This is a genomic window from Leuconostoc kimchii IMSNU 11154 (assembly GCF_000092505.1).
Classification (GTDB): Bacteria; Bacillota; Bacilli; order Lactobacillales; family Lactobacillaceae; genus Leuconostoc; species Leuconostoc kimchii.
On the sequence record NC_014136.1, the window covers coordinates 1,045,344 to 1,103,014 of the forward strand.

Consider the following 57,671-nt stretch of genomic DNA (forward strand, 5'->3'; position numbering starts at 1 on the left):
ATTATCTTGATTAATTGGCAGTTTAATCCGTATATTGTGACAAGTATTATGAGTTTGATTATTTTATCTGTCGCGATTTATTTGGGAGCGGATAATATCAATGTTACAAATATTGCATTTAAAACCAGTGTCATTGTTGTTGCAATTATCATGGCCCTGACAATTCTTATTCAGTACTTTGGTCAGTTTCAGGGCTTTACAACGGAAAACTCGGAAGAACTAGAGGGGCTCTCCTTAACGGTAGGTCTATCATTTAGTCATATTGCAATGATTGCGATGATTATTTCTGTTCTGGGCGCAGTTGCTGAGGCGGCTATGGCAATAGCTGCAGATTTAACAGAAGTGATTGAAAGAACACCAAATATGACGAGCATAAGATTATATGCCCATTCACGTATTATTGGTGGGCAAATACTAGGCACGGCGATTAATACATTGTTTTTTGGTGTGTTGGGTGCCAACATACCGTTATTAATTTGGTTTGTTCGGTTACGTTACCCTGTTGCAATGTTTGTTAATGCAAAATTATTAATGGTAGAAGTGGTAACAATGTTGCTGGGAATGTTAGGTATTTTATTAAGCATCTGGGTAGCCAGTTGGCTAATTGTACGAACGCATGTTAAACAACAAAAAGTGGTGATGAAAAATGAAAGAAACGTTTAATCTCATTGAAGAGATCACAAGGAATGATGGTTCAATTTATTTTGAACTGGGGAATATTACACATAATGGTCGTTCAGAATATGCGGCAGAGCATGGTTATATTAAGAGTGTTCGGATTTTAAAAATGAATATAGCACGTTCTTCTGCAGTTGAAGCCTTGGAAAACTATATTAATACACACTATGATTTGTTACCGTTAGAATATGATGGTTGGGAAGAATGGCAACGGACACCAGAAATGTCCGAACATATGACACAAATCTTATTGGAAAATAAATTGGCCTAAGAACCTTATTTGGTCTTAGCTAGGTTGTAAGGTATAATAAAGTTAGTGAATTCTGAAAGGAGACCTATTTTGTTATTGACTTGTACGAGTATTGATAGCAAAGTAGGCAAAAACATATGCGTTCAGTGTTTAATCAACCCGAAGCGGTAGTTCTTGCTTCCAAGCATCTCACAGACGGTACAGGTAATTTGAGATGGATATATCGTGAATTAGCGCCTACGCTATCACAGGACACTGGTTGGTTATTGTTTGCGGACAATGACACAGCTAAGTGGAATGAAGATTCCGATAATTTCGTACCTATTGTTATTCAAACGGCACTAGCCATCGAATCCAGTTTGGAAAATGTCTTGGACTTACCTTATGGTACCGATCTGATGTTAGATAAACGCGTCAATACAACAGGCTGGTGGGATCCTAAAACGCATACACCTGTTTGGTTATCTGACGGGACGGTGCAACCAAACATTACGATTTCTGATGGACAGGTCATTGAAAATAACGAAAGTTAACAAAGTGTTTGTAATTTAAGTGATTTTCACATATAATTATAAATGTTGTGATGTTTGAAAAAACAGCAAGTTGTTATTGATCATCAATCGTTGGCTGTTTTATCAGATTAATGAAGCAAGTCACTGGTGTTTATAATGGTAATATAGCCAAGTGGTAAGGCAACGGTCTGCAAAACCGTCATCGCCGGTTCGACTCCGGTTATTACCTCTAAAAAAGCAACAGCATTGTCACCAATTTAGTGACAATGCTGTTGCTTTTTAATTTAATTTTTTTAGTGTTTGCCGTGTATACATACCAAGACGCAAGTTTTCCGAAATTTTCTTAATATTGGTTTGCCATAATAGATATTGTTGACGATCTACTTTTTTTAATGCAACGGATAAATCGTCTAAATTATCAATAACCAATCCAATATGAGACGTCACAATCAACTGGCCCAGAGCGCTTTGGGACCACGCAATTAATGGTAATCCAGCACGTAAGTACAAGCTTGCTTTATGTGGTGCGTTGTATTTTGTATAGGTTTGATAAGTTTTATCATCAAAGTCGTTATCCCAGATTAGACCAAAACCATCATATAGATGAGACACGATCCGATCGGGATCAAAATTTCCTTGATAGTCAATTGTAGTTGGTAGATTGATATGTTGCCATTTTTTTGGTTTTGAGCCAAAAAGTGTTAACTGCGGCCCGGTATATGTTTGTAACCATGGTGATTTTTGAAATGTTCCAGCAAAATTTATCCGATGGCTGAATTGCGCCACTGGAACCGGATGACTAAGATAATCAAAAAATGATTGTATGATAAACTGACTTGTGATGCCTGCTGCCTGTAGACGTTTTTTCATAGCTTCAGAATGGACAATGATCGTATCATATCGATTTAACACGTCAAATTCCCAAGTACTTGTTTTGTTTAAGCGCAAAGGTTCAATGTCATGAATTAAAACAGCGGATCGTATTTTATTTTGGTTCAATTTTGTGACAAAGGCGTTTTCTAAATCAGCGCTCATATAGGTTGGAAATTGATGGAGAACAAGATCATTGGATTTGACAGGTGTTAGCCACTCATTAAGGTGTGTCATACGGGTGTCATCGCTATATCGTGCATCATTATAGCGATAGATTGGTAGTGATGTCCAACCAGAAGCAACAGCAATGTCAGCATAATCAGATTTTGCTTTTAATGCGCCTAAAGGCATCCAAGGTTCAATTGTATGGGTTATAAAATGTGTCATAATCTTATTCTACCAAAATCCGAACCATATTTGATAAAAACTTAAAAATAACGAACTAAAAATAAAATAAAAGTATATTGTTCGCTTTTTATCTCACGTTTTAATTGTTTTATCATGGTTCTCACTTTTAAATAGCGCATAATAAAGATATAAATTTGAGAGGAGAGTATGAGTGAGTTTTGACACTCATACATCATATTATTATGCAGCGTTCAGCACAGATTGGTATCGGTATTTTAGCAATTGCAGTTATTGGTGGCGGTATTTATGCTACTACACGAGGTGGGAAACAAGCTACCTCTAAAAATAATTATACTGTTGCATTAGTCACAGACAGTGGTGGCGTAGATGATCGTTCTTTTAATCAATCAGCATGGTCTGGATTAAAAGCCTATGGAAAAGATAGCCAACTTAAACAAGGCACAAAAGGTTTTAATTATTTTCAAAGTACAGATGCATCAGATATTAAGACAAACCTTCAAACAGCTGTAAAAGGTGGTTACAAATTAGTTTACGGTGTTGGATTTACTGCAGCCCCTGCAATGACAACAGTTGCTAAGGCAAACCCAAAAACTAATTTTGCGATTATTGATGCTGTTGTGCCTGAAAAAAATGTTGCCTCTTTGATGTTTAAATCAGAACAGTCGTCTTATTTAGCAGGAGTGGCTGCTGCAAAGCAAACTAAGTCGCATACGATTGGTTTTATTGGCGGCATACATGGGGATATTATTGATACTTTTGAGGCTGGATTTAAAGCGGGTGCAAAAGCAACTGATCCTAATATTAAAATAGTAACACAATATGCTGATTCATTCGCAGATGCGGCTAAAGGCAAGACGATTGCAGCTTCAATGATAGCTGGTGGTGCTGATGTTATTTTCCAAGCTGCTGGTGGTACGGGTTCTGGCGTATTTTCTGAAGCAAAGGCGACAAATCAAAATCTAACAGCTGATTCAGATAAAAAAGTTTGGATTATTGGTGTTGATATGGACCAAAAGCAAGATGGTGCCTATACAGCAAAAAATGATGTGAAATCTAATTTCACACTCGTTTCAGCCATTAAACGTGTTGATAACGCTGTTAAGGAATTATCAACACAAGGCCGTGATGGTAAGTTCCAAGGTGGTAAGACAGTTACCTATGGTCTCAAAGAGAAGGGCGTTGACTTAGCTAAGGATTCGGCTTCAGATAATGTATGGTCAGCAGTTAAGACGGCTCAGAAAAAAATTATTTCGGGCGACATTAAAGTGCCAGTACATCCATAAGGTAGTTGTTTCTATACGGTTAAGTTTTAGCCAGTACAAGAGTGTATATCATAAAAAGGATATTAATGTTAAAGAAGCTAACATGAAATGAATTTTTGCGCAGTACTTTCTGATAGAATGAAATTATTATGAAAAAAATAAGAAAATTTTTGTTAGTCGTTGCGCTATTTGCCTTAACCATATTTGGCCTGACTACCGATGTGCATGCTGCTAAGGTGCCAAACTACGTTATTACGACTGATGCAACTTATCCACCTTTTGATTTTCAAGATAAAAATAATCAATACACAGGTATTGATCAAGAGATTTTGAAAACAATTGCTAAGCGAGAAGGATTTACCTATACGCTAAAACCGATGAGCTTCAATGCTGCCACACAATCAGTGTCGTCTGGTCAAGCAGATGGCGTTATAGCTGGTATGTCGATTACTGATGAACGTAAAGCAGTGTTTGACTTTGGTACGCCTTATTATCGTTCAGGCATTGGTTGGGCTGTTAAAAAAGGGTCACTTATTAAATCACTGAGTGATTTAAAAGGACAAACAGTCGCGATAAAAACAGGGACATCTGGTGCAGACTATGCTTTGTCTATCCAAAAACAATATGGTTTCAAAGTCACTTATTTTAATGATTCAGATACACTTTATAACGATGTTATTAATGGTAATGCTCAAGCGACATTTGGTGATCTACCTGTCATTCAATATGCTGTTAAAAATGGGACACAGCTGAAAGTTATGAATGCCAAGTCACCTATTCAAGCAGGTTGGTATGGCTTTGGTGTTCAAAAAGGTAAAAACGCACAATTACTCAAATCATTTAACAAGGGTTTTGCTGCCATTAAAAGCGATGGCACGTATGATAAAATTGTTGCCAAGTACTTAGGTGCAAGTGCTGCAACGTTTACTGGTGATAAAAAAGCCAATAATTCTGTGATTGGTATTTTAAAAGCCAATGACAGTGCATTCTTAAAAGGATTATGGCAAACAGTGCTCTTGACTGTTGTTGCCATTATATTGGCTTCAGTATGGGGTATTTTACTTGGTATTATGGGTGTCAGTCAAAATACTGGTCTGCGTGGCTTATCTACAACACTAATTTATATTTTCCGTGGGTTGCCTCTAATGGTGCTAGCGTTCTTTATCTATATTGGTTTGCCCAGTGTTATTGGCATGAAAATCCCAGCATTCACTGCTGGACTTATCACATTAATTTTGAATGAAGGTGCTTACACAGCTGCGTTCGTACGTGGTGGTTTTGAGGCGGTGGATCGTGGTCAAATGGAAGCTGCAAGATCATTAGGTTTATCGTATAGTAAATCTATGCGTAAAGTCATTGTGCCACAAGGTTTGAAAATCATGATTCCAAGTTTTATTAACCAATTTATTATTACACTAAAAGATACGTCTATTTTATCGGCCATTGGCATTCTAGAATTAACACAAACAGGTTCGCTGATTGTTTCTCGTAACTCGCAAGGTTTTCGTGTCTGGGCAATAGTAGCTGTGATATACTTGATTGTGATTACGTTACTGACATGGTTGAGTAACTGGGTAGAAAAGAGGACACGTGCATGACTGAGGCACAGAATAAAGTAAAAGTACACGTTGAAAAGGTTAATAAGTCGTATGGTGAAAACCATGTTTTACGTGATATTTCCATCGATATCGCTGAAAACGAAGTGGTTGTGATGATTGGTCCTTCTGGATCTGGAAAGTCAACGTTTTTACGTATGCTAAATCAATTGGAAACGCCTGATAATGGTACAATTGTTGTTGATGGTTTTGATATTTCAGATAAAGCAACTGATATTAATAAAGTACGTGAAAATATTGGTATGGTATTTCAAAACTTTAACTTGTTTAATAACTATACGGTATTAGAAAATATTATGTTGGCACCAGTTGAACTGGGGAAGATGGACAAAACTGCTGCCGAAAAAAAGGCACGCGAATTGCTTGATGTTGTTAATTTGGCGGATAAAGCAGATGTATCAGTAAATTCTTTATCTGGCGGACAAAAGCAACGTATTGCTATTGCACGTGCCTTAGCAATGTCACCGGATGTGATGCTATTTGACGAACCAACTTCGGCTTTAGATCCTGAAATGGTTGGTGACGTTCTGGAAGTTATGAAGAATTTAGCAGGAACAGGTATGACCATGATCATTGTGACCCATGAAATGGGGTTTGCTAAACAAGTTGCTGACCGTGTCGTGTTTTTTGAATCAGGTAAAATTCAAGAATCTGGGACACCAGAACAAATATTTAATGCACCAAAAAATGCACGCCTGCAAGAGTTTTTAAGCAAGATTATGCATGCATAGTTTGTGACATGACAGGAATAGTAGGTGTGTTAAACCATAAAAAGCCGGCCACATGGTCGACTTTTTTATGGCGTATTGGCAGTAAAAAGAGGGGAAAATTTTATTAACATGTTTAAAAAATATTTACTAGGAATATCTGCACTGGTTGCTTTATTGACATTTATCCCAACTGCCAAAGCGGCTGAACCACATTACATCATAACAACTGATGCGACTTATGCACCTTTTACATTTCAAGATAAAAATAATGATTACGTTGGTATAGAACAAGATACTATGGCAGCGATTGCTAAGCGAGAAGGCTTTACGTATACCATGCGACCAATGAGTTATAATTCTGCTGCGCAACTTGTATCCAATGGCCAAGCAGATGGGATTATTGCAGGTATGTCTATTACACCAGAGCGTCGAGAGGTGTATGATTTTTCAACACCATATTATAAAACAGGCGTTGCTTGGATTGTAAAAAAGAACAGTGAAATTAAATCATTGACCGATTTAAAGGGGCAAACAGTTGCATTAAAGACAGGGACTGCTGCATCAGAATATGGCAAATCTCTACAATCAAAGTACGGCTTTAAAATAAAATATTTTAATGATACTGATACGATGTACAATGATGTTTCAGTGGGTAATTCTGCAGCAACATTTGAAGATATGCCAGTGATACAGTATGCGATTAAAAATGGTATGGCATTGAAAGTCATGAATAGTGATCATCCTGGTAATGCAGGTTGGTATGGTTTTGCCGTTGAAAAAGGTAAAAACAAAGTACTTCTTGCATCGTTTAATAAGGGGTTTGCTGCAATTAAAAAAGATGGTAGCTACGATAAAATCGTAGCAAAGTACTTGGGTGCTAAACAATCCACTTTTTCGGGTAGTCAAAAAGAGAATGGCTCGATTTTAGGCATTCTGAAATCAAATCAAAATGCTTTGCTAAAAGGTCTATGGCAAACTATTAAGTTGACAATTATTGCTATTGTGTTGGCTTCTGTATGGGGAATTTTACTTGGTGTGCTTGGTATTAGTGAATTCAAGTGGGTGCGTGGTATTTCAACGACCGTTATTTACCTATTCCGTGGCTTACCATTGATGGTTTTGGCGTTTTTCATTTATATTGGTTTGCCCGGCGTAACGGGTATAAAAATCCCAGCTTTTACGGCAGGTATTATCACTTTAATTTTAAATGAAGGTGCTTATACGGGTGCTTTCGTACGTGGTGGTTTTGAGGCAGTGGACCGAGGTCAGATGGAAGCAGCACGCTCATTAGGGTTACCATATGGGCATGCCATGCGTAAAGTAATAATGCCGCAAGGTTTACGTATTATGGTGCCAAGTTTTATTAATCAATTTATTATTACGCTAAAAGATACGTCTATCTTGTCAGCAATTGGTTTGTTGGAATTAACCCAAACAGGTACGTTAATTGTTGCTCGCAACTCACAAGGATTCCGGGTATGGGCAATTATCGCAATCATGTATCTGGTTGTCATCACGTTGTTGACGTGGTTAAGTAATTGGGTAGAGAAGAAAATAAAATAGTTTTATCAAAAGCACATCTGATTCGTATAATGAATGGGAGGTGCTTTTATGATTATTGCGCTTAATCAAAACAAAAAATATATTCTCGCAGCAAATGCTGATAAAAAGCAACAATTTTTATGTCCAGGATGTCAAGAGAAGGTTATTCTTAGAAGTGGCGAAATTAATCAAAAACATTTTGCACACCAGGCTAATTCGAATTGTGCAACCTTTTCAGAAAATGAAACAGCACAGCACTTATTAGGGAAATTACAGTTAGCAAATAAGTTGCAACCCTATGGTAAAATTCTCATTGAGGCAGTGCTACCTGAAATTAATCAACGACCAGATATTTTAATTAAACGAAAAGAAAAGTCTATTGCAATTGAATACCAATGCAGCCCTATTTCACAAAAAAGACTTGATGAACGAAATGCGGGCTATAAGAGTCAAAATATTAGCGTTATTTGGCTATTAGGGGAAAATTATTTTGTTAAAAATATGACGCAAATAACCATTTTTAAGTTTTTAGCGCAAAATAGTATTTCTTTTTATTTACCAGATATTGGTAAATTCGTGCACCGCACCAATTTTGTGAAGTGTGACTTTGAACGCGTTCGATATACAGAAAAATTTAGTGAACAATTGAACCCGTCTAAACAAGCTACATATGCAACATCAATAAATTCACAAAAGCAAATTTATAAGTTACAACATCTCATGCTTCAAAAGCGTGTTGATGAAAAACTGGTACATTACCTGTATGATAAGAGACGATTACTTTTAAATGCACCGATATGGATTCATCAAGGTCATACTTTTGGTCTGATCATTCCCAATTGGCATTGGCGTTTACTGATGGTGCTAATGATCGAACGTGTTGGTGTTGGGCATGTTATTCATCAAAAACATATCATTATGAAATTAGCCCAGTATTTACATGGCAATGTGGCGTTTAAATATGAACAAATCACTTTAATACTATTCGATTTAGAACAACGTAATATTATTTTGCAAAAGGGGCAGTATATACTAATCCGGCAATTGCTGACATGGCATTCTTCATTACAAGAAAAACTAGGTAAAGTGAGAAAATAGTGATAAAATGAAGTAATAAATTGTTAAAAGGAGAAGTATCAGCAAGGCGGTTAGATACACGCGCCAGTACTGTATATCAAAATTATGGCACAACTACTACGTAATGAAGTACCTGAAAAGTTAACATGGGATTTAAGTACTATTTTTGCATCTGATGAACAATGGGAAACCGCTTTTAGTGAAATACAACAAGATTTAAAAGGATTAAAACAATTTGAGGGCCATGTTGGCGATTCTGCAACGACCCTCCAAAATGCGCTAGAAGCCGATCTTAAGTTAGAGCGTCAATTAGAAAAAGTTTATGTTTATGCACATCAAATTTATGACCAGGATACGACTAATCAAACGTATGCGGCTTTTAATACTAGGGTACAGGGTCTTTGGGCGGAAGTTAGCGAAGCAACAGCCTATTTTCAGCCGGAAGTCTTAAATATACCAGATGATAGTTTGACACGTTTTTTAAAAACACCTGAATTGCAACCTTATACACATTTGTTTGAGACACTACAAGCGCAAAAACCACATACATTGCCTGCCGATCAAGAAGGGTTGCTAGCAGGCGTGAGTGACATTCTTGGTGCATCAGAAAATACATTTGGTGTGTTAGATAATTCTGATATAACATTTGCTGATGTGCATACAGAAGATGGCGAAATAGTCCCCTTGACCAATGGGTTGTATAGCTTATTACTTGAATCTCAATCACGTGATCTGCGTCGTGAAGCCTTTGAAACTTTGTATGATAGTTACATTAGGCTACAAAATACGTTTGCATCAACCTTGTCGTCACACGTTAAAGGACATAATTTTTTAGCGAAAGTGCGTCACTATGATTCTGCGCGTGAAGCAGCTATTTTACCACACAGTTTACCAACATCCGTTTTTGACACATTAAGACAAACAGTAGATGAAAATCTACCATTATTACATCGATTTGTTGCCCTACGTCGAAAGGTATTAGGCGTGGAAGATGTTCACTCTTATGATCTCTATGTGCCATTAGTCGATGAAGTTGAATTTGATGTGACGTATGATCGTGCGCAAGAAATTGTGTTGGCTGCGTTAGCACCTTTGGGTCAAGATTATCTTGAGATTGTCCAAAAAGCCTTTGATGAGCGTTGGATTGACGTGGTAGAAAATAAAGGGAAGCGCTCAGGTGCCTATTCAAGTGGTACTTATGATACCAATCCGTTTATTTTGTTAAATTGGCAAAATAATTTAAATAATGTTTACACGTTAGCCCATGAAATGGGTCATTCTGTGCATTCATATATGACACGTCATCAACAGCCTTATCACTACGGTGATTATCCAATTTTTCTTGCAGAAATTGCCTCAACAACGAATGAAAGTTTATTAACTGATTACTTGCTGAAAACAAATGATGATTCCAAGTTTCAAGCCTATGTTTTGAATCAGTATCTTGATGGATTTAAGGGAACAGTATTTCGTCAAACCCAATTTGCAGAATTTGAAGATTGGATTCACGAGCAAAGCGCTGCAGGGGAGGCACTAACTGCTGATAAAATGAGCGCTTACTACGCGGCTTTGAATCAAAGGTACTATGGTCCAGACTTGTTCCCAGATGAAGAAATAGCCTATGAATGGACACGTATACCTCATTTTTACTACAACTATTATGTTTATCAGTATGCAACTGGGGAAGCGGCAGCGACAACACTGGCCGAACGTATTATTAATCATGACGGCGCAGAAGCTTACAAAACTTATTTGAAAGCAGGGTCTTCTGATTATCCACTAAATGTTATTTCACGAGCTGGTGTTGACATGAATCAAGCTGGCTATTTAAAACAGGCCTTTAGTGTTTTTGAATCGCGTCTTGATCAATTAGAAAATTTATTAATTAAATAAATGGCATGGTAATAGTTTGTATAGCAAAAAAACCGATTGTAAGAAAATATGATAGTCAATTTTTTAATATTGGGCGATTTTAACAGACAAAACGATAATGAATTGTGAGCAAAATGACAAATGATGACTAAAAAAAATGCACCACACGAGCTGGTAGCTGTTGCTCTAGCGGCACTTGATCACACATATACACCATATTCTCATTTTCCTGTTGGTGCTGCGTTATTGACAGCCTCTAATGAGATATTTAAAGGCGTAAATATTGAAAACGTGTCATTTGGGTTAACAAATTGTGCTGAACGTACAGCGATTTTTAGTGCCGTTGCAGCAGAAAATAAACAGTTTAAGGGGTTGGTTATTGCTGGTCATACAGATGAGCCTATCGCGCCATGTGGTGCTTGTCGTCAAGTAATGGTTGAATTCTTTGATCCACAAATGCCTATTTGGTTGATTAATGACTCAGGTAAAGAAATTCAAACAAATGTCGCCGAGTTGATGCCAGGGTCATTTAGTATATTGAAATAAAAAATATTAAGGGAGAAATCATGAAAAAAGTATTAGTGTTTGAAGGTATGACACAATCTGTTGTGACATATCTCGAATCAAATCATATTGAAGTGATTATCAATAAGCAGCAAGAGGCAAGTGATTTTACGAGCCATCCAGATATTGATGGTATCATACTGATGATGCATCCTGTCGCAGAAAATATTATGTCAAAGCTACCAAAGCTTAAGGTTATTGCACGTTTTGGTGTTGGCTATGACAATGTGAATTTAGAAGACGCTTCGTCACATCATATTGTTGTGACAAATACACCAGGTGCGAATGCGACAGCTGTTGCAGAAACAGCTGTTATGCACATGTTGATGGCGGGACGTTCATTTTATCAACAACGACAAAGTATTACTGATAACATAGGTCATGTACCAGTTGGACAGGAAATAACTGGTAAAACAATTGGTGTTATTGGCTTTGGTGCTATTGGGCAGAAAATTGATGAATTACTAACTGGGTTCAATGTTAATGTGTTGGCCTATGCGCGACATGAAAAGTCAGTTAAAAACGGCCGTATGGCTACACTGGAAGACATTTACACAAAGTCTGATTTCATTGTTCTGGCATTACCATCGACACCTGAAACGCATCATATGATTAATGCTGATGTTTTTGAAAAAATGAAAACCAACGCCGTGTTAGTTAATATTGCTCGTGGATCTGTTGTGGACGAGCAGGCATTAATCACTGCGCTTAAGTCTGGTAAGATTGCTGGTGCCGGTTTGGATGTAGTTGAAAACGAGCCCATTGCCAATAACAATGAATTGTTGACATTGCCAAATGTTTTTGTAACACCACACGTTGCAGCTAAATCACGTGAAGCTTTTGATTCAGTAGGGTTTGTCGCGGCCCAAGAAGTGGTACGTGTTTTAAATAATGACACACCACATTTTAAAGTAAATGATTAAAAATAAAGCACCTCTAAACATCTAAAACTGATGGTTAGGGGTGCTTTTTGATTATTTTGACTCTGGTGTGTACAGTTTAACAGGTAGGACGTCATTTGGTAAAGCAGGTTTATTGTTAATTTCATTGAAAAGCGTGTCAATTAGACGTTGAGCAGCTTCATGGATAGGTTGAATAATTGTTGGTAGGTCGGGATGAAGCAATTGTACGATAGGTGAACCATCATAACCAACAACATTCACATCCTCTGGCACACGTAAATTAGCTTTACGCAGTGCGTTTTGAAGTTGAATAGCCATAATATCATTATAAGCAAAGATGCCGTCAATTTTATTGTCCACCACAATATCAACAATAGCTTGTATATCACCACCATTGGACACCTGATTTGAATCTAAATCGAATGTTGTTAAGTGGCTGTTGTTTGCAGTTGCTTCTGTAAACCCTTGGTAACGTTTTGCAGTGGGTGAATTAGAATTATCATCATCACGTAGCATTAATATGTTTTTGGCACCAGTCGACACAAGATACTCGCCAAGAAGGTAACCACCGCGGTAATTATCTTCAGAAACGATTGGAATCGTTTCTGAAAGATAACGATCATATGACACAATAGGCAAGAAACTATCTTTGTAACTGTCAATATTTGGATTGTGAGAAGAAGTAATGATACCCTCCACTTGGTTAGCAGCTAACATCTGTAAATATTGTTGTTCTTTTTCAATATCGTTTGAACTTGTGGCGATGATAACTTTATAACCTTTTTCAAATAGTAACTCTTCAATCTCAGCTACTAACGCCGTGAAAAAAGGGTTTTCAATGTTGGGGAAAATTAAGCCAATAAACTGTGAGGATTTTCCTTGTAAGGAACGCGCCATTGCATTAGGCTGGTAGCGCAATTCACGCATAGCAGCGTGAACCTTATCAATCGTTTTTTGGCTTAGTGAACCATAACTATTAATTACACGTGATACTGTTGTTACTGAAACGCCAGCTAATTCAGCGACGTCACTTAGTTTTGCAACCATAATAGGCCTCCATACTGTTGGAGAGAATAATCTCTAGAATTTTTGTTTTCATCTTATACTATTATACACTGTTTCTGGTTATATATTTTTTAATGTTTTTATTTTACTGAACAGCGCTTGACAAATAAAAAGGTAAGGTTTAATATTGTCCATGTAAGTTACAGTAATCACAAACAGAAAAAGGAGATTATCATGGAAGCATTAGTATTAACAGGCATCAAGTCACTAGAACTACAAGACATCGACCAACCAGAAGTTAAACCAAACGAGGTGAAAATTCATACAGCCTTTGCAGGTATTTGTGGTACCGATCATGCCTTGTATGCTGGTTTGCCTGGTTCAGCACCAGCTGTTCCTCCCATTGTTTTGGGACATGAAAATTCAGGTGTTGTTGCTGAAATTGGTTCAGCAGTTACAAATGTTAAAGTGGGTGATCGCGTAACTGTCGATCCTAACATCTATTGTGGACAATGCAAGTATTGCCGTACAGGACGTCCTGAATTATGCGAGAACTTGTCAGCTGTTGGTGTGACGCGTGATGGTGGTTTTGAAGAATACTTTACAGCCCCAGCTTCAGTAGTTTACCCAATTCCTGATAATGTGTCATTGAAGTCAGCTGCTGTTGTTGAACCTATATCATGTGCTGTTCATGGTATCCAGTTGCTTAAGGTAACACCTTACCAAAAGGCTTTGGTTATTGGTGATGGCTTCATGGGTGAATTGTTCGTACAAATTTTGCAAGCATATGGTATCCACCAAGTTGATTTGGCTGGTATTGTTGACGAAAAGCTTGCAATGAACAAGGAAAAGTTTGGTGCTAAAAACATCTTCAACACAATGAAGGGTGATAAGATTCCTGATGCTGAATATGATGTTGTTATTGAAGCTGTAGGTATGCCTCAAACACAAGAAGCAGCAATTGAAGCAGCCGCTCGTGGTGGACAAGTTTTGATGTTTGGTGTCGGCGGACCTGATGCTAAGTTTGAAATGAATACTTATGAAGTCTTCCAAAAGCAATTAACAATCCAAGGTTCATTTATTAATCCAAATGCATTTGAAGATTCATTAGCTTTGTTGTCATCAGGAAAGTTGGATGTTGAATCATTGATGTCACATGAATTGGACTATAACACAGTTGATGACTTCGTAAATGGTAAATTAGGCGTTGTTTCAAAGGCTGTTGTTAAGGTTGGTGGAGAAGAGGCATAATCAAATGAACGCTAAAAACGTAACACAGGGTACGACTGTAAATCGTGGTCGTACGCTTACGATTAGCGCTTCCTTATCATATTTTGTTTTTTCTTTGATAATCAACGCGGCCGGTAACGTGCTTACAGTCGTTACTAGTCAAAAAATCCACCCAACTTTCTTAGGCTCAGCGTATTGGACTGCTGCACAAGCAGGATTCAATAAGGCAGTCTTTCAGGGATCTAATGCCACACTTGGTTGGATATTCTTCATCGTAGGTGTATTGATTGCTATATTGAATGTGTTTTTACAAGGATATTTTAATTGGAAAAAGTTTGTTGGAAATATTGCCTTTATGGTGCCATTTTCATTGCTAATTAGTTTTTTTGCCAGCGCGTTTTCCCAAGTGTTACCAGAGTCACATAGTGTTTTGGTTACAGTAATATATACGTTATTGAATTTCTTAGGTGTTGTCATGATTGGTCTTGCAATATCAATTTATCAACGGACTAACTTGATTTTGCACCCAGCAGATGATTTAATGCAAATCTTGCGATTTAAGTATTTCAAGGGTGCCGCCGCGAAGGCCATGTGGGCATCTTACATTCCACCAACAATTATTGGTATTATTGCAATTATTATCTTGCCTGATTTTTCAAATTATGGCTTGGGAACAATATTTGCCTTTCTATTTCAAGGTGGTATTACTGGGTGGGGTGATAAATATATTTTCCCTAACTTGAAACATCAAGGTATTTAGTTAGAACTTCAGGGCGTGAAACATAATTGTTTCGGTCTTTGTGAATTTCAGTATAGGAGTAGGATATGTCATTTTCAGATTATTATTCAGGTGTGCAACACATTGGTATTCCAACAAAAGATTTAGCTACTGCTGAAGCTTTTTGGACGAAGCTTGGTTTTAATAAGACAGGTGATTTTCCAGTTGGAAACGTTATCTTTATGAAGCGTGACAATCTTGTGATTGAAACGTGGCAACAAGACGAAGTCGCAGGACAACCTGGGGCAATTAATCACATCTCAATGGACACGACAGATGCAGATGCAGCTTTTACAGCAGCAAAAGCTGAAGGTTTCAAGTTAATTGATTCTGAAGTACAACATTTGGCCTTTTGGGAAAAGGGCATTAAATTCTTCAATGTAGAAGGACCTGATGCTGTGATAGTTGAATTTTGTGAGATCGTCAAATAAATAATTTTTTAAAACCTCGTAGACACGTTATTACGAGGTTTTTTGTTTGTTCTGGTAATTGTCTAGTCAAAATTATTTTGATTTTCTGCTGATAAAAAAAGATTTTAATAAAAAAAACTGAAGAGCGCTTGACATATATAAACATAATCGCTTACACTATAATGTAAGCGCTTCATAAATTTAAATAACAAAGAAAATTTACGAGCGTTTAAAATCAATGATGACATTCGCTTATGGCTAGTATTTCAAGTAATAAGTTTTGATAAAGAATTGGAAAAGAGAAAAAAATGGGATTATTAGGTGCAATTGAAGCAGGTGGAACAAAGTTTGTTGTGGCAGTCGCTGATCAGGATTACAATATCGTTGCAAGATCAGCTTTTCCAACGCTAGATGGTGAAAAGACACTAGATCAAGTCATTGCTTTTTTTGATCAATTTGATAACATTGATGCGATTGGCATTGCAGCATTTGGTCCAATTGATATTGTCACTAACTCTAAAACATATGGTTATGTCTTAGATACACCAAAACGTGGCTGGTCAGGCTATGACTTTTTGGGACGTATGAAAGCATGGCGTGATATCCCTTATTTCTGGACAACAGATGTTAACGGTGCTGGTTGGGCAGAATTTGAAACTGGTGCTGCAAAAGATGTTAATAACATGGTTTATTTGACAGTTGGTACCGGTGTTGGTGCCGGAATCGTTTCTGGTGGCCACCTCGTGAGTGGTTACGGTCATCCTGAGGCGGGACATATTTTCTTACAAAAGCACCCAGAAGACACATATGAAGGCCATTGCCCATTCCACGGCGACAATTGCTTAGAAGGGTTAGCTGCTGGACCAGCGATTGAAGCACGTTGGCAAATGAGTGCAAAAGAAATACCAGCTGATCATTTAGCTTGGAAGATTGAAGCTTATTATTTAGCACAAGCTGCATTAGATTATACGATGATTTTACGCCCTGAAAAAATTGTTTTTGGCGGCGGAGTTTCTCATCGTGAAGACCTATTCCCACTCATTCGCGAAAGCTTTGCTGAACAAATGGGTGATTACTTAGAAGTGCCGGATTTAGATGATTACATTGTACCCGTAGCAAATGGTGACAATGCTGGTATCTTGGGTTGCTTCTATCTTGCTAAAACGCTTATCTAAGTCCTGCTTACTTTTTGTCCATAGAACGGTTTTGTGTTAGTATTAACGTATATATCATTTCAAGGACAAAAACTATGACAAAATTAGCAAAAAAAACAGATGATTTAATTTGTGAAAACTTCACAAGAACGTTTCAAATTCTTGGACGAAAATGGAATGGTCTGATCATAGAAACATTGTTAGTAGGTGGATCTAAGCGTTTCTTAGAGATTTCACGTGCGATTCCAGTTTGCTCAGATCGTGTATTAGTAGAACGATTGAAAGAACTAGAGGCAGTGAACATCGTTAATCGTGTGACTTATGAAGATTCTAGCTTAATTGAATATAAATTGACACCTGCTGGCGAGGCTATGCGACCTATGATGGCGGCCATACATGAATGGTCTGACAAGTTTAACAATGGTGAGCCAGTAAAATAAAAATATTGAAGACAGAGACGATAGGGCATGATATACTAACAGTATAGTCATAACGTATCGTTTTTTAGTTAAACCAAATATTGTGGCTTATTATCAGAATTATATATTTTAAACACAGAGAATGACCTAGTAATTGCATGCTTGATTCAGCGAGTGGTATATTTTTGGTGAAAGTACCATGGAAAGCATCCAAAGAATTTCAGTCAGGAGTGTTTGGCATAATTGCCAACGGTAGACAACGTTATCGTCATTAAAGCTGGTGAAAACCAGAAAATTGGGTGGTACCACGGTTTTTAACGTCCCATGTTATCTTTTTGATAGCATGGGATTTTTGTATGAATTGGTTAGGTTATTTAGAAGTTGAAAGGAAATAGTTATGAGTTTAGTTGAAGATCTCACGGCACTGAAAAAGACAGCAGTTGAAAGAATTAATACTGCTGGTGTAGATGTTGAATCATTACGAGTGAAGTTGTTAGGCAGGAAAGGTGAGCTGACAACTTTACTTAAGGGTATGAAAAATGTACCTGCTCAAGATCGTAAAACAGTTGGTGAAGTTGGTAATCATGTACGTCAAACGATTACTAATTTATTAGCCGAAAAAAAAGCAGCTGAAGAAGTCGCAAAATTAAATAAGCAACTAGCATCTGAAACAATTGATGTGACATTACCTGGTAGTTCACATGTTGTTGGGCAACCACATGTTTTGCAACAAATCATTGACGAGATTGAACAACATTTTCTTGGTTTGGGTTTTAAAATCATTGATGATACGGTTGATTCACCAGAAGTTGAAACCGATGAATATAATTTTGAACGGGAGAACTTACCCAAAGACCACCCAGCACGTGATATGCAAGATACATTTTACATTACCCCAGAGATTTTATTGCGTACACAGACATCCCCCGTACAGTCACGTTCACTTGAAAAACATGACTTTTCAAAGGGGCCTTTAAAAATGATTGCACCAGGAAAAGTGTATCGTCGTGATACTGATGATGCAACACATTCTCATCAATTTCACCAAGTTGAGGGAATGGTTGTTGGTGAAAATATTACAATGGCTGATTTAAAGGGGACGCTGCTTTCGATTATGCAAGCATTGTTTGGTGAAAAACATCAAATTCGGATGAGACCATCTTATTTTCCATTTACTGAGCCTTCTGTCGAAGTTGACGTTTCGTGGAATGAGGTCACCCCAGACATGAAACCAGAGGATATTGAATGGATCGAGGTATTGGGCGCCGGTATGACACATCCAAATGTGTTAAGGATGGATGGCGTTGATCCTGAAAAATATTCTGCTTTCGCTTTTGGATTAGGACCAGATCGATTTGCTATGTTAAAGTATGGCGTGGATGACATTCGCCAATTCTATCTTAATGACATACGATTTTTATCACAATTTAATCAGAAAGGGAACTGAAAATGAAAACAAGTTTGACGTGGCTGAATGAATATCTAAATAACACCATTAATTTGGAACCAGCAGCTGTAGCGGATTTAGCAGAACAAGTGGAACGAACGAGTGTTGAAATTAATGAGAGCACAACGATTGCAAAGGGACAAGATGGTCTTATCGTGGCAAAAGTTATGCGGGTTCAACCTCACCCTGATTCTGATCATATGGTTATCGCACAAGTTAATGTTGGTACATCTGATCTCGTGCAGGTTGTTACCGGGGCACCTAATATTGCAGAAGGTCAATTAGTAATTTTGGCAACCGTTGGCGCGCATATTATCAAGCATGATACAGGTGAATTGATTACTTTAGAAAAAGTAACATTACGTGGTCAAGATTCCTATGGTATGTTAGTTGCTTTACAAGAAATTGGTTTCGACAACAAGATTGCACCTAAAAATTTTGAAGATGGTATACACATTTTTACTGCGCAAGATCATGTTAAACCAGGGGATGATGCGCTTGTAGTTTTGGGAATGAATGAACCTGTTTTAGATACAGATTTAACACCTAATCGTGCAGATATGTTATCGATGATTGGCACTGCCTACGAATTTGGGGCGATGCTCAAGCAAAAAGTCACGATACCTGATTTTGCTTTGGTGGAGTATGAGTCTTTGGCCAGTGAGCAAATAACCGTTAAATTGGATGATGACGCATTAGCACCTAAATACGCATTACGCGTGATAAACAATGTTACAGTGACAGATTCACCACTTTGGTTACAAAAACGTCTGTGGAACGCAGGTATGCGCCCTATTAACAATATTGTTGATATTACGAATTACATGATGTTGATGTATGGTCAACCAATACATGCTTTTGATTTAGATAAATTAACGAATCATGAATTACATATTCGTCGCGCAAAAAAAGATGAGCAATTAGTCACATTAGATGAGCAAACACGTCAATTACGCTCAGGGGAAGATATCGTGATTGCAACAGTTGACGAGCCTTTGATGTTAGCTGGTGTTATGGGTGGAAAAAGTTCTGAGGTTGACCGGCAAACTAAACATATTGTGCTAGAAAGTGCAGTATTTAATCCTAGCCTTATCCGTGCAACAGCACGTCGTCACAATTTACATTCAGAAGCGTCAGCACGTTTTGAACGTGGTGTTAATTGGGACAATACATTTACGGCACTAGATCATGCGGCGCAATTATCAGATGAATTGGCAGGTGGACAGATTGCTAGAGGACAAGTAGTAGCGTCAGATAGTCAGCGGTCAACTAGAACAATCGCACTTTCAACGCAACGGGTTAATCAAATTCTAGGAACAGCTTTGACCGTAAGTGATATAACAACGATTCTAGATCAACTCGCTTTTGATTATCAAACACATGACGATTATACTGAAGTAACTCTGCCAGCACGTCGCCCAGATATGGGAATTGCTGCTGATCTAATCGAAGAGATCGCACGATTGTATGGGTATGATAACCTGCCTGTGACATTACCATATGGGCAAACAACACCTGGTCAATTAACACAACAACAGCGTCAAATACGTGCTAGCCGACGCATTATGGAAAGCTTAGGCTTGAATCAAGCGATTTCTTATGTATTAACGACGCCAGAAAAGGCACAACAATTTGCTGAAAACACAACAGCAAAGTTATTAACGTTAGACTATCCAATGAGTTCAGATCGTACCACTGCTCGTCAAAATTTATTAGCAGGTTTGCTTGAAGATGTGGCCTATAATGTGAACCATTTTGTTCGTGATATTGCACTGTATGAGCAAGGACGTGTTTTTATAGCCAATGAAAAAAACGACTTACCTACTGAAGTGGAACACATTGCTGGTATTTTAACTGGTAATTATGCAACATCGACTTGGCAAGCCTCAAAAACAGATCGGTCTGTAGACTTTTATGATATTAAGGGCATCGTTTCAAATTATTTAGATCAAATAGGTGTTAATCATGTGAGATATGTTGCGACTGATCGTCACGTCAACATGCATCCTGGACAAACGGCTGATATTTATGCAGGGGAAGTTTATCTTGGGTTTGTTGGGCAACTACACCCACTGGTCACTAAAGCACAAAAACTAGCACCAGTTTTTGGATTTGAGCTAAACTTGTTTGCTGTGATGTCTCAGGTACAATTGGATGTCCACTATCACAAAGTTTCACGTTTCCCTCAAATGAGCCGTGATGCTGCATTATTAGTTAACGCAGATATTGAACATGCAACGATTGAATCACTAATTAAGCAAGTTTCGGGTGATAAACTAGTTGATATTAAGTTATTTGATGTTTATATGGGTGATAAATTACCTTCTGGAAAAAAGTCATTAGCATACACACTCACTTATCAAGATGATGATGGGACATTGCTTGAAGCTGAAGTTAACTCAGATTTTGAAAAGGTCACAACTGCCTTGATTGACGAACTTCATGTTGAAGTACGCTAATTTAATTTTTAATTTAATTTGAGTTACAATCATTTTCACTGTATAATTGAATTTGGACTATAACTTTTACAAGGAAAATTCATGGCTAAAATAATTGTACGCGGTGGCAAACGCCTCCATGGTGAGGTCACAATCGGTGGCGCAAAAAATTCGACAGTGGCATTAATACCAGCTGCTATTTTGGCTGATACACCGGTCAAATTTGATACGGTGCCACAAATTTTGGATGTCAAAAATTTGCAATTGATTTTGAATGCAATGAACGTGAAGTCAACTTTTGCAAATGGTAATTTAGACATCGATCCAACACATATTATAGAGAGTGATTTACCCAGTGGTGCGATTAAGTCATTGCGCGCCTCATATTATTTTATGGGAGCGCTCCTAGGACGCTTTAATCGTGCGACGGTAACCTTCCCCGGTGGTGATAATTTAGGTAGACGACCAATTGATCAGCACATCAAGGGCTTTGAGGCTCTTGGTGCAATAGTTACTGAAAGCGACGACATTATTCATATTGATGCAACTGAACATGGTCTCATAGGGGCACGAATTGCGTTAGATACTGTTTCCGTGGGAGCGACAATTAATATTATTTTGGCAGCTGTGCGCGCAAAAGGTCAAACAGTGATCGAAAATGCGGCACGTGAACCAGAAATTATTGATATTGCAACATTTTTAAATAATATGGGTGCCAATGTGAGAGGTGCCGGAACCGATACGATTCGAATTGCTGGTGTCCCAAGTCTTAAGGCACGTAATACGCATACTGTTATTCCAGATCGTATTGAAGCTGGTACTTACATGAGCATGGCCGCAGCGTTTGGTGATGGCGTGACAATTAAAAATGTCATACCAGAGCATTTGGAATCGTACACATCGAAATTAATTGAAATGGGCGTTAACTTAGATATTGGTGAAGATACGATTCATGTGTATAAATCAGATGATTTGAAACCGGTCAATATTAAGACAATGCCATATCCTGGATTTGCGACAGACTTACAGCAGCCAATTACGCCTTTGTTATTAATGGCTTCTGGTGAAAGTAGTATTAACGATACAATTTATCCAAAACGTGTTAAACATGTGGAGGAATTACGAAGAATGGGTGGTGACATTGATTCTGATAGGCCGGGTCATATTCGTGTCAATCATTCACCTAGATTAGTTGGCACAGACGTTGAGGCTGCTGAAATTAGGGCAGGTGCTGCCTTAATTATTGCAGCTATTATGGCTGAAGGAGAGACAATTATTAATGATGCTGATCATATTTTACGAGGGTATGATCGTATTCAAGATAAGTTAACAACCCTAGGCGCGGATATTACAATTGAAGGTATTGATCTTATTAACTTAATGCCATGATTTGTGTTCTTTAAAGTTGTTGCAATTTAATATACGTTATGCTAAACTATACTAGTTATATACTGACTCTGTTACAGAAGTATCAGGGCGCTAAGGAGAATTTATTATGCAAGCAGAAATCCATCCAAAATACCAAAAGGTTGTCTTTCTTGATGCCTCAACAGGTAAGAAGTTTTTGTCAGCTTCAACTGTAACATCAAACGACACAACTGATTTTGAAGGTGTAGAATATCCTGTTATTCGTATGGATATTACATCAGATTCACATCCATTTTACACAGGTAAGCAAAAGTTTACACAAGCAGATGGTGCGGTCGACAAGTTCAACAAGAAATTTGCTGGATTTGGCTTCAAAAACAACGAAGAACAATAATATACTTCGTTTTTATAAAAGCGTTCACTTTGGTGGACGCTTTTATTGTTAAATTATAATGAAAGAGAATATAGCAAGTGATAAATAGTTTGTTATTAATGGTACCGTAACATTACCATTGATACAAATGAATTGACCGTGTTTATCATTGCATATGTATTAAAAAATTATGGCTCGAACAATTATGCCAGTTAAGCTACACGAAAAAATAGTGGCAGAAGTTAATGATGTACGAATAGATGGTATGGGAATAGTGAATATTACACCATCATATCCGTTATACATAGCAGATGCTATTCCAGGTGAAGAGATATTATTGGAAGTGACTCAAGTTGATAAATTGTCCGGTTATGCTCGAGTGCTTGAATGGTTAAAAACGTCCGATAAACGACAAAATAGTCAACGGCAATATTTGATTGACGCTGGAACAGCACCACTTGTAAATTTAAAATATCAGGCGCAACTTGAATTAAAACAAATGCAAATTCAACGTCTGTTTGATCAACGCGGCATAGTAAGTAGTGTTGATTCAACGATTGGTATGAAAGCGCCATCGTATTATCGTAATAAAACAATTGTTCCTGTTAAATGGCAAGATGGGCATTTAACAAGTGGCTTTTATCGTCGGGGTAGCCATGAACTAGTACCTATGACAGATTATTTTGTAAATGATGCTGACATTGACAAGGCCATTATTACGGTACGTGATATATTAGAAAAATATAACATTAGCGCTTTTGACCCAGATATTGAACAAGGTGCTATGCGTTATATTATGATTCGTCGGGGTTTTTACTCACATGAACTAATGGTTGTACTAGTATCCAATCATGAAACGATTAAATTTGAAGAGAATATTATCACTGATATTTGTCAACAGTTACCCGATTTAACGAGCTTGATTTTCAATTACAGTCCTAAAAAAGAATATGTTTTATTAAGCCCAAATAATAGAACACTCTGGGGATCGGCCGCTATTCATGATACGCTATTGGGTTATGATTTTGTTATTGGTCCAAATTCCTTTTATCAAGTCAATCCACAAATGACAGAAAAATTGTATGATCTGGCGGCTCAAAAGGCCAATCTTAAAACAACTGATGTTGTTATTGATGCTTATTCAGGTATTGGAACAATTGGTATTACAGTTGCTAATCAAGTTAAACAGGTGCTGGGTGTAGAAGTTGTGCCTGGTGCCGTCGCAGATGCGCAACTTAATATTAAGGCTAATAAAATTAAAAACGCGACATATATTTTAGCCGACGCGCCTGAGCAATTTAAACGTTGGCAAGATGCTGGGCTTAAACCAGATGTTGTTTTTGTTGATCCGCCACGACGTGGATTAACTAGTCAGCTCATCCAAGCCACAGTTGACATGGGACCAGATCGTTTGGTCTATATTAGTTGCAATCCAGTTACTTTAGCGCGCGATACAGTTGAAATTCTAGAAAAAGGGTACCACCTTAGTGGCACAATTTTACCGGTAGATCAGTTTCCACAAACGTCACATATTGAAAGTATTACAGTATTTAAGAAAAGTTCTTGATACAATGTAATTATAACTAAGGGACTAATGATGATTGTTTGAGTATGTATGCTGGACAGTTACGGGTTAATTTTTGAAACAGCAGTGCTGTTATTTTGGAGTATAAATGAATTATTCAATAAAAAAAATAGGTGCCGTTTTAAGTGCCGTGACACAAGGTAATGACCAAATTAAGGTAACGGGTGTGGCGTTTAATTCGCGAGATGTTAAGATTGGTGATCTGTTTGTTGCACTAGTCGCTGATAGTGATGGTCATCGATATCTACAAGATGCCCTAGATAGAGGCGCAGCAGCCGTTTTAGTTGATGATAATCATGCTATTAGTGAGAAGCTACCTGCAATTATAGTCAAGGACACCCTAACAGCGTTACAGCAACTTGCTAGCTATTATAGACAACAAATTAACCCAAAAGTAATTGCCATTACAGGATCTAATGGTAAAACAACAACGAAGGATATGACAGCGGCAATTGTATCAACAGTGTTTAAAACATTTAAAACACCAAATAACTTCAATAACGAAATTGGCGTACCAATGACTTTGTTATCAATGCCAGAGGATACAGAGGTCTTGGTTGTTGAACTAGGAATGGATCGTTCTGGACAGCTCACGATGTTATCTCAGTTAGTTCAACCAGATATTGCAATTATTACCATGATAGGTGAGGCTCACATTGAATTTTTTAAAACACGTGCTAACATTGCCAAGGCAAAATTAGAAATTACAAATGGGCTAAAGGCAGATGGTGTGTTGTTTATTCCTTTTGATGAGCCACTTTTGACACAAGCTGTTATTATGCAAAGGGTAGTGTGGTTTGGACAAAATATTGATGCTGTGGAAACAGCATCTGACCATACAAATTTTATTTACAAAAATACTCGGTTTGCAATTCCGCTAATTGGTGGGTATAATATTATGAATGCGCTCGCAGCGATTTCAGCGGGTATCTTATTACATATTGATTTAAAAAAAGCCGTACAGGCGCTACAAACATTTGATTTGACAAAAAATCGCACAGAACGGCTCGTTACTGCTCGCGGCGTGATTTTGATTAGTGATGTCTATAACTCAAATCCAACAGCAGTGGCAGCAGTTTTGGCGACTTTAAAAGCAATACCAGCGCAACACAAGTATGTTGTTTTGGGTGATATGTTAGAATTAGGCGAACAGGCAAATGAATTACATGCTGGTTTGGGGCAAAAAGTATTAGATGCAAATGTTGATGGTGTTTATCTAGTTGGAAAATTATTCAATCAGAATATGGCACCAATGTTAAAGACACAGTTCGAATCATCGGATGTGCATCAATATACAACCGACCAATTAGCCAAATTGACCTTGGATTTACAAACGTTAGGTGAGGCGGGCGATGTGATCTTGTTAAAAGCAAGTCACGGGATCCATCTTGAAAACGTTGTTAACGCATTGATAGAATAATTTTTGTATTGGGGATGCAAAGATGAAACGAACACAACATCGTCGTATGGCATATCATACTTGGACAGGCCTTGTTTTATTGGTGATTTTACTTACTACGCTAGGCACTGGCACTATGTTTATCGTCAAACATTGGCCGATTAATCGATCAAAAATTGTGAAAAAAAGTAAGCAATCAATTGTGGCGCGTGATGATGAAAAGAGTGACCTTGATAAAGACATTTTTTTAAAAAATGATGAGTTAGCTGTTAGTTTGAATACGCAATTGAAAACGTCCGGGTACATTGGTACTGCTTTAGTGGTTCATAACAATCGTGTGATTTTGCAACAAGGTTTTGGTTATGCTGACAAAGCGCAGAATCGTTTGAATAATGCACAATCGCGTTATCAAATTGCATCTATTCAAAAGGGCTTCACTGCCACGTTAGTCATGCAGCAAATTCGTGCAGGGAAAATAAGTCTCGAAACACCATTGAGTCAGTATTATCCTAATGTGCCCAATGCTAGCAATATCACTATTCAACAGATGCTGACGATGACAAGTGGGTTAACGCAAAAAGTGAATGCTAAAACATTTACCTCAGAAGCAGATAATGTTCAATTTGACGCTAATCATACGTTATTATTAGCGTCACACAAGTGGTCTTATCAGGCAGTTAACTATCGCTTGTTAGCTGGTATTTTGATGCAAATTACGCATAAAACATATTCAGAATTGTTTAATGATTTTTTTAACAAGCATCACCATCTGAATGTGTCTGACTATAAAACATTTATAACCAATCCGCATCGAACAATTGGTTACAAGACTACTGACTATAGTCAGTTCAACAATGATAATCCTGTCGCCTATGCTACCGAAACGGGTACGGGTAACATGGCGATGACAACAGGGATGTTGTATCGTTATTATCGTTTGTTAGCAGACCATAAATTGGTTAATGAGCAGCAACTCAATGCTATGTGGCGCCCCGCCGATGGTATGAAATATGCGAGTGGCTTGTATCATTATGGCGATTACAATACAGGTCATGGTATTATTATGGGATTTGAGTCCACTATAATAGCAACAAATAATGGCCAAGATGCAGTGGTTTTATTGAGTAACGAACACGAAAAAAGTGCGGGTTGGCAGCCATTGGCTAAAGCACTTTTTGAACAAATGACAGCGATTAAGGTTGTGAAATAACTATTAATTGCTTACGCGCAAAAGAGCGCAGAGGAGAAAAATTTTGAAGTTTAGTGAATTAGGTTTGTCGCAGGATATTTTAGATGCTATTACAACACATGGTTATGTGGAAGCAACACCAATCCAAGAAAAGACAATTCCGTTAACTTTGTCTGGTAGAGATGTTATTGGACAAGCGCAAACAGGAACTGGTAAAACAGCAGCTTTCGGTTTGCCAATATTAGAACATATTGATTTAAACAATAAAAATATACAAGCATTAATTGTATCACCAACTCGTGAATTGGCTATTCAAACCGCTGATGAATTAAAGAAATTGGGTCGTGATAAGCATGTCGATGTACAGGTTGTCTTTGGTGGATCTGATATTCGTCGTCAAATCCAAAATTTGAAGTCACATCCTCAAATTCTTGTTGGTACACCAGGTCGTTTACTTGACCATATCAACCGTAAGACCGTTAAAATTGACAATGTAAAAACATTAGTATTGGACGAAGCTGATGAAATGTTAAACATGGGCTTCTTGGAAGATATTGAATCAATTATTAAGAATACCCCTGCTGATCGTCAAACACTACTATTTTCAGCAACGATGCCACCAGCAATTAAGCGCATCGGTGTTAAGTTCATGACAAATCCTGAGCATATTCAAATTGAAGCAAAAGAATTAACAACTGATTTAGTTGATCAATACTTTGTTCGTATGCGCGAAAATGAAAAGTTTGATACCATGACACGTATTTTTGATGTGCAAGCACCAAAGTTAGCGATTGTCTTTGGCCGAACAAAGCGTCGCGTTGAGGAATTATCACGTGGATTAGAAGCACGTGGTTATCATGCAGCTGGATTGCACGGTGATTTGACACAACAGATGCGTTCGCGTGTTTTGGCACAATTTAAGTCACATGAAATCAACATATTGGTTGCGACTGATGTAGCAGCACGTGGCTTAGATGTTAAAGACGTTTCCCACGTTTATAATTTTGATATTCCACAAGACCCTGAATCATATGTCCACCGTATTGGACGTACTGGACGTGCTGGAGCAAAGGGTGTGTCTGTCACACTTGTTGCGCCAAATGAAATGGATTACTTACGTGCCGTTGAAGACTTAACAAAAAAGCGTATGACAGCACTTGAACCAGCTTCTTTGCAAGAAGCACGTGTTGGTAAAATAAAGAATGCTGCGGGCGAAGTTGACCAAATTGTTAATGCTGTAGATGTTAAAGACATTCAATCAGAAGTTGATAAGTTGACGTCAAAGTATTCATCTGAACAGTTAGCAGCTGCATTATTGTCTTCTGTTGCTGATTTAGAGAAGCAAAACACACCTGTTGAAATTACACGTGAACGTCCATTACCACGTCGTCGTGGTGGTAGCGGCGGATCACGTAATGGTGGTGGCGATCGTCGTCGTGGTGGAAACGGTGGTGGTTACCGTGGTAATCGTGATCGTCGCGGTAATGGGGAATCATCGCGTAACGGCGGTGGGCAACGTCGTTCAGGTCGTGATGGTGGTTCTGCAAGTAGCGAACGTCGTTTTGGTGATTACAAACGTCGTGATGGCCGTTCTACTGAACGTCATTCAAATGGTGGTGCACCTCGTCAACGTCGTGAATTTACCGTACGTGAGAAAGATTAATGATATTTTTGTTGTTTAGTGGCTATTCAATTGAATAGTCACTAAGCATACGATAGTTAAATATATACGATGAAACCGTCCAAAACAAAATTTGGATGGTTTTTCGTTACAGTTATAACTAATAAATTATGGAGCAAGTTAATGAAAACAGTTGAAGAGGCAATCCAATTTATACACAGTCGACCAAAGGGCGGCAAAAAAGAATCAATGGATCGTATGTATGATTTACTTGGTGCTTTAGATAATCCTCAAAACAGATTACCACCAGCTATTCATGTAACAGGCACAAATGGTAAAGGATCAGTTTCTACCATGGTAAGCAACATTTTGCGTGTGGCAGGATATCAAACTGGTTTATATATGTCACCGTATATTACTAATTTTCGTGAACGGATACAAATTAATAATCAACTGATTTCTAAAACTGACCTAGTGACTACCACAAAAGAAGTGGCTGATTGTTTAAACATATTAGATCAGAAGCTAGCGCCAGATATACCTACTGAGTTTGAGGTATTAACGGCTATTATGTTGACCTACTTTTCAAAAAAAGAATTAGATGCCATTGTGATTGAGGTGGGCATCGGGGGTCAATTAGATTCAACTAATGTGATGAAACAGACAAAAGTGGCAGTCATTACAAGTGTTGGTTTGGATCACCAAGCTTTGTTAGGTCATACAATCTCGGAAATTGCTTGGCAAAAAGCAGGAATTATTCAAGATGATAGTTCAGTGGTTATTGGTGATCTACCTGAAGAGGCGCAATTAGTCGTTGCTAGTCGTTCAAAAAGCCCTTTGATTAGAGGGGAAATTGGTGTATTTGAGCAAGGCTTACCGGGTCATTACCAAATTCAAAACACTGCAACGGCTGTGGCAGCGGTTAATGCGTTTGATAACAGAATTACGCCTGAACAAATCAGTAAAGGTCTAGACGATAGTCAACTAGCAGCCCGTTTTGAACGTGTTAAGCCTGGTGTACTAATTGATGGCGCACATAATGCACAAGGCTTAAAAAAATTATATGAATCTCTTAACACAGAAACCTACCAAGAAAAAACGGTTACTTTGATTATTGGCAGTTTGATGGACAAAAATGTGGTATTAGAGTTTGACGAAATTCTAAAAAATCACAGATTTCAAATAATATTAGTACCATTTGTTGGCCCAAACGGGCGCCATAGTTTGAATATAGATTCAGTTGCCAAAAAATATGGCATTTCGACAGCATCTAGTTGGCGTGAGGCTTACCAGCAACACCAAGCTGATATTGTAGTTTTCACAGGGTCATTATATTTTGTTAGTCAGGTGCGAGGAGAAATATGAAACAATTAGATAAAAGATTATCCCCACGTTTAATTTTAAGTGTTTTAGCTATTGGGTTGCTGGGATTTTCAGACATTATGTTAGAAACAGCTTTAAATGTCAGTTTTCCACAACTTATGGTTGAATTTAATGTGACATCTAGCACAGTACAGTGGTTAACGTCAGGCGTTATCTTGCTCACAAGTATGGTTGTTATTCTATCGCCGTGGTTGAAAAAGCGATTTACAAATAGAAGTCAATTTATGGTAGCGACAATCATTTCCATTATTGGTGTTTTAATTGACGCGTTAAGTGGTGATTTTGGGTTTACATTGTTTGGACGTCTATTACAAGGTATTGGTGGTGGTGTCGGGTTACCGTTGATGTATAATGTTATTTTTGAACAAGTGCCTGAAAGCAAGCGAGGCTCAATGGTAGGGTTGGGATCATTGATCATATCGTTTGCACCAGCTCTTGGTCCAGCGTTTGGTGGTTACCTAACTCAAAATTTTGGTTGGCATACCGTTTTTTGGGTGGTGCTACCGGTACAAATTGGGTCATTGATTCTTGGCTGGTTTACGATTCGTCAGGTGTCAAATTTGACTAAAGAAAGGCTAGATGTCATTGGTTGGCTACTTTTGAGTGCTTTTTTCGTAGCAGGTATCTTTGTCATTGAACGCATTAGTACACATGGCATTGCAAATACAATGAGTATTGTATTGCTTATGATCATGTTTGGGGGTATTGCTGGCTATCTAGCTTATGCTCGAGTCGCTGAGAATCCGCTCTTAAATCTAGATATTTTTAAATTTAGCGTATTTTCGTTAAGTATTGTGGCATCTTTTATCATTCAGGTTGTGAATTTGACATTTAATTACGCTGTACCAATGATATTACAAATTGTGTTACTCAAAAATTCTCAAGTTGCTGGATTAGCATTATTACCTGGTGCAATAGGCTATGCATTAATGGCTATTATTTCGGGTCGAATGTACGATCGTTATGGCGCCAAATTGCCACTCACTATTGGTTTAATGCTTATGATTACTGGAACTATACTGATGTCTACTGTGCCTATCAGTTTATATGGCATGACCATTAGTTTTATGGTTATACAGCTAGGTGCTGGTTTTTGGTTTGGTAATAACATGACACATGCTGTTAGTCGTGTGCCAGTTCATTATCAGAGCGCTGGTAATTCAATTTTTGCAGCTACAAATAATTATTCAGCTGCAGTGGGCATTGCGCTTGCAGCAGGTATTATTGCAACTTTTCAAAATAACACGAGTACAATAGGACATCTAGTCTCAGCAACGCGTCTTGGTGCCATTTGGTTATTTAGAACAGATGTGATTTTAATTGGATTGGCGACATTTTTATCAATTCGTGCTTTACTGATTGTGAAAAAAAAGCGGTAATCACGTATCATCTTGACAGAGGTGAGAAATGACTTTAAATGATCAAATCAAAAAATATTATGCTGTTTTTGGTAAAAATGGCGAGAAGGCTGTGCATGATTTGCGGCGTTACTTTCCAAATGACTATGATTTAAACGAAATAACACATGATGTTGGTGAAGATTTTATAGCACAGAATCCGACACATAATAAAGCGTTGTTAATTGGCGTTGCCATCGGGAAACGTATTGCTGTTACAACACGTCCAAAGTTATTAAGCGCTAAGTTTTCTGAAGAAATTGGTGATTATGCACAACGTAAGTTAGGGCATTTGCCCCAAGAACAGTTATGTATTGCGCTGCTTGATGCGCAACTCAATGTTATTGGTTGGGAAACAGTGTTCGTGGGCACACTGACACACGTTCAAGCATCACCACGTGAAATCTTCCAACGTGTTTTACAGGCAAATGCTTTAGGATTTATGATTGTACACAATCATCCAAGTGGGAACCTTAAACCTTCAGATGCAGATATCCAATTTAGCCAACGTTTGAAAGTTTTGGGTGAGCAAATGGCTTCACCAATGTTTGATTCTTTTATTGTCACACGCGATAGTTATTGGAGTATGTCAGAAAATAATCAATTAAAAGGTCTGGTATAAGTAAAAAAGCTTTTACTGGTTTATGCCAGTAAAGGCTTTTTTACGCAAAGTATGAATATGAAATAGACACACTATGCCATAGCGAGAAAGAAAATTAATAGCGAGAAGACAATACGGATAATTAAATGGTAGGTTGACACTTTACCATTTAATATGAGGCCATTGTTTATTGCAGTTAAAATTGCTAGGATTAAGCTGATGGCGAGCCATAAAGGATACACAAGTGACAAGTATAGCATTGTGATGGCTAATATATTGAGAAATGTGAGCCAAGCAGGTAATTGCTTGCGAGCCGAAAATAGTGCTAGGCTTGTTAATGTTGCGTAGAGAAAAATTAAGATTGAAATTGTCATTGAATTACCACCTTTTTGTGTTATATTTATTTAAACACAAGGGGTGGACCCCTGCACAAGGAGAAACGATGTTCTTGATCAAAACAAGGTCAACAAGAGATACTGTACGATTTTATATTGAACAGGGGTTATTAACACCATCTAAAAAAGCAGGCAAGTACAATTTCACAGATCAGTCGGTCGATGATTATCAAGAAATTATTGCGCTTAAACAGATGGGATTATCAATATCAGCTATTAAAGCGATAAAAAAAATGCATGATGAAGGTTGTGGCACCTCTGAACAGCGGCAACAAAATACGATCATTATATCTGAAGCATTAGATAACGTTGCCACTGAATTGGCTGTTTTAAATGACAGAAAGAAACGTTTAATTGCAATGAAAGAACAATTGGAAAAAACGATGTAATTAAATTATTATCGGGATATGTTTGTCATACTTTTTTTGTTATGAGAAAACTGGTAGAATAGAATGGACTGAAATTGTACAATAAACGAGGAAAAAATGACAGATAAAAAACCAGCAGTATGGTATGAACATCTCCATACTGAAAAACATACAGGTGCACGTCGTGGTCGTATTCATACACCACATGGCACCTTTGAAACACCGATGTTTATGCCTGTTGGTACCCAAGGTGCTGTAAAGGGTGTGGGCACACGAGAATTAAAGGAAATTGGGTCGCAATTTATTTTAAGTAATACATATCATTTATGGGTGCGTCCAGGAGATGAATTGATTGCTCAAGCTGGTGGTTTACATAAGTATATGGGATGGGACCAAGCAATTTTAACAGATTCTGGCGGCTTCCAAGTGTTCTCATTATCTGATGCGCGTAAGTTGCAAGAAGAAGGCGTGACTTTCCAGAATCACGTTAATGGTGATAAAATGTTTTTATCACCTGAAGTTGCCATGCGTATTCAAAATAATTTGGGCTCTGATGTCATGATGCAACTTGACGAAGCGATTCCATATTTTGAAACATATGATTATATCAAAAATTCAATGCAACGCTCTTTACGATGGGCTGAGCGAGCGCAGGTTGCACATAAAAACCCAGATTCGCAAGGTCTGTTTGGTATTGTTCAAGGTGCTGGATTTAAAGCGCTACGTACAGAATCGGCCAATGGTTTAGTTGGCATGGATTTGCCAGGTTATGCAGTTGGTGGGTTGTCTGTTGGTGAGTCGAAGCTTGAAATGAATCGCGTGCTAGATTTTACAATGCCGTTGTTACCTGAAGACAAACCGAGATATTTGATGGGTGTGGCTGCGCCAGATTCGTTAATTGATGGTGTCATCCGCGGTGTGGACATGTTTGACTCTGTTTTGCCAACACGTATCGCTCGGAAAGGCACTTTAATGACGCGACGTGGCCGGGTGGTTATTAAAAACTCAAAGTATAAAAATGATTTTACACCTTTAGATCCAGATTTGAGTTATTATTCACCAAACCAAATCAGAACAACACAGTTTGGCAATCAAGCACAATTTGACAATCCATCATATAATCCCTTTGGGAATTTAACACGTTCTTATTTACATCATCTATTTAATGCTAATGAAATATTGGGCGCACAATTAGCTTCACAACACAACCTGCGTTTTCTATTACAATTTATGGAAGATATGCGAACTGCGATTGAAAATGATGAATTACTCGAATTTCGTGAGACAGTCATGGAAGAGTATGGTTATAACAAACCAAATGCGCGTTTATTTTAAATTAATAAACAATAGTTTGATATAATTAAAGTAGAATGTTTGTCAAAAATAGGCAAACATAGTTAAGAAAGTAGGAAATCGTTATTATGAATATCAATTTAATTCTCCCAATCGTTGTTATTGTTGGTATGTTGTGGTTTATGAGCCGTCAACAGAAAAAACAACGCGCGGCACAAGAGGAACGTCAAAATAGTTTGGAACAAGGTTCAGAAATTGTGACAATTGGTGGTTTACATGCGATTGTTGACAGCGTTGACAGTGTGAATAAAACTGTTGATCTTGATGCGGAAGGCGTTATTTTAACGTATGATATGGCAGCTATTCGAACAATCAAGCCTAAGGCAAATACAACAGATCCTAAACCAGCTGTTGAAGATTTGAAGCCTGCTGATAGTGAGGACAAAGAAGAGACAGTTGAAAAAATCACTGTTGATTCCGATAAGCCTTCAGAAAAATAAATTGCTTAAGAGCTGTAGTAGCTCTTTTTTAGTAGAAACAACTAATATGACTTACAAATAATGTCAAATTAACAAGGTGTGACTTATTATAAAATTAATGAGTATATGGTTGTGCGTGCACCTATGATAAAAGTCGTGTATGATAAGAATAACGATTTTTAAGTAGAAGGAGGAAAGCGTTTGTTTATGATGACAATCATCTAAGGTAATTGTTAACTATCAAATGCAAAATATTATTATGCCAATGCACGAATTTTTTATGGGGATGAATCAACTAGAACTCATTAACCGCGCACCCGGTTTCTTTAAATATCAACCACATAATGTTGCCGCACATTCTTGGAAAGTAACGCAAATTGCGCAATTCTTGGCTGACGTTGAGTCACAAAACGGGGCAAGTATTAATTGGCAATCGGTTTATGAAAAAGCGTTAAATCATGATTACACCGAGCGATTTATTGGTGATATTAAGACCCCTGTAAAATATGCAACGTCAACATTACGCTCTATGCTCGCTGATGTTGAGGATTCAATGACAGAGAACTTCATTAAAACAGAAATTCCACGTCAATTTCAGTCGGCTTATACACGTCGCTTGGGTGAGGGGAAAGATGGCAGTATTGAGGGACAAATATTATCGATAGCCGATAAAGTTGATTTGATGTATGAGGCGTATGGAGAGCTAGAAAAATTTAATCCAGAACCAGTGTTTGTTAATATTTTCCAGAGCAGTTTGGAGGCGTTAGCTGAATTTAAACATATGGCAAGTGTTAAATATATTGCGACAGATATTTTACCGGATATATTTTCCGAAGACTTTATCAATAAAGATTTGTTATACGACCTTGCCAAGAGTTTATTACCAGATTTTGCTGCGGCTGAAAATAAGTAGTGTACATTAAGTTAAGAGAGAATAGATGTCAGAAAAAAATTATATTGCAAGAATGCGTGAAAAAATCGGCCATGAAGGTATGATTTTTGTTTCAGCGTATGGTGTATTATGGAATGATAGACATGATGCAATTTTATTGGAAAAACGTTGGGATTCTGAAACAGGTTGGGGATTTCCCGGTGGTTACTTAGAATATGGTGATTCGCCAATGCAAGCTGTTGTATGAGAGTTTAAAGAAGAAACTGGCCTAGACATTGAAGTGGTTCGTATGCTAGGTTTATCCACCAATATGACTGATAGTAATTCTTGGGGAGATGCACAAGAAACGATAGGCATTGGTTTTGAAGTGAGGCGAGTCGGTGGCATCATGGAAAAAGATGGGACAGAAACATTAGATCTGCAATTTGTGCCAATTCATCCAGAGCCTAAGATGTTTGTGTTACAAGCGCAAGAAACATTGCACCGAATTTTGACCGAAAATGAATTGAGCGACCGACCATGGCTTCGTGAACATGGTGAATAGGATAATTAATGAAAGTGAGACAACATGGCATTTTTAGAACTTAAAAATATTAAAAAATCATACTATTTAGGTAAAGATGAGTTCCCTGTTTTAAATGGTATTGACTTATCATTTGATAAAGGAGAATTTGTTTCTATTCTAGGTGAATCTGGCGGTGGGAAATCAACTTTAATGAATATTATTGGTGGTTTAGATCGTAATTTTGAAGGTCAAGTGAATATCAATAATGATAAACTGGATCATAAACAAGAGAAAAAGCTTGATGTTTATCGTCGCGAAACAATTGGTTATATTTTTCAAAGCTTTAATTTGATTAACTATCAAACCAACCTAGAAAATGTTGAAACTAGTTTGAACATGACGACGTTGTCGGCTTCCGAACGTAAAGAACGTGCAAAAGCGCTATTAAATAAAGTTGGTTTAGCTGAACATATTAACAAATACCCGTCACAACTTTCTGGCGGTCAAAAACAACGTGTTGCTATCGCACGCGCATTAGCCTCTGATCCGGATATTATGATTGCTGATGAGCCAACTGGTGCACTGGATTCTGTGAATACGACAGAAGTGCTTGAATTACTCAAACAAATTGCCCAAGAGGGTAAGCTTGTCATTGTGGTGACGCATTCCCAGGCTGTTGCAGAATATGGCACACGTATTTTGCATATGGCTGATGGTAAAATTGATGAAGAAAGATTTTTAAAAGATGCTTTTATGGTGCCAGTCGACACAGATCGTTTAAAATCACGACCGTTAAAAGCTGCCTCAATTTGGGATATGGCTTTTGATCATTTGAAATATAAAAAGCTCCAAAATTTCTTGATTGTTTTAGGATCCGCAATTGGCGTATTTTCAGTTATTTTATTTCTTGGTTTAGGTAATGGTATTAAGGGGTATATTGCTGATCAAGTTGATTCCTTAGTGAACCCAAATTACCAATCAGTTGTTCGAAATACAACAAAAGATAAGAAAGCTAGTGCCGCAGAGCGCATGCAAGCATCAAGGCAAGCTATGGCTACAGACTATGCGTCAACAGTAATGGATAGTGCTATGTTGCAACGATTGGAAAATATTAAGGGTGTTGACAAGGTACATGCTGGGGGCGTTTTCAATAATGCTGTCTTCACTTATGGTCAAGTTAAGTCACAACCTGTGCAATTACAGTCATGGACACCACAATTCTCTGAAAAAACAATTAAAAATGGGCGCCAAGCCAAAGATGGTGAAGTGCTTATTGATCGGGAATATGCTAAAAAGATTCAAAGTAATTATAAAGAGTTGATTGGTAAAACAATAGCGTTTACTTATATGGCTTTTGATTCAGAAAACAAACCGGTATTGGTTTCAACGTCAGCGAAAATTTCTGGCATAACTGATGGTGGGCAATCAGGCGCATTGTTTATTCAAAAATGGTCAACAATTCAAAAAGATTTAAAGAAGTATCATGCTGTGTCTGATGCGAATTATGTTTCTGTTGAAATTAACGATACCAAGGCAGTAAAGGCGACGATGAAACGTATTAATCATCTACAGAGTAATGGCATGCAAACTTTTGCTGGTATATCAATGGATGATATTCTAAGTACAGTCAATACTATCACGAGTTTGGCCACTTATGTGCTAGCTGCAATTGCGGGTATCTCATTAGTCGTTTCAGCTATTATGATTATTGTGACAACGTATATGTCTGTGTCAGAGCGTACACGTGAAATTGGTGTGCTTCGTGCACTTGGTGCGCGTTCTAAAGATATTCGTGGCTTGTTTACAAATGAGGCCTTGCTAATGGGTATTATTTCGGCAGTCTTGGGTATTGTCATGGCTTATATAGCACAAAATGTGATGAATGTAGCGCTAAATAGTCTCATTCATTTCAGCATTGTGCAAATTTCGATTGGTAATGTTATTTTTGCAGTAATTATTTCATTAATTATTGCTCTCATTGCTAGTTTTGTCCCATCACGACGTGCAGCAAAGCTTAACACAATTGATGCTTTGGCAGCAGATTAAAATGACAAAATTGATTAAAAAACGCATTGTGCGTTTTTTTTAATAAGTTGTATGACGTGAATTTGATATAATAATACTTGCTATTATCTGTTGTTTAGCTTACTATAATATAGATTTTAAATTCAGTCGTTGAAAGAGGAGTTAGTCATGCAAATTTTAAAGGAACATGCGAAGCCATATCTCCGCGATATTATTTTTTCAATTATCGCAGTGATTGTTATGGCAGGCGCATCGCTTTGGCAGCCACGTTTGTTGCAAAATGTCATGCAAGCAATTATCTCTGACAATCAAGATAAGGTTATGACGTATGGTGTACAACTGATAATTTTGGCGGTGATTGGTTTAATCGCAGGTGTCATCAATACGATTTTTGCAGCAAAAGTTTCGCAAAGTATTGCTGCAGATCTACGTGCACATGAATATCAAAAAATTCAATCATTCTCGTTTAGTGATATTGAAAAATTTTCAGCTGGTAACTTGGTTGTCCGTATGACCAACGATGTTAACCAAGTACAACAACTTGTTATGATGATATTGCAATCGTTAACGCGTATCCCAATACTATTTGTTGGTGCGTTTATTTTGGCTCTGATTACTTTACCGCGATTGTGGTGGATTGTTATTTTAATGGTTATCTTAATCGTATTGTCTTCTCAGGTTGTCTTTAAACAAATGGGTAAGTATTTTGCCAAAATTCAAAGTCTCATTGACAAAACAAATACATTGGCAAAGGAAAATCTACAAGGTGTTCGGGTCGTTAAGTCATTTAATCAGGAAGAAAATGAAACACAACGTTTCACGGATAATTCAAATAATTTAACCCGTGTCACAACAATGATTGGGTATCTATTTTCAATTATGATTCCAATGTTCATGTTGATTTCTTACATGGCCATTGGTACTGCTCTGCTGTTTGTAGGTCGGGGTGTTGTCCAACACCCCAATGACTTAGCAGCAATTACATCATTTATATCGTACTTGATGCAGATTTTTTTTGCTATTATGATTGGCGGTATGATGTCGACATTTGCCTCGCGAGGTTTTGTATCATTGGGCCGTATTAAGGCAGTGCTTGATACAGTGTCCGAATTAACCTACCGTTCTGATGCACCTGAAGCCAATTTGTCCGGTGATGTTTCTTTTGAAAATGTTTCTTTCACATATCCAGGTGATGATCAGCCAGCCCTTGAAAATATATCTTTTCAAGTTAAAGCAGGCGAGATGATCGGTATTGTTGGGGCTACTGGCTCTGGGAAATCAACTTTGGCACAGCTTATCCCACGATTATATGATCCCACCGTTGGTGATGTTAGTGTTGGGGGAATCAATCTCAAGTCAGTTAATGAGAAATCGTTGCGCGCGGCTGTTTCTTTTGTTTTACAACGTGCTATTTTATTTAGTGGTAAAATTTCCGATAATTTACGCCAAGGGAAAAAGGATGCTAGTCATGCTGATTTTAGCAAAGCTGCTGAAATTGCACAAGCGGCCGAGTTTGTTAATCAATATGATGATGGCTTTGAACATCAAGTTGAGGAACGATCAGCTAATTTTTCAGGTGGTCAGAAGCAACGATTATCTATTGCACGTGGTGTCGTGGGCGCACCCAAAGTTTTGATTTTAGATGATTCAACCTCTGCGCTAGATGCCCGTTCTGAGAAATTGGTTCAGGAAGCATTAGATAAGGAATTATTTGGCACAACTATTTTTGTGATTGCTGAAAAAATAAGTTCCGTGATTCACGCAGATCGCATATTTGTTCTTGATCAAGGTAAGTTAGTGGGTATAGGGTCCCATGATGAGTTACTAAAGTCATCACCAGTATATTCTGAAATTTATGAAACGCAAAAAGCGAAAGGAGGCAACTAAACATGAAGGATATCACACGGGCCATTAAGTATTTCGCCAGTTATTTGAAACGGTACTGGATGAGCTTAACCTTCGTTGTTATTGTCACAATTATTTCGACTTATTTTCAAGTAAAAGCGCCAACATATATGGGAAAAGCGATTACAGAATTAGCAACATATTTGGGTCAATACATGAATCCTGCAACACACGCGGTAGCAAGCAAGACGCCATTTTATAATGCGCTGATAGCGATGATTGTATTTTTTGTACTGACAGCAATTACAATGTTTATTTCGAGTTTCATATCATCACGAATCTCGGCACAAGCTTCAGGTCGTATGCGTATTGGTTTATTTGGTAAATTACAACGTATGACTATCAAATATTTTGATACACACCAAGATGGGGAAATACTATCTTTATTCACATCGGATTTAGATAATATTTTCAACGCCATGAATCAAGCCATTTTTCAATTATTGTCACAATTTGCATTATTTGTCGGCATTGTTTGGATGATGTTCAATCAAAATACGACATTAGCTTGGGTAACAATGGCTTCAACACCTATCGCAATTGTTGTTGCTTGGTTTATTATTTCACGAGCACGTCGTTTTATTGACGCACAACAAGATGCGACTGGTGCAATGAATGGGTACATTAACGAGCAAATAAATGGTGAGAAAATCATCATTACGCAAGGGTTACAAGCAGAATCGATAGCAGGATTTATGCCACATAACGAAAAAGTCAAGGAAGCAACATTTAAAGGACAAGTATATTCTGGTATGTTGTTTCCGTTGATGCAGGGCTTATCTTTGCTCAATCTGGCAATTGTTATTTTCTTTGGCTCATGGTTGGTCGTTTCAGAGGGTATGGATAAGGCGGTGGGCTTAGGTTTGATTGTTGTCTTTGTTAACTATTCACAACAGTACTATCAACCGATAACACAAATTACGTCAATCTATAACATGCTACAGTTAGCAGTTACAGGTGCACGACGTTTATCAGAAGTACACGAACAAAATGAAGAAACGAGTCCTGAAAGTGGTAAAAAAATATCGACTGTTCAATCGGGCGTGACACTGGAAAATGTCCATTTTGGATACAATTCTGAAAAAGAAATTTTGCATGGTGTTTCTATTAATGTTAAAAAAGGTGAAATGGTAGCTTTGGTTGGGCCAACTGGTTCAGGGAAAACAACGGTCATGAACTTATTGAACAGATTTTATGATGTTAATGAGGGAGCGGTCAAATTTGACAATGTTGACGTCCGTGATTTGGATTTAAAATCATTACGTGATCATGTCGGTATTGTTTTGCAGGATTCAGTTTTGTTTAGTGGTACGGTTGGCGACAACATTAAGTTTGGTAAACCAGATGCAACAGACGATGAAATGATTGATGCGGCTAAGCAGGCAAATATTCATACGTTTATTATGTCTTTACCAGATGGTTATCAAACAAACGTTGATGACGAAAATTCAGCGTTTTCAACTGGTCAAAAGCAATTGCTTTCTATTGCTCGAACAATTTTAACTAATCCGGCATTTCTAATCTTGGATGAGGCAACATCAAACGTGGACACTGTAACAGAGGCACGCATTCAAGCTGCAATGGACAACGTGATTGCTGGGAGAACAAGTTTCGTGATTGCACATCGTCTGAAAACAATATTAGGGGCTAATAAAATTGTTGTACTTAAAGATGGTCAAGTTATTGAGCAAGGATCTCATGAATCATTAGTAGCTGAAGGCGGTTTTTATTCTGAGTTGTACCATAATCAAATGGTGTTTGATTAAAGTTAGTAAATTAGCGTGTCTCTTGAAATTAGATTTTTAAGAGATGCGCTAATTTTAATTTTGTGATCATAAGATCGCTTTCTAGTACTTCGGCGTAATATTAATTTATGTTATAATAGTACTATTGCCATTATCGGTTTTTCTTTAATGTTCATATAAACTTTGGAGGACACAATGAATATTGGTCTCTTTACGGATACGTATTTCCCACAAGTTAGTGGGGTTTCGACATCCATTAAAACTTTAAAAGAAGCATTAGAGGCACAGGGGCATCAAGTTTATATTTTTACATCAACTGATCCTAAAGTGCCTAAAAATAAATTTGAGCCGCACGTTTATCGATTTTCTAGTGTACCATATGTTGGGTTTAAAGATAGAAGGTTAGCTTTTCGTGGCTTGATACAGGCAGTTGAAATTGCCAAATCGATTCAACTTGATATTGTGCATACGCAAACTGAATTTTCATTGGGATTACTTGGTAAGTTTGTTGCACGTCAACTCAAGATTCCAGTGGTTCACACGTACCACACCATGTATGAAGATTATACGCATTATGTTGCCAAAGGCTTGTTAATACGGCCTAAAAATGTCGGAACATTGATGAAAGCCTATATGTTAAATATGTCTGGTGTGATTGCACCCTCCCAACTTGTGCAAACAACTTTGATTAAATACGGAGTTAAGGCACCGATGCGTGTTATTCCAACTGGTGTTTCATTGCCAAACCCAAGTGTTGCTCATCGAAATCTACGAGAAAAGTATGGATTCAAACCAGATCAACCGGTTATTTTATCACTTGGTCGTTTAGCCTTTGAGAAAAATGTTGCTTTAAGTATTTCTGCTTTTTCTGAATTATTACAAACTTATCCAGATGCAAGATTAGTTATTGCTGGAGATGGTCCTGCAAAAAAGACTTTAGAGGAGCAAGTTGCTGATTTAGAGTTAGAAGAACAGGTTATTTTTGCAGGTATGGTAAATCATGATGACATTACAGACTATTATCAAATGAGTAATGTCTTTGTGAGTTCATCTGATACTGAAACGCAAGGGCTGACATTCATAGAGGCTATGGCCGCAGATCGACCATTTGTAGCGATACATTCACCCTATTTAGATAATTTGGTGGATAATGATGCGATTGGTACGCTTGTTTCAGATTATGATGATTTCTTATCTGCTATTGAAAACTATATGCAACGTGACTTGACCCATGCTGACTCATTAGTGAGATCTGGTAAAATGAAGGATGTTGATGCGGCGACATTTGCGAATCGTGTATTAGATTTCTACGAGTCAATTTTAGCTGATTATCATGAAACTGATGTATCCGAAGATGAGTATCCAACTGATGATGAAGTAGGCTATATGAAACGTATCTTGCGTAATCCGTTTAGGAGAAACTAATTGAAAGTTTTACTTTATTTTGAAAACCAAAACTTAATTGCTAAATCAGGGATTGGTCGTGCACTTAAGTTACAACAAGAAGCCTTGTCTTATACTGATGTCGAGGTGACAACTGATCCTAAATGTTTAGATTATGATATTTTACATATTAATACATATGGTATTAGTAGCCATCATATGGTTAATAAAGCTCATAAAATGGGCAAAATGGTTGTTTATCATGGTCATTCTACCTATGAGGATTTTAGAAACTCGTTTACGGGTTCAAATATCATAGCACCTTTTTTTAAACGGTATCTGGTATCACTGTACCAGAAAGCCGATGCTATAATTACGCCGACGCCGTACTCAAAACAGTTACTACGCGCTTATCATTTGAAACAAACCATAACACCAGTATCCAATGGTATTCCATTAGATAAATATAATCAAGATGATGAAAAAGTTAAACGATTTCGTCATTATTTTGGGTTATCTGAAAATCAGAAAGTGGTTATCAGTGTTGGTCTGTTTTTTGAGAGAAAAGGTATTTTGGATTTTGTTGAATTAGCGCAACGGCATCCGGAGTTTATCTTTATTTGGTTTGGTTATACAGATTTGAGATTGGTTCCTCAAAAAATTAGACGTCTTGTTAAAGAGAACCGTCTACCTAATCTCATCTTTCCGGGTTATATTACAGGAGACGTTATTCAGGGAGCTTATCAAGGGGCTAATCTTTTTTTGTATCCTTCATATGAAGAAACAGAAGGTATCGTTGTTTTAGAGGCATTGGCTTCAAAACAGCGTATATTAGTTCGTGATATTCCAGTATACAAGCCTTGGCTCGAAGATGGCATTAATAGCTATCAAGCGGAAAATATTGATGATTTCGACTACAAAATGGTTCAAATCCTTAATGATGAATTACCAGACCTGGTTGATATGGGGTATCAGGTGGCTGCGGCACGAAATTTACCAGAAATTGGTCAGCAGTTAAAACAGGTTTATAAAAAAGTGATGGTGTGATGGCCGCCTGTTAGGGGGGATAATGTCAAGAACTAATAAAATATCAGCGGTAATTGTCGTAATTTTAACTGCGATTGTCATATATTTTTTAACAAATGAATTACGTGGTAAAGGGGAGCAGCTAACATTAGCGCTTAAACACCTAGACTGGCGGTGGCTTTTTTTTGGCTTTTTGATGATGATTTTGTCAATTTTCCTGGAATCAGCCGTAACTTATGCCATGTTAAATAAGGCTGATCGCAAGAAAACGACAATTATGTCTTTACTACGAGTGCCATTGCTCAATTTACTAGGAACTGGTATGACACCTTTTGCTACTGGTGGACAACCAGCCCAGTTGTTTGGTATGGCGAGAGCTGGAATTGAATCTGGACGTGCCTTGTCTGTTATTCTAATGAAATTTTTAGTATATCAAGTTGTTGTCGTCATATTTTTTATCATCGCTTATTTTTCGGCAGAACATTTCATTTATGCACAAGTGGACCCAACCTTTGCGCAATTTATTCCTGTTGCAATTGCTATTCATGCATTTGTTATTGTCGGTATTATCCTTGTCATGTTTTGGCCAGCGCTAACGCTACGTTTAGTTGATTTTTTGTCACCGTTAGGCCGTCGATTTATGTCTCAAGAGCGTCATCGTAGGGTGATAACAACAGCGAAACAAAAAATTGATAATTTCCATAGAGAATCCCGACGCGTGATTAGTAGTTGGGATGCCTTATTAGTTGCAAGTATACTGACCATTTTACAGTTGGTTGTTTTTTATATGATTCCATATTTTGTTATTCGTGCGTTTGGCTATGAAAGTGTTAATCCATGGTTGATCGTCACTATGAATATTATGATCGTAATGGTTATTTCATTGTTTCCTATTCCTGGTGGTGTTGGCGGTGCAGAATTAAGCTTTCAGTTACTTTTTTCACCCTTTGTTAAGAATCCAGCCACGATGATTCTGGTGATTTTATTATGGCGTTTAATTACTTATTATTTTGGTTTATTTGCGGGTATTGTTGCCTATATGATCCCTGCGCGAAGCTCAAAGAGAGGCAAAAATGTCACCTAAAAAAAAGCAAGATACAAGTAATTTGAAACAAATTTTAAGCCGGTTGCGTGCTATGATTGATTCAAATGATAATCAATACCAAACGCGTCGATTCGATGCGTTTGGTATTGAAGCAGTAAGTGTTGATTACGATCAATTAACTGGTGTTTGGACTGTTCATGAACATCGGGAAGTACGCCAATTTCAGTTTGACGATATTGATCTAGTTGCTATTGAGATTTACGACGTGTTACATGATCTTAGATTAATATTTTAAGTGTAAAATGATTAGTAGTATCTATAAGGACTAGTTTTGTAATTAAAATTAGGACATAAAAATAATTGTCACAACATGCTGTTACCCGTTGTTATAAACATAATATTATGAAGGAAAACAATATGCTAACCCTCCTAAAGAAAGTAACGAACCTAAAAATACTTTGGCGCAAAATTAAGCAGACCATGGATACGTCAGCACCATTGGTGTGGTTTTTTGTTCTAAACGTTGTTTTAGTCTGGTTTAAAACCTTTGTAAATTATCATATGAATTTCAATCTTGGTGCAGAGGGATCTGTTCAACAGTTTTTACTGTTTTTAAATCCTATCCCGACAGCAATTATCTTTTTGAGCATTGCGTTATATTTTCGTGGTGCGCTAAGTTATTGGATTGCAATTGCCTTTAATTTTATTCAATCACTATGGTTATTTGCAAATATTTTGTATTATCGTGAATTTTCTGACTTTTTATCTATGGGTATTTTGGGATCGGGCAGTTCGACGGGTAATAACTTGGGCAAATCTATTGCTGCTATTATCCACTGGTCAGATTACATGATCTTTTTGGATGTTGTTATCTTGGTGTTACTAGTAGTTTTCAAACAACTTACAATAGATCGCAAAGGCGTCCAAAAAAGATTTGCAATTTTAACGACTGTGTTAGGTGTTGTGTTGATGCTAGTGGATTATGGTATTGCATCAACAGACCGAACCGGTCTATTGACACGTTCGTTTGATAATAATTACATTGTTAAATATCTGGGCCTTAATGAATATGCAGCATTTAATGCGGTCCAGACATATAATCAGACAGAAAGTCGCAAACGTGCCAAACCAGCTGATCTTAACAAAATCAAACAATTTGTGTCACAACAAAAATTGCCAGACAACATTCAGTACTATGGTACTCAAAAAGGTAAAAATGTATTTATGATTCATTTGGAATCATTTCAACAGTTTTTGATTGACTATAAAGTTGAAGGTAAAGAAGTCACACCAAATTTGAATAAATTTTATCATGATCAACATACGTTGAGTTTTGACAACTTTTATAATCAGGTTGGTCAGGGCAAAACATCGGATGCAGAAATGATGCAAGAAAATTCTCTATACGGTTTATCTACTGGCTCTGCTATGGTCAAATATGGTACAAATAATACATTCGAATCTTTACCAGCAATTTTAAATCAACGTGGATATACAACGGCTGCTTTTCATGGTGATGTAGCGAGTTTTTGGAATCGAGATAATACGTACAAGTCGTTTGGGTATAATTATTTCTTCTCAAAGGCTTATTATCCCAATGCCAATAAACCAAATTTTAATGTGGGCTATGGGTTAAAAGATAAAATATTCCTACAGGATAGTGCAAAATATATTGAGCAACTACCGCAACCGTTTTATGCTAAGTTACTGACGGTAACGAACCACTATCCTTATGATCTTGATAAGGAAAATATTGATTTTCCGGCAACAACAACCGGTGATAAAACAGTAGATGGATATGTACAAACAGCACATTATTTAGACCAGTCTTTTGCTGAATTAACTGACTATTTGAAAAAAGCCGGTTTGTATGATAATTCGGTATTTGTCTTATACGGTGATCATTATGGTATTTCTGAAAATCACCAACCAGCTATTGCTAAATTATTAGGTAAAGATAAGGTAACAAATTATGATTTGGCGCAATTTCAAAAAGTACCTTTCATGATTCATGCGAATGGTTTGAAAGGTGGTATTGATCATACCTATGGTGGTGAAATTGACATGTTACCTACGCTACTAGATCTTCTGGGCGTGCCTGACGACCAGTTGACCATGTTTGGCCGTGATATGTTGTCTACAAAATATGAGGGAGTTGTGCCATTTCGTGACGGTGATTGGGTAACACCGACCTATATGAAGTATAACAATCAATATTTCAATACCAAAACGGGAGACCAAGTGACATTAGATACAGATGTTGATTTAAAGAAAACTGCAACTGAAACACAAGCCTATGTTGATAAGGTGTTGGCTTACTCTGATTCGGTAATTACCGGTGACCTATTACGTTTTGATACTTCTCGTGCTGATTTTCATAAAGTTAACAAAAAAACGTTTGATTATAAAAAGAGTGTTGGGCTAGCCAAATTACGTGAAGCACAAAAGACAAATCCATCTAGTGTGTTAGCTAAAAATAATAACAAATCAACGATTGACTTGTATAAAACTGATGCACCAGAATTAAATAGTTCTACTCATACGAATGATGATGCTAGTGTGTCATCTAAATAAAACGAACAAACGATAGAACGTTTGTTCGTTTTATTGTATAATGATAATAAAGTACATTAAGGAAGAACACTATGCGTGAAAATGTGACGTAATCATGAGTTTGAAGTTGTTTCAAAATATCAACCTACAGGTGACCAGCCGCAAGCAATTAGTCAATTAGTAAGTGGTATTAACGCGGGCGTAAAGGAACAAATTTTGCTAGGTGCAACAGGCACAGGTAAAACATTTACGATCTCTAATGTGATTAAGAGTGTCAAGAAACCGACGTTGGTGTTGAGTCACAATAAGACGTTGGCTGGACAATTGTATAGTGAATTAAAAGAATTTTTTCCAAACAATGCGGTTGAATATTTTGTATCCTATTATGATTACTATCAACCAGAAGCGTACGTGCCAAGTTCCGATACATTTATTGAGAAAGATTCAGCTGTCAATGATGAAATTGATCAACTGCGTAATTCGGCAACGAGCTCCCTTTTGTCACGTAATGACGTCATTGTCGTAGCATCAGTGAGTTCGATTTTTGGGTTAGGTGACCCACATCAGTACCAAGAACATGTCATTAATTTACGTGTTGGCAACGAATATGGGCGTGATCAATTGATGCGTGATTTAATTGATGTGCAATTTACACGAAATGATATTGATTTTCATCGAGGGACCTTTCGCGTACGTGGGGATGTGATGGAGATTTTCCCAGCATCTGAAGATGAAATGGCTTTACGTGTTGAATTTTTTGGCGACGAAATTGATCGTATTCGTGAAATTAATTCGTTAACTGGGGAAACATCTTCGGAACGTGATTTTGTTGCAATATATCCAGCAAAACATTTTATGACTGATGATGATCAAATGCGTACGGCATTGGCAGGTATTAAACAAGAAATGTTGGCACAAGTCGCGTTATTTGAATCAGAAGGTAAACTAATTGAAGCTCAGCGTATCAAGCAACGTACAGAGTATGATTTATCTATGCTTGAAGAAATGGGATTTGTTGGTGGTATTGAAAATTATTCTCGTTGGATGGATGGTCGTCAACCAGGCGAACCACCGTTTACATTACTTGACTTTTTCCCAGATGATTTCTTGATTGTGGCTGATGAAAGTCACGTAACCATGCCACAGGTTCGAGGTATGTTTAATGGTGATAAAGCGCGTAAAGAAACACTGGTTAACTATGGTTTTAGATTGCCATCTGCTTTAGATAATCGACCATTAAAATTGCCAGAATTTGAGAAACATGTGAATCAAATTATTTATATGTCAGCAACACCAGGTGATTATGAACTAGAGCGTGTGACTGAAAACCATGTTGCGCAGCAAATCATTCGGCCAACTGGATTGCTTGATCCAGAGATTGAGGTACGTCCTGTTATGGGACAAATTGATGACCTTGTCGGCGAAATTAATCAACGTGCTAGTAAAGATGAACGTGTTTTTATTACAACACTAACCAAACGTATGGCAGAAGACTTAACGGATTATTTAAAAAATGTTGGTATTAAAGTAGCCTATCTTCATGCAGATATTAAGACACTAGAGCGCACAGAAATTATACGTGACCTACGTTTAGGGAAATATGATGTCTTGATTGGCATCAATTTGTTACGAGAAGGTATTGATGTTCCAGAAGTTTCGTTGGTAGCAATATTGGATGCTGATAAGGAAGGCTTTTTGCGTAACCCGAGATCATTAATTCAAACAATTGGTCGTGCTGCACGAAACGCCAATGGACATGTCATTATGTATGCTGATAAGGTGACGAGGTCTATGCAGTCGGCTATTGACGAAACAGCGCGCCGACGAGAAAGTCAACTGCAATACAATAGTAAAAATGGCATTACGCCAACGACAATAAAAAAGGAAATTCGCGACTTGATTTCGGTTCGCACAGATTCTACTGATGGTCAGGCAACGGTTGATTTGACCCAAGTTGCCTTCAAAGATTTGCCTAAAGATGAGCAACAAAGTATTATCGCCAATATGGAGAGTCAAATGAAGGCTGCGGCAAAATCGTTAGACTTTGAAGAGGCTGCACAATTAAGGGATAGTGTGATGGAGCTAAAAGCAGTTCTTTAGATTGGGTTGTGAGTGTTTAATAACCTGTAATGACGGCAAAATTGTTATAATAATAGTTAATTACAAAAAATGAGATAAGGATTTGTGTTTGTAGATTATATAGTAACAAGGCTGGTATATACGAGTTTTTTTGTTACGTTAATATGATGACAAATGCGTTAAATATATGGCAAAAACTAATATTGAAATACGTGGCGCTCGCGTCCAAAATTTAAAAAATATTGATGTAGATATTCCTAAAGACAAATTAACAGTTGTGACTGGCTTATCAGGATCAGGCAAGTCATCCCTTGCCTTTGATACGCTTTATGCCGAAGGACAACGACGGTACGTTGAAAGTCTTTCATCTTACGCGCGTCAGTTTCTAGGCCAAATGGACAAGCCAGATGTTGACTCTATCGATGGGTTATCACCAGCTATCTCTATTGACCAAAAAACGACTTCTAATAATCCGCGTTCTACTGTAGGTACAGTTACTGAAATTAATGATTATTTTCGATTACTTTATGCGCGTGTTGGTCGACCGGATGATCCTAAAGATGGCACTAAAATTATGGTGACTGTTGACCAAATGGTCACCTATATTTTTGATCATTTAGCGCTTGGTGTGAGGTTGTTAGTGTTTGCGCCTGTCATTACAGCAAAACGTGGTTCCCATGAAACGGCGTTTGATAGTATGAGAAAACAGGGATATATCCGTGCTCGTGTTGATGGTGAAGTTTTGGAACTGGATACACAGGACTTAAAATTGGACAAAAATAAGGCACATGATATCGAAGTGATGATTGATCGTATTGTGTTGCGTAATGATTCGCGTTCACGGCTTTATGACTCAATTGAAGCAGCTGTGAGACTAACTGGCGGTTTAGTCCAGTTAGATGTTGTCACACGTGATGGCGAAGAACAAGTTGCTCCGCTTAAGTTTTCTGATCACTATCTAGGCAAGTTAAAAGATTTTCGTGTCGGCCGTTTAGAACCTAGATTATTTAGTTTTAATGCGCCATTGGGTGCATGCCCAGTTTGTCAGGGCATCGGTGTGACAAGAGAAGTGGATATTGATTTGGTTGTGCCAGATGAATCTAAAACTTTACGTGAGGGTGCCATTTCACCATGGAATCCGATATCATCTAATTATTATCCAGAGATGTTACGTCAATTTTCAGAACAAAATGGCATTGATTTAGATACACCATTCGAATCATTACCCAAAGTGCATCGTGATCTAATTCTTGATGGTTCAGGAAATCAAGATTTTCATTTTCACTACCAAAATGATTTTGGTGGCGTCCGTGATGTTGATGTTCCTTTTGAGGGTGTCATTAGTAATGTGGCAAGACGTTTTAATGAAACTAATTCGGATTACACACGTGATCAAATGGCTAAATACATGACAGAGCTGACTTGCCAATCATGCCATGGCTATCGGCTTAACTCAGCGGCATTATCAGTAAAAATCAATGGTTATCATATTGGTGAAGTATCTGAAATGCCTGTTGATCAAGAATTAACATTTTTTGATGATGTTAAGCTCGGGGAACAAGACACAGCAATTGCGACACCAATCCTTAAAGAAATTAAAGATCGTTTAGGCTTTTTAGAAAGTGTTGGTCTAAAATACCTGACCTTGTCGCGCGCAGCACGTACGCTTTCTGGTGGTGAATCACAAAGAATCCGTTTAGCGACTCAAATTGGGTCAAATTTGTCCGGAGTATTGTATGTGTTAGATGAACCATCAATTGGCTTACACCAAAGAGATAATGATATGCTGCTAGAATCAATGCATCGTATGCGTGATTTGGGCAATACATTGGTTGTTGTGGAACATGATGAAGATACGATGTTAGCAGCAGATTACTTAATTGATGTTGGTCCAGGTGCTGGTGAATTAGGCGGTAAAATTGTTGCAACAGGGACACCAGCAACCGTTGCAAAAAATAAAAATTCATTGACTGGTCAATATTTATCTGGTCAAAAATTTATTCCTGTGCCAGTTACTCGTCGCAAAGGTAACGGTAATTACATCACAATTAAAGGTGCCAAAGAAAATAACCTCAAAAATGTCACCGTGAAATTTCCTTTGGGTAAGTTTGTGGCAGTAACTGGTGTTTCTGGGTCAGGGAAATCAACGCTTGTCAATCAAATTTTAAAACGTGCTCTCAAACAAAAAATTAATAATAATTCGGAAAAGCCTGGTAAATATAGAAGCATTGAAGGTGTTGAAAATATCGAACAAATTGTCGATATTGATCAAGCACCAATCGGTCGGACGCCACGTTCTAACCCCGCTACCTACACTGGTGTATTTGATGACATTCGTGATTTGTTCGCACAAACTAACGAAGCTAAAATGAGAGGATATAACAAGGGACGTTTCTCATTTAATACAAAAGGTGGACGTTGCGAAAATTGTCGTGGTGATGGTGTGATTAAGATAGAAATGAACTTTCTACCGGATGTCTATGTCACATGTGAAGTGTGTCATGGAACACGTTATAATTCTGAAACCTTAGAGGTATTGTATAAAAATTTAAATATTTCCCAAGTTTTGGATATGTCAGCTTCCGATGCATTAGAATTTTTTGCGCCAATTCCTAAAATTGCGCGTAAACTACAAACTATTAATGATGTCGGGTTGGGTTATATCAGATTAGGTCAATCTGCTACAACGTTGTCCGGCGGTGAAGCGCAACGCATGAAATTGGCTTCAGAATTGCATCGACGTACAAATGGTAAAACCATGTATATTCTAGATGAACCAACAACTGGTCTACATGTTGATGATATTGCCCGTTTGCTTATTGTATTACAGCGATTGGTTGAATCAGGAAATACTGTGATTGTTATTGAACATAATTTGGATGTGATTAAATCTGCTGATTGGCTGATTGACATGGGACCAGAAGGCGGTGAAGGCGGTGGAAATGTTTTGGTATCTGGTACACCAGAAAAAGTCACTAAAAACGAAAAATCATATACTGGAAAATATTTAAATGCAATTATGGCAAGAGATATTAATCGTGCTAATACCCAAAGCTAGACGGTATGTCTCTCAAGTGATTTTTAAATCACTTACCGATGAAATATCTGGTAAAATTAGAGTAGAGTCAAATTTAAAAATACTGTAGGAAGTGAAAAGGCATTAGCGATTCAATATCTATTTAAAATAGATTAGATCGCCATAACACCGTTTTAAAAATGGTTCAATGTCTATTTAATATGCCAAATAAACCAAAAATTGTTATTATCGGAGGCGGGTCAGGTCTACCAGTTATTATTAAACCACTTGTGACAAAAAATATTGATTTAACAGCAATTGTAACAGTGGCAGATGACGGTGGATCTAGTGGCCTGTTGCGAAATTACATTAATATTGTGCCACCTGGTGATATACGCAATATACTGGTAGCAATGTCTAATGTTGATCCAGCAATTACCCAAGTTATGCAATATCGCTTTGAGGCAAAAGACGATTTTTTTGCTAAGCATGCTGTTGGTAATTTAATTATTGCCGCTATGACGGAAATGCACGGTAGTATTTTTGATGCTGTGCAACACTTGGCGCGCTTCATGCGTGTTCGTGGTCGGATTTACCCAGTCTCTAATGAACCGTTAGTATTGCATGCTGAATTTAAAGATGGCGATATAATGGCTGGAGAAGCGGAAATTACACACGCACATAAAGCAATCGATCATGTATGGGTAACTAGGGATGAGCCAGGAGAAGAACCCAAAGCAGCACCAGAAGTCGTGTCGGCTATTTTAAGTGCCGATATGATTGTGTATGGACCGGGTAGTTTGTTTACCTCCATCCTACCCAATGTTGTTGTACCTGAGGTGAACGAAGCGCTACGTCAAACTAAAGCAAAACAAGTCTATATTTCAAATATCATGACCCAAAAAGGGGAAACTGACGCTTATACAGATGCTCAGCATTTGTTGGCACTAAATGCTCATATTGGCTCACCAGTAATTGATTATGTTATTGCTAATAATGCTGAAGTGCCAGAGGATTTCGTTGATTTTCAAAAATGGGATGAAATTTCTAACCAAGTAAAATTAGATGAGCCAGCTGTTAGTGTCCAAGGTGCGATACAAATTCCAGGGGATTTTTTGCAGTTGCGTGATGCAGGTGCCTTTCATGATGGTGAAAAAATAATGACAGAGCTATTGCAAATTCTGGAGCAAAATTAATGTCGTACGCAGCAGATGTGAAAAAAGAATTAACAGGTTTATTAGTTCATAATGGTAATGCGAAAGCAGAGTTATCCGCATTAATGCGGATGAATGGGGTGAGTACATTAGGTCTTGATCAGACCGTTTCTGTGCGCACCGAAAATGCGGCAATTGCACGTCGCATATATACACTACTGACGCAAAATTACACAGATATCATTGTTGAAGTTACAGTAGCAGACCACAATCATATTTCGCAACACAAATCTTATGGTGTGTTACTCAAAACACAAGTGAATGAGGTGATGGCAGATTTGGGTGTCGATCCCTTTGGGCTACATCCTGAAATACCATCACGTATTTTAAATCAAGTTGATAAAAGGCGTTCTTTTTTGCGAGGCGCTTTTTTAGCAGCTGGATCTGTTAATTCACCTGAGAAAGCAAATTATCATTTGGAAATTTTTACAAGTCATGAAGAACTTGCTGAACAGTTACTTGTTATTATGAAAGAATTTAGCTTGCCAGCCAAAATAACTGACAGAACTGGTGGATACATTGTTTATTTGAAACGTGCTGAAAAAATTGTTGATTTTTTGTCCACTATTGGGGCAACACAAACAATGTTACGTTTTGAGGATATTCGGATGATGCGCGATATGCGTAACTCTGTTAATCGAATGACAAACGCAGAAATGGCTAATATTCAAAAAACTGCAGATGCTGCTAATAAGCAGGTACAGCAAATTTTATTTATTGCCAATGAAATTGGCGATTTAGATTTGTTACCATCAAAAATCCGTGATATTGCCAAAGCCAGACTAGAGTTTCCAGATGATTCTTTAACCGAGTTGGGAACTCGTTTGGATATTAGTAAATCTGGAGCCAACCATCGGATGCGGAAATTAAAAGAGCTGGCACAAATGATTAAAGATGGTGTCATTTACGATTTAAGTAAGTTATAAAACAAATTTTAGCACTCTTACCGTCTTTGTGCTAAAATGGTATTAAGTTAACAAGCGTGTATGCATTGTTAATGAACCTAACACACTAAAGTATAAGCGTATGCCTTTATTTGCAATACTAATGGTGACCTTGTAGGATGATTGTGTTGGGTATTCTAAAATTAAAGGAGCCTAACAATTATGTGGCCAGGAGTTATTGAACAAACAGCCAATGGACGAGAAAGTTATGATTTACCTTCACGTTTGTTAAAAGATCGTATTATTTTGGTTCAAGGTGAAGTCGAAGACAGTATGGCAACGTCAATTGTTGCCCAGCTATTGTTTTTGGAAGCTCAAGATCCAACCAAAGAAATTTCAATGTACATTAATTCACCAGGAGGATCTGTGACAGCAGGCCTCTCAATTACAGATACAATGAATTTTATTAAGGCGCCAGTAACAACAATCGTTATGGGGTTGGCCGCTTCAATGGGAACGATTATTGCGAGTTCCGGAGAAAAGGGACATCGCTTCATGTTACCTAATGCCGAGTACCTTATTCATCAACCAATGGGTGGCGCAGTAGGTGGCACACAACAAACTGATATGGCGATTATTGCCGAACAGTTAACTAAAACACGTGCAAAGTTGAATAAAATTTTAGCCGATGCATCAGATAAAGATTTGGAAACAATTGCCCATGACACAGAACGTGATAATTGGATGAGTGCTGAAGAAACTTTAGAGTATGGCTTTATTGATGGTATTTTGTCAAAAGCCGGTGAAAAGCCTGTCACAAAGAAGTAAGATTAATTTCTATAAAAATGACATCTTATGGCATAGTAAAAGTGAGTTCTGAGTGGGTAAAATCATCTCAGAACTTTTTATATCATATTAAGAAAAACTGTTTGTAATTTTTTTTGTGATTAACGTGCAAATATGCACAAAATGGGGTAAAATTAAGGGGCAATATAAAATTTGGAGGATATTATGAAGATTTTTGCTTACGGCATTCGTGATGATGAAAAGCCATCACTTGAGGATTGGAAATCAGCACACCCAGACGTTGAGGTTGATTACACGCAAGAATTGTTAACACCTGAGACGGCTGCTCTGGCTGAAGGTGCTGATTCTGCTGTTGTTTATCAGCAACTAGACTACACGCGTGAAACATTGACGGCTTTGGCCAAAGTTGGTGTGACAAACTTATCATTACGCAATGTTGGCACAGATAACATTGATTTTGAGGCAGCAAAGGAATTTAATTTTAATATCTCGAACGTGCCAGTTTATTCACCTAACGCGATTGCTGAGCATTCAATGATTCAACTATCACGTTTGTTACGCCGCACAAAGGCGCTTGACGCTAAAATTGCCAAGCATGATTTGCGCTGGGCACCAACAATTGGACGCGAAATGCGCATGCAAACAGTTGGTGTTATTGGCACAGGACATATTGGTCGGGTAGCTATCAACATTTTGAAGGGCTTTGGCGCTAAAGTGGTCGCTTATGATAAGTTCCCAAATGCGGAGTTACAAGCGGAAGGTCTGTATGTTGATTCATTGGATGACTTATACGCACAAGCAGATGCTGTTTCATTATATGTGCCAGGTGTTCCTGAAAACCACCATATGATTGATGCAGATGCTATTGCCAAAATGAAAGATGGCGTTGTCATCATGAATGCATCGCGTGGTAACTTAGTAGATATCGATGCAGTTATTGCTGGGTTAGATTCAGGTAAAATATCAGATTTTGGTATGGATGTTTACGAAGAAGAAGTTGGCTTGTTCAATGAAGACTGGTCAGGCAAAGCATTCCCTGATGCTAAAATAGCAGATTTGATTTCGCGTGAAAATGTATTAGTTACACCACATACGGCATTTTACACAACAAAAGCTGTACTTGAAATGGTCCATCAATCAATGGATGCGGCTGTTGCATTTGCTAATGGTGAAACACCAGCAATTGCTGTTAAGTACTAATAGCGGTAGTTTGAGCTTTATTATTGAAACTTAGATAATCCGTACGTGAATGATTAATAAGGGAAAATTATGAGTATTAAGGCAGATGGCCAAAAGTGGGCTACGAAAGAATCACAAGTTGTGCGCAATGAAGAATATGCTCGCAAAGCGTCAGAGAATATACCAGACACGTTTAACGGAACAACAGAATTAAAGTTAAAAGATTTCTTTTTCAAAGTATTATCGGGGTCTGCACAAGGTATTTTGATAGGTGTTTTACCTTCAGCTGTGATGAAGTACATTATTCAGTATTCTGGGTTAGGGACAACAACATTTGGTACTAACCTGAGCGCAATATTAACATTATTCACTTCGCTAATTCCATTTTTAATTGGTATGGCAGTTGCGTTGCAATTCAAAATGAAAAGTTTGGATGTTGGTGTTGTAGCGATTGCGACAATGGTTGCCTCAGGATCAATTAAGTGGGCACAAGCACCTATCGGCTTCACAAACCCTGTAACAGGAATCAAATCAGTTGCGCCAGCCAATATATACATTGCCAGTGGTGCTGGCGATGTCATTAATGCCATGATTGTTGCAGCTATTGCTGTATGGGTGACTTGGCTGGTAGCGCGTTACTTAAAGGGATTCGGATCTGTTGCTATTATTTTGAGCCCAATTATTGTGGGTGGTGGCGTTGGCTTATTTGGCAAAACCATAGCCCCCTTTGTTGGGGATGTGACAACATGGATTGGTAAACTTGTTGAAACATTTACAACTTTAGCGCCAGTTCCAATGGCTATGTTGATTGCTATGGCGTTTTCAATCATTATTATTACGCCAGTATCAACGGT

Annotated in this window: 48 protein-coding genes, 1 tRNA gene and 2 pseudogenes (2 of these 51 cut by a window edge); 48 read left to right on the forward strand and 3 right to left on the reverse strand. The window is 37.7% G+C overall.

All coding sequences use genetic code 11. The features are described 5' to 3' along the window. The 4 genes from LKI_RS05690 to LKI_RS05705 form a co-directional block, all read left to right on the forward strand. Positions 1 to 663, forward strand: the 3' portion of a protein-coding gene (locus LKI_RS05690; protein ID WP_013103217.1) for a YibE/F family protein. Its footprint begins 120 nt before the window's first position; the window shows 663 of its 783 coding nt (coding positions 121-783); its start codon lies beyond the left edge, outside the window; its stop codon occupies positions 661 to 663. Beyond that, on the forward strand, positions 647 to 949 hold the full coding sequence (locus LKI_RS05695) for a hypothetical protein (protein ID WP_013103218.1): 303 nt from the start codon (positions 647 to 649) through the stop codon (positions 947 to 949). The genes LKI_RS05690 and LKI_RS05695 overlap by 17 nt, the downstream gene beginning before the upstream one ends. 116 nt (positions 950 to 1,065) lie before the next feature. Beyond that, complete coding sequence (locus LKI_RS05700; protein WP_013103219.1) at positions 1,066 to 1,461, forward strand: immunity protein Imm33 domain-containing protein; 396 nt, start codon at positions 1,066 to 1,068, stop codon at positions 1,459 to 1,461. 137 nt (positions 1,462 to 1,598) lie between these two features. Beyond that, positions 1,599 to 1,669, forward strand: a tRNA-Cys gene (locus tag LKI_RS05705). Positions 1,670 to 1,719: 50 nt separating this feature from the next. Here the strand turns inward: LKI_RS05705 and LKI_RS05710 are convergent. Beyond that, positions 1,720 to 2,700, reverse strand: coding sequence for a sugar transferase (locus tag LKI_RS05710; protein ID WP_013103220.1), 981 nt, complete (start codon positions 2,698 to 2,700; stop codon positions 1,720 to 1,722). Between the two features lie 203 nt (positions 2,701 to 2,903). On the opposite strand from LKI_RS05710, the gene LKI_RS05715 reads away from it, so the two are divergent. From LKI_RS05715 to LKI_RS05750, 8 genes are all read left to right on the forward strand, one after another. After that, on the forward strand, positions 2,904 to 3,965 hold the full coding sequence (locus LKI_RS05715) for a BMP family lipoprotein (protein WP_013103221.1): 1,062 nt from the start codon (positions 2,904 to 2,906) through the stop codon (positions 3,963 to 3,965). 128 nt (positions 3,966 to 4,093) lie between these two features. Beyond that, the gene (locus tag LKI_RS05720) at positions 4,094 to 5,542 is read left to right on the forward strand and encodes an ABC transporter substrate-binding protein/permease (protein ID WP_013103222.1); all 1,449 of its coding nucleotides are present in this window, start codon (positions 4,094 to 4,096) and stop codon (positions 5,540 to 5,542) included. Continuing rightward, positions 5,539 to 6,291, forward strand: coding sequence for an amino acid ABC transporter ATP-binding protein (locus tag LKI_RS05725; RefSeq protein WP_013103223.1), 753 nt, complete (start codon positions 5,539 to 5,541; stop codon positions 6,289 to 6,291). Before LKI_RS05720 ends, LKI_RS05725 begins: the two co-directional genes overlap by 4 nt. Before the next feature lie 108 nt (positions 6,292 to 6,399). After that, positions 6,400 to 7,833 (forward strand): ABC transporter substrate-binding protein/permease, encoded by a 1,434-nt coding sequence (locus LKI_RS05730; RefSeq protein WP_013103224.1) that lies wholly within the window; start codon positions 6,400 to 6,402, stop codon positions 7,831 to 7,833. A gap of 48 nt (positions 7,834 to 7,881) precedes the next feature. Continuing rightward, the gene (locus LKI_RS05735; RefSeq protein ID WP_013103225.1) at positions 7,882 to 8,910 is read left to right on the forward strand and encodes a competence protein CoiA; all 1,029 of its coding nucleotides are present in this window, start codon (positions 7,882 to 7,884) and stop codon (positions 8,908 to 8,910) included. A gap of 84 nt (positions 8,911 to 8,994) precedes the next feature. Next, positions 8,995 to 10,782, forward strand: coding sequence for an oligoendopeptidase F (gene pepF / locus LKI_RS05740; protein ID WP_013103226.1), 1,788 nt, complete (start codon positions 8,995 to 8,997; stop codon positions 10,780 to 10,782). 123 nt (positions 10,783 to 10,905) lie between these two features. Further along, positions 10,906 to 11,307 carry a cytidine deaminase gene (locus LKI_RS05745; protein ID WP_187286370.1) on the forward strand — a complete coding sequence of 134 codons (402 nt, stop codon included), beginning with the start codon at positions 10,906 to 10,908 and terminating at the stop codon, positions 11,305 to 11,307. Between the two features lie 20 nt (positions 11,308 to 11,327). Then, positions 11,328 to 12,248: a phosphoglycerate dehydrogenase gene (locus LKI_RS05750; protein ID WP_013103228.1), complete on the forward strand. Its 921-nt coding sequence runs from the start codon at positions 11,328 to 11,330 to the stop codon at positions 12,246 to 12,248. A gap of 51 nt (positions 12,249 to 12,299) precedes the next feature. Here the strand turns inward: LKI_RS05750 and LKI_RS05755 are convergent, their stop codons facing one another. Further along, positions 12,300 to 13,274 carry a LacI family DNA-binding transcriptional regulator gene (locus LKI_RS05755; protein ID WP_013103229.1) on the reverse strand — a complete coding sequence of 325 codons (975 nt, stop codon included), beginning with the start codon at positions 13,272 to 13,274 and terminating at the stop codon, positions 12,300 to 12,302. A gap of 192 nt (positions 13,275 to 13,466) precedes the next feature. On the opposite strand from LKI_RS05755, the gene LKI_RS05760 reads away from it, so the two are divergent. The 16 genes from LKI_RS05760 to LKI_RS05835 all read left to right on the forward strand — a co-directional run bounded on the left by LKI_RS05760 (position 13,467) and on the right by LKI_RS05835 (position 32,045). Beyond that, complete coding sequence (locus LKI_RS05760; RefSeq protein ID WP_013103230.1) at positions 13,467 to 14,483, forward strand: zinc-dependent alcohol dehydrogenase family protein; 1,017 nt, start codon at positions 13,467 to 13,469, stop codon at positions 14,481 to 14,483. A 4-nt stretch (positions 14,484 to 14,487) separates the two neighbouring features. Beyond that, complete coding sequence (locus tag LKI_RS05765) at positions 14,488 to 15,222, forward strand: DUF6198 family protein (RefSeq protein ID WP_013103231.1); 735 nt, start codon at positions 14,488 to 14,490, stop codon at positions 15,220 to 15,222. Positions 15,223 to 15,287: 65 nt separating this feature from the next. Then, a complete protein-coding gene (locus tag LKI_RS05770; RefSeq protein ID WP_013103232.1) occupies positions 15,288 to 15,671 on the forward strand; it encodes a VOC family protein in 384 nt (127 codons plus the stop codon). A 287-nt stretch (positions 15,672 to 15,958) separates the two neighbouring features. Next, positions 15,959 to 16,825 carry an ROK family protein gene (locus LKI_RS05775; protein ID WP_013103233.1) on the forward strand — a complete coding sequence of 289 codons (867 nt, stop codon included), beginning with the start codon at positions 15,959 to 15,961 and terminating at the stop codon, positions 16,823 to 16,825. A gap of 74 nt (positions 16,826 to 16,899) precedes the next feature. Then, positions 16,900 to 17,244: a winged helix-turn-helix transcriptional regulator gene (locus LKI_RS05780; RefSeq protein ID WP_013103234.1), complete on the forward strand. Its 345-nt coding sequence runs from the start codon at positions 16,900 to 16,902 to the stop codon at positions 17,242 to 17,244. Between the two features lie 376 nt (positions 17,245 to 17,620). Further along, the gene (pheS, locus tag LKI_RS05785) at positions 17,621 to 18,670 is read left to right on the forward strand and encodes a phenylalanine--tRNA ligase subunit alpha (RefSeq protein WP_013103235.1); all 1,050 of its coding nucleotides are present in this window, start codon (positions 17,621 to 17,623) and stop codon (positions 18,668 to 18,670) included. 2 nt (positions 18,671 to 18,672) lie between these two features. Next, a complete protein-coding gene (pheT, locus tag LKI_RS05790) occupies positions 18,673 to 21,129 on the forward strand; it encodes a phenylalanine--tRNA ligase subunit beta (RefSeq protein WP_013103236.1) in 2,457 nt (818 codons plus the stop codon). An 81-nt stretch (positions 21,130 to 21,210) separates the two neighbouring features. After that, positions 21,211 to 22,497 carry a UDP-N-acetylglucosamine 1-carboxyvinyltransferase gene (locus LKI_RS05795; protein ID WP_013103237.1) on the forward strand — a complete coding sequence of 429 codons (1,287 nt, stop codon included), beginning with the start codon at positions 21,211 to 21,213 and terminating at the stop codon, positions 22,495 to 22,497. Between the two features lie 106 nt (positions 22,498 to 22,603). After that, a complete protein-coding gene (locus tag LKI_RS05800) occupies positions 22,604 to 22,870 on the forward strand; it encodes a type B 50S ribosomal protein L31 (protein WP_013103238.1) in 267 nt (88 codons plus the stop codon). Between the two features lie 169 nt (positions 22,871 to 23,039). Then, complete coding sequence (gene rlmD / locus LKI_RS05805; protein WP_013103239.1) at positions 23,040 to 24,416, forward strand: 23S rRNA (uracil(1939)-C(5))-methyltransferase RlmD; 1,377 nt, start codon at positions 23,040 to 23,042, stop codon at positions 24,414 to 24,416. Between the two features lie 106 nt (positions 24,417 to 24,522). Then, complete coding sequence (locus tag LKI_RS05810; protein WP_013103240.1) at positions 24,523 to 25,854, forward strand: UDP-N-acetylmuramoyl-tripeptide--D-alanyl-D-alanine ligase; 1,332 nt, start codon at positions 24,523 to 24,525, stop codon at positions 25,852 to 25,854. A gap of 22 nt (positions 25,855 to 25,876) precedes the next feature. Continuing rightward, positions 25,877 to 27,043, forward strand: coding sequence for a serine hydrolase domain-containing protein (locus LKI_RS05815; protein ID WP_013103241.1), 1,167 nt, complete (start codon positions 25,877 to 25,879; stop codon positions 27,041 to 27,043). 43 nt (positions 27,044 to 27,086) lie between these two features. Continuing rightward, the gene (cshA, locus tag LKI_RS05820) at positions 27,087 to 28,685 is read left to right on the forward strand and encodes a degradosome RNA helicase CshA (RefSeq protein WP_013103242.1); all 1,599 of its coding nucleotides are present in this window, start codon (positions 27,087 to 27,089) and stop codon (positions 28,683 to 28,685) included. A gap of 141 nt (positions 28,686 to 28,826) precedes the next feature. Further along, complete coding sequence (locus tag LKI_RS05825; RefSeq protein ID WP_013103243.1) at positions 28,827 to 30,008, forward strand: bifunctional folylpolyglutamate synthase/dihydrofolate synthase; 1,182 nt, start codon at positions 28,827 to 28,829, stop codon at positions 30,006 to 30,008. Beyond that, positions 30,005 to 31,405, forward strand: a complete 1,401-nt coding sequence (locus LKI_RS05830; RefSeq protein ID WP_013103244.1) for an MFS transporter — start codon at positions 30,005 to 30,007, stop codon at positions 31,403 to 31,405. Before LKI_RS05825 ends, LKI_RS05830 begins: the two co-directional genes overlap by 4 nt. A 28-nt stretch (positions 31,406 to 31,433) precedes the next feature. Continuing rightward, positions 31,434 to 32,045, forward strand: a complete 612-nt coding sequence (locus LKI_RS05835) for a JAB domain-containing protein (protein ID WP_013103245.1) — start codon at positions 31,434 to 31,436, stop codon at positions 32,043 to 32,045. Positions 32,046 to 32,116: 71 nt separating this feature from the next. Here LKI_RS05835 and LKI_RS05840 read toward each other — a convergent pair whose 3' ends face one another. Continuing rightward, positions 32,117 to 32,398, reverse strand: a complete 282-nt coding sequence (locus tag LKI_RS05840) for a hypothetical protein (protein WP_013103246.1) — start codon at positions 32,396 to 32,398, stop codon at positions 32,117 to 32,119. A 68-nt stretch (positions 32,399 to 32,466) separates the two neighbouring features. Between LKI_RS05840 and LKI_RS05845 the strand changes: the two genes are divergently transcribed. The 20 genes and pseudogenes from LKI_RS05845 to LKI_RS05945 form a co-directional block, all read left to right on the forward strand. Beyond that, entirely contained in the window at positions 32,467 to 32,808 is a 342-nt protein-coding gene (locus LKI_RS05845) for a MerR family transcriptional regulator (RefSeq protein WP_013103247.1), read from the forward strand. Positions 32,809 to 32,904: 96 nt separating this feature from the next. Further along, a complete protein-coding gene (tgt, locus tag LKI_RS05850; protein WP_013103248.1) occupies positions 32,905 to 34,122 on the forward strand; it encodes a tRNA guanosine(34) transglycosylase Tgt in 1,218 nt (405 codons plus the stop codon). 86 nt (positions 34,123 to 34,208) lie between these two features. Next, on the forward strand, positions 34,209 to 34,580 hold the full coding sequence (gene yajC / locus LKI_RS05855) for a preprotein translocase subunit YajC (protein WP_013103249.1): 372 nt from the start codon (positions 34,209 to 34,211) through the stop codon (positions 34,578 to 34,580). A 238-nt stretch (positions 34,581 to 34,818) separates the two neighbouring features. Then, a complete protein-coding gene (locus LKI_RS05860; RefSeq protein ID WP_187286371.1) occupies positions 34,819 to 35,472 on the forward strand; it encodes a YfbR-like 5'-deoxynucleotidase in 654 nt (217 codons plus the stop codon). A 25-nt stretch (positions 35,473 to 35,497) separates the two neighbouring features. Beyond that, positions 35,498 to 35,995 (forward strand): annotated as a pseudogene (locus tag LKI_RS10900) (NUDIX domain-containing protein). A gap of 24 nt (positions 35,996 to 36,019) precedes the next feature. Next, on the forward strand, positions 36,020 to 38,002 hold the full coding sequence (locus LKI_RS05875; RefSeq protein WP_013103253.1) for an ABC transporter ATP-binding protein/permease: 1,983 nt from the start codon (positions 36,020 to 36,022) through the stop codon (positions 38,000 to 38,002). Positions 38,003 to 38,149: 147 nt separating this feature from the next. After that, positions 38,150 to 39,868 (forward strand): ABC transporter ATP-binding protein, encoded by a 1,719-nt coding sequence (locus tag LKI_RS05880; protein ID WP_013103254.1) that lies wholly within the window; start codon positions 38,150 to 38,152, stop codon positions 39,866 to 39,868. 2 nt (positions 39,869 to 39,870) lie between these two features. Continuing rightward, a complete protein-coding gene (locus LKI_RS05885; RefSeq protein ID WP_013103255.1) occupies positions 39,871 to 41,652 on the forward strand; it encodes an ABC transporter ATP-binding protein in 1,782 nt (593 codons plus the stop codon). Positions 41,653 to 41,826: 174 nt separating this feature from the next. Continuing rightward, entirely contained in the window at positions 41,827 to 43,056 is a 1,230-nt protein-coding gene (locus LKI_RS05890) for a glycosyltransferase family 4 protein (RefSeq protein ID WP_013103256.1), read from the forward strand. Continuing rightward, a complete protein-coding gene (locus tag LKI_RS05895; RefSeq protein WP_013103257.1) occupies positions 43,057 to 44,061 on the forward strand; it encodes an LTA glycolipid anchor biosynthesis glycosyltransferase, IagA/BgsA family in 1,005 nt (334 codons plus the stop codon). It abuts the gene before it with no gap. 22 nt (positions 44,062 to 44,083) lie between these two features. After that, positions 44,084 to 45,124, forward strand: coding sequence for a lysylphosphatidylglycerol synthase transmembrane domain-containing protein (locus LKI_RS05900; protein WP_013103258.1), 1,041 nt, complete (start codon positions 44,084 to 44,086; stop codon positions 45,122 to 45,124). Beyond that, a complete protein-coding gene (locus LKI_RS05905) occupies positions 45,114 to 45,380 on the forward strand; it encodes a YkuJ family protein (protein ID WP_013103259.1) in 267 nt (88 codons plus the stop codon). Before LKI_RS05900 ends, LKI_RS05905 begins: the two co-directional genes overlap by 11 nt. A 122-nt stretch (positions 45,381 to 45,502) precedes the next feature. Then, positions 45,503 to 47,659, forward strand: a complete 2,157-nt coding sequence (locus LKI_RS05910; protein ID WP_013103260.1) for an LTA synthase family protein — start codon at positions 45,503 to 45,505, stop codon at positions 47,657 to 47,659. 71 nt (positions 47,660 to 47,730) lie between these two features. Then, positions 47,731 to 49,738: pseudogene (uvrB, locus tag LKI_RS05915) on the forward strand (excinuclease ABC subunit UvrB). Positions 49,739 to 49,904: 166 nt separating this feature from the next. Beyond that, positions 49,905 to 52,775, forward strand: a complete 2,871-nt coding sequence (uvrA, locus tag LKI_RS05920; protein WP_013103262.1) for an excinuclease ABC subunit UvrA — start codon at positions 49,905 to 49,907, stop codon at positions 52,773 to 52,775. Positions 52,776 to 52,954: 179 nt separating this feature from the next. Continuing rightward, the gene (locus LKI_RS05925) at positions 52,955 to 53,929 is read left to right on the forward strand and encodes a gluconeogenesis factor YvcK family protein (protein ID WP_013103263.1); all 975 of its coding nucleotides are present in this window, start codon (positions 52,955 to 52,957) and stop codon (positions 53,927 to 53,929) included. Then, entirely contained in the window at positions 53,929 to 54,873 is a 945-nt protein-coding gene (gene whiA / locus LKI_RS05930) for a DNA-binding protein WhiA (RefSeq protein WP_013103264.1), read from the forward strand. The genes LKI_RS05925 and whiA overlap by 1 nt, the downstream gene beginning before the upstream one ends. A 180-nt stretch (positions 54,874 to 55,053) precedes the next feature. Beyond that, positions 55,054 to 55,659: an ATP-dependent Clp protease proteolytic subunit gene (locus LKI_RS05935; RefSeq protein WP_013103265.1), complete on the forward strand. Its 606-nt coding sequence runs from the start codon at positions 55,054 to 55,056 to the stop codon at positions 55,657 to 55,659. Between the two features lie 183 nt (positions 55,660 to 55,842). After that, positions 55,843 to 56,838 (forward strand): D-2-hydroxyacid dehydrogenase, encoded by a 996-nt coding sequence (locus LKI_RS05940; RefSeq protein WP_013103266.1) that lies wholly within the window; start codon positions 55,843 to 55,845, stop codon positions 56,836 to 56,838. 69 nt (positions 56,839 to 56,907) lie between these two features. After that, positions 56,908 to 57,671 carry the 5' portion of a PTS sugar transporter subunit IIC gene (locus tag LKI_RS05945; RefSeq protein WP_013103267.1) on the forward strand. 475 nt of this gene lie beyond the right edge of the window, so only the first 764 of its 1,239 coding nucleotides appear in the window; the start codon lies at positions 56,908 to 56,910; its stop codon lies beyond the right edge, outside the window.

Excerpts from the sequence above, each read along its gene's own strand:
- LKI_RS05910 (WP_013103260.1), top strand. The coding sequence starts at position 45,503 with ATGCTAACCCTCCTAAAGAAAGTAACGAACCTAAAAATACTTTGGCGC.
- whiA (WP_013103264.1), top strand. The coding sequence starts at position 53,929 with ATGTCGTACGCAGCAGATGTGAAAAAAGAATTAACAGGTTTATTAGTT.
- pepF (WP_013103226.1), top strand. The coding sequence starts at position 8,995 with ATGGCACAACTACTACGTAATGAAGTACCTGAAAAGTTAACATGGGAT.
- LKI_RS05700 (WP_013103219.1), top strand. The coding sequence starts at position 1,066 with ATGCGTTCAGTGTTTAATCAACCCGAAGCGGTAGTTCTTGCTTCCAAG.
- LKI_RS05800 (WP_013103238.1), top strand. The coding sequence starts at position 22,604 with ATGCAAGCAGAAATCCATCCAAAATACCAAAAGGTTGTCTTTCTTGAT.
- LKI_RS05925 (WP_013103263.1), top strand. The coding sequence starts at position 52,955 with ATGCCAAATAAACCAAAAATTGTTATTATCGGAGGCGGGTCAGGTCTA.
- LKI_RS05940 (WP_013103266.1), top strand. The coding sequence starts at position 55,843 with ATGAAGATTTTTGCTTACGGCATTCGTGATGATGAAAAGCCATCACTT.
- LKI_RS05720 (WP_013103222.1), top strand. The coding sequence starts at position 4,094 with ATGAAAAAAATAAGAAAATTTTTGTTAGTCGTTGCGCTATTTGCCTTA.
- pheS (WP_013103235.1), top strand. The coding sequence starts at position 17,621 with ATGAGTTTAGTTGAAGATCTCACGGCACTGAAAAAGACAGCAGTTGAA.
- pheT (WP_013103236.1), top strand. The coding sequence starts at position 18,673 with ATGAAAACAAGTTTGACGTGGCTGAATGAATATCTAAATAACACCATT.
- LKI_RS05755 (WP_013103229.1), bottom strand. The coding sequence starts at position 13,274 with ATGGTTGCAAAACTAAGTGACGTCGCTGAATTAGCTGGCGTTTCAGTA.
- LKI_RS05745 (WP_187286370.1), top strand. The coding sequence starts at position 10,906 with ATGACTAAAAAAAATGCACCACACGAGCTGGTAGCTGTTGCTCTAGCG.
- rlmD (WP_013103239.1), top strand. The coding sequence starts at position 23,040 with ATGGCTCGAACAATTATGCCAGTTAAGCTACACGAAAAAATAGTGGCA.
- LKI_RS05710 (WP_013103220.1), bottom strand. The coding sequence starts at position 2,700 with ATGACACATTTTATAACCCATACAATTGAACCTTGGATGCCTTTAGGC.
- LKI_RS05765 (WP_013103231.1), top strand. The coding sequence starts at position 14,488 with ATGAACGCTAAAAACGTAACACAGGGTACGACTGTAAATCGTGGTCGT.
- LKI_RS05725 (WP_013103223.1), top strand. The coding sequence starts at position 5,539 with ATGACTGAGGCACAGAATAAAGTAAAAGTACACGTTGAAAAGGTTAAT.
- LKI_RS05905 (WP_013103259.1), top strand. The coding sequence starts at position 45,114 with ATGTCACCTAAAAAAAAGCAAGATACAAGTAATTTGAAACAAATTTTA.
- LKI_RS05730 (WP_013103224.1), top strand. The coding sequence starts at position 6,400 with ATGTTTAAAAAATATTTACTAGGAATATCTGCACTGGTTGCTTTATTG.
- LKI_RS05890 (WP_013103256.1), top strand. The coding sequence starts at position 41,827 with ATGAATATTGGTCTCTTTACGGATACGTATTTCCCACAAGTTAGTGGG.
- LKI_RS05735 (WP_013103225.1), top strand. The coding sequence starts at position 7,882 with ATGATTATTGCGCTTAATCAAAACAAAAAATATATTCTCGCAGCAAAT.
- LKI_RS05835 (WP_013103245.1), top strand. The coding sequence starts at position 31,434 with ATGACTTTAAATGATCAAATCAAAAAATATTATGCTGTTTTTGGTAAA.
- LKI_RS05885 (WP_013103255.1), top strand. The coding sequence starts at position 39,871 with ATGAAGGATATCACACGGGCCATTAAGTATTTCGCCAGTTATTTGAAA.
- LKI_RS05825 (WP_013103243.1), top strand. The coding sequence starts at position 28,827 with ATGAAAACAGTTGAAGAGGCAATCCAATTTATACACAGTCGACCAAAG.
- LKI_RS05840 (WP_013103246.1), bottom strand. The coding sequence starts at position 32,398 with ATGACAATTTCAATCTTAATTTTTCTCTACGCAACATTAACAAGCCTA.
- LKI_RS05875 (WP_013103253.1), top strand. The coding sequence starts at position 36,020 with ATGGCATTTTTAGAACTTAAAAATATTAAAAAATCATACTATTTAGGT.
- LKI_RS05860 (WP_187286371.1), top strand. The coding sequence starts at position 34,819 with ATGCCAATGCACGAATTTTTTATGGGGATGAATCAACTAGAACTCATT.
- LKI_RS05935 (WP_013103265.1), top strand. The coding sequence starts at position 55,054 with ATGTGGCCAGGAGTTATTGAACAAACAGCCAATGGACGAGAAAGTTAT.
- LKI_RS05775 (WP_013103233.1), top strand. The coding sequence starts at position 15,959 with ATGGGATTATTAGGTGCAATTGAAGCAGGTGGAACAAAGTTTGTTGTG.
- LKI_RS05845 (WP_013103247.1), top strand. The coding sequence starts at position 32,467 with ATGTTCTTGATCAAAACAAGGTCAACAAGAGATACTGTACGATTTTAT.
- LKI_RS05760 (WP_013103230.1), top strand. The coding sequence starts at position 13,467 with ATGGAAGCATTAGTATTAACAGGCATCAAGTCACTAGAACTACAAGAC.
- LKI_RS05880 (WP_013103254.1), top strand. The coding sequence starts at position 38,150 with ATGCAAATTTTAAAGGAACATGCGAAGCCATATCTCCGCGATATTATT.
- yajC (WP_013103249.1), top strand. The coding sequence starts at position 34,209 with ATGAATATCAATTTAATTCTCCCAATCGTTGTTATTGTTGGTATGTTG.
- LKI_RS05770 (WP_013103232.1), top strand. The coding sequence starts at position 15,288 with ATGTCATTTTCAGATTATTATTCAGGTGTGCAACACATTGGTATTCCA.
- LKI_RS05810 (WP_013103240.1), top strand. The coding sequence starts at position 24,523 with ATGAATTATTCAATAAAAAAAATAGGTGCCGTTTTAAGTGCCGTGACA.
- LKI_RS05815 (WP_013103241.1), top strand. The coding sequence starts at position 25,877 with ATGAAACGAACACAACATCGTCGTATGGCATATCATACTTGGACAGGC.
- LKI_RS05750 (WP_013103228.1), top strand. The coding sequence starts at position 11,328 with ATGAAAAAAGTATTAGTGTTTGAAGGTATGACACAATCTGTTGTGACA.
- LKI_RS05795 (WP_013103237.1), top strand. The coding sequence starts at position 21,211 with ATGGCTAAAATAATTGTACGCGGTGGCAAACGCCTCCATGGTGAGGTC.
- LKI_RS05695 (WP_013103218.1), top strand. The coding sequence starts at position 647 with ATGAAAGAAACGTTTAATCTCATTGAAGAGATCACAAGGAATGATGGT.
- uvrA (WP_013103262.1), top strand. The coding sequence starts at position 49,905 with ATGGCAAAAACTAATATTGAAATACGTGGCGCTCGCGTCCAAAATTTA.
- LKI_RS05900 (WP_013103258.1), top strand. The coding sequence starts at position 44,084 with ATGTCAAGAACTAATAAAATATCAGCGGTAATTGTCGTAATTTTAACT.
- tgt (WP_013103248.1), top strand. The coding sequence starts at position 32,905 with ATGACAGATAAAAAACCAGCAGTATGGTATGAACATCTCCATACTGAA.
- LKI_RS05780 (WP_013103234.1), top strand. The coding sequence starts at position 16,900 with ATGACAAAATTAGCAAAAAAAACAGATGATTTAATTTGTGAAAACTTC.
- LKI_RS05715 (WP_013103221.1), top strand. The coding sequence starts at position 2,904 with ATGCAGCGTTCAGCACAGATTGGTATCGGTATTTTAGCAATTGCAGTT.
- LKI_RS05830 (WP_013103244.1), top strand. The coding sequence starts at position 30,005 with ATGAAACAATTAGATAAAAGATTATCCCCACGTTTAATTTTAAGTGTT.